Origin of the sequence: Rufibacter aurantiacus, from assembly GCF_017916345.1 — a bacterium.
Lineage (GTDB): Bacteria > Bacteroidota > Bacteroidia > Cytophagales > Hymenobacteraceae > Nibribacter > Nibribacter roseolus.
In genome coordinates this window covers 1-57,671 of sequence record NZ_JAFMSV010000005.1, presented here as the reverse complement: position 1 = coordinate 57,671, position 57,671 = coordinate 1, and the positions used below count along the sequence as shown (strand labels likewise).

General features: G+C 51.3%; 37 protein-coding genes and 1 rRNA gene (1 of these 38 running past the window's edge). 7 read left to right on the top strand and 31 right to left on the bottom strand.

Going from position 1 to position 57,671, the window contains the following annotated elements; all coding sequences use genetic code 11:
• Positions 1 to 5,126: the 3' portion of an Ig-like domain-containing protein gene (locus J3P34_RS19300; protein ID WP_210490275.1), read on the top strand. The gene continues 367 nt to the left of window position 1, outside the view; the window shows 5,126 of its 5,493 coding nt (coding positions 368-5,493); its start codon lies beyond the left edge, outside the window; it ends in the stop codon at positions 5,124 to 5,126.
• Between the two features lie 544 nt (positions 5,127 to 5,670).
• Here the strand turns inward: J3P34_RS19300 and J3P34_RS19295 are convergent.
• Together J3P34_RS19295 and J3P34_RS19290 are read right to left on the bottom strand one after the other, a co-directional pair.
• Positions 5,671 to 6,087: an SRPBCC family protein gene (locus J3P34_RS19295; protein ID WP_210490274.1), complete on the bottom strand. Its 417-nt coding sequence runs from the start codon at positions 6,085 to 6,087 to the stop codon at positions 5,671 to 5,673.
• 104 nt (positions 6,088 to 6,191) lie between these two features.
• Positions 6,192 to 6,773 carry a DUF1572 domain-containing protein gene (locus J3P34_RS19290; protein ID WP_210490273.1) on the bottom strand — a complete coding sequence of 194 codons (582 nt, stop codon included), beginning with the start codon at positions 6,771 to 6,773 and terminating at the stop codon, positions 6,192 to 6,194.
• A 536-nt stretch (positions 6,774 to 7,309) separates the two neighbouring features.
• Here J3P34_RS19290 and J3P34_RS19285 point away from each other — a divergent pair.
• Positions 7,310 to 8,932 (top strand): amidohydrolase, encoded by a 1,623-nt coding sequence (locus tag J3P34_RS19285; protein WP_210490272.1) that lies wholly within the window; start codon positions 7,310 to 7,312, stop codon positions 8,930 to 8,932.
• A gap of 146 nt (positions 8,933 to 9,078) precedes the next feature.
• Here J3P34_RS19285 and J3P34_RS19280 read toward each other — a convergent pair whose 3' ends face one another.
• The 14 genes from J3P34_RS19280 to J3P34_RS19215 form a co-directional block, all read right to left on the bottom strand.
• Positions 9,079 to 10,497, bottom strand: a complete 1,419-nt coding sequence (locus tag J3P34_RS19280) for a glycoside hydrolase family 125 protein (protein ID WP_210490271.1) — start codon at positions 10,495 to 10,497, stop codon at positions 9,079 to 9,081.
• Between the two features lie 56 nt (positions 10,498 to 10,553).
• Positions 10,554 to 11,588 (bottom strand): glycoside hydrolase family 43 protein, encoded by a 1,035-nt coding sequence (locus J3P34_RS19275; protein WP_210490270.1) that lies wholly within the window; start codon positions 11,586 to 11,588, stop codon positions 10,554 to 10,556.
• A 124-nt stretch (positions 11,589 to 11,712) separates the two neighbouring features.
• The gene (locus tag J3P34_RS19270) at positions 11,713 to 14,205 is read right to left on the bottom strand and encodes a glutaminase family protein (RefSeq protein WP_210490269.1); all 2,493 of its coding nucleotides are present in this window, start codon (positions 14,203 to 14,205) and stop codon (positions 11,713 to 11,715) included.
• A 118-nt stretch (positions 14,206 to 14,323) separates the two neighbouring features.
• Positions 14,324 to 16,510 (bottom strand): hypothetical protein, encoded by a 2,187-nt coding sequence (locus J3P34_RS19265; RefSeq protein ID WP_210490267.1) that lies wholly within the window; start codon positions 16,508 to 16,510, stop codon positions 14,324 to 14,326.
• A 38-nt stretch (positions 16,511 to 16,548) separates the two neighbouring features.
• Complete coding sequence (locus J3P34_RS19260; RefSeq protein WP_210490266.1) at positions 16,549 to 17,667, bottom strand: glycoside hydrolase family 76 protein; 1,119 nt, start codon at positions 17,665 to 17,667, stop codon at positions 16,549 to 16,551.
• A gap of 89 nt (positions 17,668 to 17,756) precedes the next feature.
• Complete coding sequence (locus tag J3P34_RS19255; RefSeq protein WP_210490265.1) at positions 17,757 to 18,101, bottom strand: hypothetical protein; 345 nt, start codon at positions 18,099 to 18,101, stop codon at positions 17,757 to 17,759.
• Between the two features lie 90 nt (positions 18,102 to 18,191).
• Positions 18,192 to 20,495, bottom strand: a complete 2,304-nt coding sequence (locus tag J3P34_RS19250) for a GH92 family glycosyl hydrolase (RefSeq protein ID WP_210490264.1) — start codon at positions 20,493 to 20,495, stop codon at positions 18,192 to 18,194.
• Positions 20,496 to 20,708: 213 nt separating this feature from the next.
• Complete coding sequence (locus tag J3P34_RS19245; RefSeq protein ID WP_210490263.1) at positions 20,709 to 21,449, bottom strand: basic secretory protein-like protein; 741 nt, start codon at positions 21,447 to 21,449, stop codon at positions 20,709 to 20,711.
• 29 nt (positions 21,450 to 21,478) lie between these two features.
• A complete protein-coding gene (locus J3P34_RS19240) occupies positions 21,479 to 22,387 on the bottom strand; it encodes an ROK family protein (RefSeq protein WP_210490262.1) in 909 nt (302 codons plus the stop codon).
• 183 nt (positions 22,388 to 22,570) lie between these two features.
• Complete coding sequence (locus J3P34_RS19235) at positions 22,571 to 24,883, bottom strand: GH92 family glycosyl hydrolase (RefSeq protein ID WP_210490261.1); 2,313 nt, start codon at positions 24,881 to 24,883, stop codon at positions 22,571 to 22,573.
• 163 nt (positions 24,884 to 25,046) lie between these two features.
• On the bottom strand, positions 25,047 to 25,967 hold the full coding sequence (locus J3P34_RS19230) for a PorP/SprF family type IX secretion system membrane protein (RefSeq protein WP_210490260.1): 921 nt from the start codon (positions 25,965 to 25,967) through the stop codon (positions 25,047 to 25,049).
• A 15-nt stretch (positions 25,968 to 25,982) separates the two neighbouring features.
• Positions 25,983 to 29,063 carry a discoidin domain-containing protein gene (locus J3P34_RS19225; protein WP_210490259.1) on the bottom strand — a complete coding sequence of 1,027 codons (3,081 nt, stop codon included), beginning with the start codon at positions 29,061 to 29,063 and terminating at the stop codon, positions 25,983 to 25,985.
• 113 nt (positions 29,064 to 29,176) lie between these two features.
• Entirely contained in the window at positions 29,177 to 30,967 is a 1,791-nt protein-coding gene (locus tag J3P34_RS19220) for a RagB/SusD family nutrient uptake outer membrane protein (protein ID WP_210490257.1), read from the bottom strand.
• Between the two features lie 43 nt (positions 30,968 to 31,010).
• Positions 31,011 to 34,250: a SusC/RagA family TonB-linked outer membrane protein gene (locus J3P34_RS19215; RefSeq protein WP_210490256.1), complete on the bottom strand. Its 3,240-nt coding sequence runs from the start codon at positions 34,248 to 34,250 to the stop codon at positions 31,011 to 31,013.
• A gap of 1,230 nt (positions 34,251 to 35,480) precedes the next feature.
• Here J3P34_RS19215 and J3P34_RS19210 point away from each other — a divergent pair.
• On the top strand, positions 35,481 to 36,515 hold the full coding sequence (locus J3P34_RS19210) for a LacI family DNA-binding transcriptional regulator (RefSeq protein ID WP_210490255.1): 1,035 nt from the start codon (positions 35,481 to 35,483) through the stop codon (positions 36,513 to 36,515).
• A gap of 22 nt (positions 36,516 to 36,537) precedes the next feature.
• Here J3P34_RS19210 and J3P34_RS19205 read toward each other — a convergent pair whose 3' ends face one another.
• From J3P34_RS19205 to J3P34_RS19195, 3 genes are all read right to left on the bottom strand, one after another.
• Entirely contained in the window at positions 36,538 to 37,320 is a 783-nt protein-coding gene (locus J3P34_RS19205; RefSeq protein ID WP_210490254.1) for a LytR/AlgR family response regulator transcription factor, read from the bottom strand.
• A complete protein-coding gene (locus J3P34_RS19200; RefSeq protein ID WP_210490253.1) occupies positions 37,301 to 38,350 on the bottom strand; it encodes a sensor histidine kinase in 1,050 nt (349 codons plus the stop codon). The genes J3P34_RS19205 and J3P34_RS19200 overlap by 20 nt, the downstream gene beginning before the upstream one ends.
• A gap of 91 nt (positions 38,351 to 38,441) precedes the next feature.
• Positions 38,442 to 38,969 carry a hypothetical protein gene (locus J3P34_RS19195; RefSeq protein WP_210490251.1) on the bottom strand — a complete coding sequence of 176 codons (528 nt, stop codon included), beginning with the start codon at positions 38,967 to 38,969 and terminating at the stop codon, positions 38,442 to 38,444.
• 483 nt (positions 38,970 to 39,452) lie between these two features.
• Here J3P34_RS19195 and J3P34_RS19190 point away from each other — a divergent pair, with 483 nt between their 5' ends.
• On the top strand, positions 39,453 to 39,623 hold the full coding sequence (locus J3P34_RS19190; protein ID WP_210490250.1) for a hypothetical protein: 171 nt from the start codon (positions 39,453 to 39,455) through the stop codon (positions 39,621 to 39,623).
• Between the two features lie 145 nt (positions 39,624 to 39,768).
• Here the strand turns inward: J3P34_RS19190 and pgl are convergent, their stop codons facing one another.
• The 3 genes from pgl to gndA all read right to left on the bottom strand — a co-directional run bounded on the left by pgl (position 39,769) and on the right by gndA (position 43,532).
• On the bottom strand, positions 39,769 to 40,491 hold the full coding sequence (gene pgl / locus J3P34_RS19185; protein ID WP_210490249.1) for a 6-phosphogluconolactonase: 723 nt from the start codon (positions 40,489 to 40,491) through the stop codon (positions 39,769 to 39,771).
• A 7-nt stretch (positions 40,492 to 40,498) separates the two neighbouring features.
• Positions 40,499 to 42,013, bottom strand: coding sequence for a glucose-6-phosphate dehydrogenase (gene zwf, locus J3P34_RS19180; RefSeq protein ID WP_210490248.1), 1,515 nt, complete (start codon positions 42,011 to 42,013; stop codon positions 40,499 to 40,501).
• 100 nt (positions 42,014 to 42,113) lie between these two features.
• Positions 42,114 to 43,532 carry an NADP-dependent phosphogluconate dehydrogenase gene (gndA, locus tag J3P34_RS19175; RefSeq protein WP_210490247.1) on the bottom strand — a complete coding sequence of 473 codons (1,419 nt, stop codon included), beginning with the start codon at positions 43,530 to 43,532 and terminating at the stop codon, positions 42,114 to 42,116.
• 957 nt (positions 43,533 to 44,489) lie between these two features.
• Between gndA and J3P34_RS19170 the strand changes: the two genes are divergently transcribed.
• The 3 genes from J3P34_RS19170 (at position 44,490) to J3P34_RS19160 (ending at position 50,091) form a co-directional block, all read left to right on the top strand.
• A complete protein-coding gene (locus tag J3P34_RS19170; protein WP_210490246.1) occupies positions 44,490 to 46,457 on the top strand; it encodes an endo-1,4-beta-xylanase in 1,968 nt (655 codons plus the stop codon).
• A gap of 240 nt (positions 46,458 to 46,697) precedes the next feature.
• The gene (locus J3P34_RS19165) at positions 46,698 to 48,326 is read left to right on the top strand and encodes a T9SS type A sorting domain-containing protein (protein WP_210490245.1); all 1,629 of its coding nucleotides are present in this window, start codon (positions 46,698 to 46,700) and stop codon (positions 48,324 to 48,326) included.
• A 181-nt stretch (positions 48,327 to 48,507) separates the two neighbouring features.
• Positions 48,508 to 50,091, top strand: a complete 1,584-nt coding sequence (locus J3P34_RS19160) for an endo-1,4-beta-xylanase (RefSeq protein WP_210490243.1) — start codon at positions 48,508 to 48,510, stop codon at positions 50,089 to 50,091.
• A 346-nt stretch (positions 50,092 to 50,437) separates the two neighbouring features.
• Here J3P34_RS19160 and J3P34_RS19155 read toward each other — a convergent pair whose 3' ends face one another.
• The 9 genes from J3P34_RS19155 to rrf form a co-directional block, all read right to left on the bottom strand.
• Positions 50,438 to 51,541: an FUSC family protein gene (locus J3P34_RS19155; protein ID WP_210490241.1), complete on the bottom strand. Its 1,104-nt coding sequence runs from the start codon at positions 51,539 to 51,541 to the stop codon at positions 50,438 to 50,440.
• A 90-nt stretch (positions 51,542 to 51,631) separates the two neighbouring features.
• Positions 51,632 to 52,288, bottom strand: a complete 657-nt coding sequence (locus J3P34_RS19150) for a hypothetical protein (RefSeq protein WP_210490240.1) — start codon at positions 52,286 to 52,288, stop codon at positions 51,632 to 51,634.
• A gap of 293 nt (positions 52,289 to 52,581) precedes the next feature.
• Entirely contained in the window at positions 52,582 to 53,469 is an 888-nt protein-coding gene (locus J3P34_RS19145) for a DUF5777 family beta-barrel protein (RefSeq protein ID WP_210490239.1), read from the bottom strand.
• A 5-nt stretch (positions 53,470 to 53,474) separates the two neighbouring features.
• Positions 53,475 to 54,044 carry a YceI family protein gene (locus J3P34_RS19140; protein ID WP_210490238.1) on the bottom strand — a complete coding sequence of 190 codons (570 nt, stop codon included), beginning with the start codon at positions 54,042 to 54,044 and terminating at the stop codon, positions 53,475 to 53,477.
• A gap of 14 nt (positions 54,045 to 54,058) precedes the next feature.
• A complete protein-coding gene (locus tag J3P34_RS19135; RefSeq protein ID WP_210490237.1) occupies positions 54,059 to 54,454 on the bottom strand; it encodes a c-type cytochrome domain-containing protein in 396 nt (131 codons plus the stop codon).
• A gap of 69 nt (positions 54,455 to 54,523) precedes the next feature.
• Positions 54,524 to 54,979 (bottom strand): CHRD domain-containing protein, encoded by a 456-nt coding sequence (locus J3P34_RS19130; RefSeq protein WP_210490236.1) that lies wholly within the window; start codon positions 54,977 to 54,979, stop codon positions 54,524 to 54,526.
• Between the two features lie 113 nt (positions 54,980 to 55,092).
• Positions 55,093 to 56,511 carry a porin family protein gene (locus tag J3P34_RS19125; RefSeq protein WP_210490235.1) on the bottom strand — a complete coding sequence of 473 codons (1,419 nt, stop codon included), beginning with the start codon at positions 56,509 to 56,511 and terminating at the stop codon, positions 55,093 to 55,095.
• Positions 56,504 to 57,070 carry an RNA polymerase sigma factor gene (locus tag J3P34_RS19120; RefSeq protein WP_210490234.1) on the bottom strand — a complete coding sequence of 189 codons (567 nt, stop codon included), beginning with the start codon at positions 57,068 to 57,070 and terminating at the stop codon, positions 56,504 to 56,506. The genes J3P34_RS19125 and J3P34_RS19120 overlap by 8 nt, the downstream gene beginning before the upstream one ends.
• Before the next feature lie 518 nt (positions 57,071 to 57,588).
• Positions 57,589 to 57,671 (bottom strand): 5S ribosomal RNA (gene rrf / locus J3P34_RS19115); the annotation flags it as partial.

The window sequence follows — 57,671 nt, the reverse complement described above, 5'->3', positions numbered from 1 at the left end:
CCAGAATCAAAGTGCCTGATCTTAAGAATGGGTTATGGCCGGCGTTTTGGATGTTGGGTACCGCGGGGGTATGGCCTGCCAGCGGCGAGATAGACATCATGGAAATGGGCTCGGCTGGTGCTATCCGGGATGGGGTCGTCAACAAACGCGCTGGAGCCGCCGTGCACTGGGAAAGCGGCAATAACCAAGCTGATTACAACCAGGACTATAATAGCCCCACAGATTTAACAGATGATTACCACGTCTATAAAATGACCTGGGATGCGGAGGCCATCAAGGTGTTTATAGATGGGGTACAGTTCTTCAACATCAACATAGCCGGAGCAGCCGGGTCAGATTTGGAAGAATTCCATCAGTCACAGTACATCATTTTAAACCTGGCAGTTGGCGGCTTGTACACCGGCATTCCTACCCCTGAAGGGGTTACCGCCCCGCTGCCGGGTAAAATGTACGTAGACTATGTAAAGCTGTACCAGAATGCAGGTGATGAGCTGTACCTGGGCAAGGACAATGCTTTTGCCGGTAATTTCGGAATCTATACAGAAAACTCCCAAGTCAACAATAAACTTACCTACGGCCAGGATGCCAACCTGTATATCTGGAACAACCTGGCCAACATTACGGGGGCCGCTGCCTATGAAGGCAACGAGGTATTGGCTTTGCGGGCCGCCGCGGGTAACTGGTTCGGATTTGGGGTAGAGAATAAACCCATCAACCTTCTCAATTTCGCCGACGGTTTCCTGAAGTTCAACATGAAAACCTCTTACAATGGCCAATTCAAAGTAGGCGTCAAAAGCGGCCATGGGGAGAGTTGGATAAATTTTGCCCCCGGAGCTTCCCCCTATGGTTTGGTACGAGACGGACAGTGGCATGAAGTAAGCATCCCATTAAGCGCATTCAACAACCCTAACATGGGCATGCATATTGATTTAGGGTCCATTACCCAATCTTTTATGTTTGCCGGCGATGCTCCTGGCGCCACTGCAGACTTTTACATTGATAACATCCATTATAGTGGCGGGGTTGCCGCCAATCCAGCCCCGGAGGTATCCCTCACCTCCCCGGCAAGCGAGGCCGTATTTTTCACCTCTTCACCCATTACGATAAGTGCCAACGCCAGCGATGCCAATGGGACCGTCACCAAAGTAGATTTCTTCAGTAACAATGCCTTGTTGGGCTCAGATGACACAAGTCCGTATAGCTTCACCTGGAATAATGCTCCGGCAGGGGTGCACACCATTACGGCCAAGGCCAGTGATAACGAAGGCACCGTGACTACGTCTAAACCCATCACCCTGTATGTAACCGCCCCCAACCATGCGCCGCCGGCCGTTTCTATAACCAGCCCAACAGCCGCCTCCAGTTTCACCACCCCAGCCACGGTAACCATCAATGCCAACGCCACTGATGATGGTTCTGTCTATAAAGTGGAATTCTATAATGGCACTACCCTGCTGGGCACAGATTTCACCAGTCCTTTTAGCTATACCTGGTCAGGTGTGGCTGCCGGAACCTACAGCATCACCGCCAAAGCAACAGACAACGGCAAGTTAACCACCACGTCAGAAGCCGTATCTGTGCTGGTGAAAGACAATACCGTTGTGGCCAATGAGTTTGGCATTTACTCTGAGAAAGCTTCTATTACCCAGAAATTGGTATTTGGCCAGGACGCCAACTTGTATATCTGGAATGGCCTCACCCCTATCTCCGGCGCGGCTCCATTTGAAGGCAATGATGTACTGGCTTTGCGGGCCACCCCAGGTAACTGGTTCGGCTTTGGCATTGCCAATGATGTTAAAAACATCAACCACTTTAAGGCTGGTTCTCTGAGGTTCCATTTCAAAACTTCTTTTGCCGGTGCTTTCAAATTGGGCATCATCACCAGCGGTGGCGAAAGCTGGATTGAGTTCCCCGCCAATGTCCAGAAATTTGGGTTAGTACGCGATGGCGAATGGCATGAGGTGGTAATCCCGATGGTGAACTTCGCCAACGTAGATTTAACCAACCTAACCCAGGCCTTCGTGTTTGCGGGTGATGCCCCAGCCACCAATGGTGATTTTTACCTGGACAATATCTATTTCAGCACCCAGGCCCCGGCCAACACCGCTCCGGTGGTCACCATTACCTCCCCAACGGCCTCGGCGGTATTTACGGCACCAGCCACCATCTCCATCGCCACCGATGCCTCTGATCCTGATGGCAGCGTTTCCAAAGTGGAATACTTCAACGGGACCACTAAAATTGGGGAAGACCTTACCGCTCCTTTCTCCTTCACCTGGAACAATGTAGCTGCCGGTGCCTACACCCTTTCTGCCAAGGCTACCGACAATGGCGGCTTGGTTTCCACCTCTGCCGAGGTAAAGGTGACGGTGCAGGAGGCTGCCAGCCGTGGCCCTAACCTTGCCCTGAATAAGCCGGTCACGGTTTCTTCCCTTGAGAACCCTTCCACCCCGGGCACCAATGCCGTGGATGGAAGCCTCACTACCCGGTGGGCCAGTGCTTTCAGTGACCCTCAATGGCTATCTGTTGATTTAGGAGCTGCCTATAACATTAACGAAGTGAAAATCACCTGGGAGCCCGCCTATGCCAAAGCGTATGAAGTGCAGACCTCATTGGATGGTACCACCTGGACTAACGTTAAAACCGTTACGGGCAACTCCGAACTGGTAAACGATCACACTGGTTTAACCGCTAACGGAAGATACGTCCGGATCTATGGTACCCAACGAGCCACGCCTTACGGATATTCCATCTTCGAACTGGAAGTGTATGGCGCCGCTCCAGATGCTTACTGCGGCACGGCTGCCAACGGTGATTACAGCTACAAAGCCGTTACATCAGGTGAAAACGTGAACTTCACCTTCCATCCACTCGGAGCCACAGCCGGCGGGAACTTAGCCATCATTTATATTAAGGAAGGGGCAGCCAATGGCTACCCAGGATACACCATGGCCAAAAATTCTGCTGGTGATTTCACCTTCTCTAAACCCATTGCGGCAGGAACGCCCCTGAGCATTTATTTTACCTACCAGGTTGGCCCCAACGGTCCCGAAAGGAATTCCGCGGCTACTCCTCACAATTATACTGTTGGTGCTACCTGTGGCGGTGTTCCTGGCACAAGTGCCCCTACCGTTAGCATTACTTCTCCAACTTCCTCTGCTACCTACTCAGCCCCGGCTACCATTACCATCAACGCCGATGCGGCTGATACCGATGGCTCCGTAGCCCAGGTAGAATTCTACCAGGGAACTGATTTGCTTGGCTCAGATAACACAGCACCTTATTCTTTCACCTGGAATAACGTGGCAGCAGGCACGTATTCCATCTCGGTTAAAGCGATTGATAACACAGGTCTAAGCACAAGCTCTACTGCTGTCCAAGTGGTGGTAAATTCAGCCACTTCTTCCGGCACAAACCTGGCCCTGAATAAACCGGTTACCACTTCCAGCATTGAAGCCCCTGGAACTGCCGGTGGCAATGCCGTGGATGGGAACATGACCACCCGCTGGTCCAGTGCCTTCAGTGATCCGCAATGGCTTGCCGTAAACCTGGGTAAATCTTACAAAGTGAATCAGGTGAAAATTACCTGGGAACCTGCTTATGCTAAAAACTACCAGGTACAGGTTTCAGACGATGGCATCACCTGGAACACCATCAAAGATGTGGTAGGCAATTCAACCCTGGTAAACGATCATATTGGTTTAGAGGCAACCGGCCAATACATCCGGATCTATGGCACGGAACGTGCGTTACCTTACGGGTATTCCATCTATGAACTGGAGGTATACGGCGAGGAAAATTCAGTTCCAGAAAATACTCCGCCCACGGTAGCCATCACCTCTCCTTCTAATACCACCTTTACCGCTCCGGCCAGCATCAGTCTAACCGCTTCTGCTACGGATGTAAACGGCACGGTGGCATTAGTGGAATACTTTAGCGGTACCACCAAATTAGGCGAGGCGATCTCTGCTCCTTACACTGTCACCTGGACGAATGTAATGCCGGGCACGTACGTCTTGATTGCAAAAGCCACAGATAACGGAGGCCTCACTGCCACTTCCCAACCCATCACCATTCAGGTGAACTACCCTGATGCAGACGGAGATGGCGTTACTTCTGAAACAGACTGCAACGACGCCAATTCCGCGGTTTACCCGGGAGCCACTGAAGTGTGCGATGGTCTGGACAATGACTGTGACGGGCAAACGGACGAAGGCGTAAAAACTATTTTCTACGCTGATTCTGACAAAGATGGTTTTGGCGATGCAGCCGTTACCACCCTGGCATGCGAGGCTCCAGCCGGTTATGTGTCTAAAGCAGGAGATTGCAACGACCAGGATGCTTCCATAAACCCGGGTGCTACGGACCTTTGCGATGGCATTGACCGCAACTGTGATGGCAAGGTACGGGCTCCTATGCAAGCGCCAACCATCACGGTTACTCCTTCCTCTAACGTATACACCGGTGGCATTGCCAACACGCTTTACTTAGGGTATGGCGCCAAAAGTGTGACCTTGACGGCGCAAGCCGCTGGTGCCGTCAGCTTTGCCTGGAATGCCGCTCCGGGATTGACCAATACCACCTCGGCGAGTGCCACTTTCACCCCAACGGCTGCGGGCACCTACACCTTTACTGTACTATCATCCAATAGCGATGCGTGTACGTCTAATGCCTCTGTTACTATCAAAGTGATTGACGTCCGCGGTGGTAAAAAGCAGGACAAGGTGGTAGTATGCCACAAAGGCACAGCCACGGTAGTTGGCTTAGATGAAGTACAAACCCATTTAAGTCATGGAGATAAATTAGGAGCCTGTACTACTTCCAGTGTAGCCGCTACCCATACCTCCTCCTTACAACAAGAGGTACCAGTTGCCCTACGAGTTTATCCTAACCCTGTCAAAGGCAATGCCACTATTGAGTTTACCTCGGTAAAAGCAGGCCAGTTTGAGGTAGCGGTCTATGACTTGAAAGGTACTTTGGTAAAAGTTGTGGCCAGAGGAAAAGCCACCCAAAGCCAGTCCTTCACCTATGAGGTAGACGCAACTACGTTCGCCGAAGGCGTCTATATGATCCGGCTGGTTTCCGAAAACGAGATAGTAACCCAACGCTTGATGGTGACCCATTAGGCAAAGGACTTTGGCAAAACAAATGAAAAAAGCTCTGGCATCTGCCAGAGCTTTTTTCATTTTATGCGCTTGTAAAATATGCCTACCTGGGAAGGCATTTTTTACAAGTGTTTTTTAGAAAAGGGCCCTAAACTGATAAACAAAAGGCCAGGTCACCCAAACCTTTTGTTTCTTTTAGAACGTTCAACTAGTAATGCACTTCTTACTCAAGAAAGGCTTATTCTGCTTTACCGATTTTCACCAGAAGCACATCTCTCCAGCAATCTCGCCCGTTCCTTTATTTTTCGGTATTCTAGCGGTTGATCAGTTAAAAGCAGGCCTTTGCCTAATGTTTTCAGTCCTGCGCCATGCTGGGCTGGGGATTGCTAAGAAATAATGCCAAAAGCCAAACAGGCCCCGAAGGTTTTACGCTTTGGGCCCTGTTTGGCTTTTGAAAAGTAATTCTGTTTCGAGCCCATTTTCCGCAAACCAACTTTTAATAGAAGTGCTATTTACTCCATTGACAAAGTCGCAGAGCCCAGGTTCAATTCTTTAATGCGGTAGATCAGTTAGCCTCTACATACTTTTTGAAGTTGTTCAAGATGGCTTGCCAGCCGGCTCTTTGCATCTCTGTATCATGCTCGCCCTCGGCGTCAAAGGTGGTGGTTACCTTGGTGGTCCCGCCCAGGTCTTCAAACTCAGTAGTAGACTGTCTACCATTGGGCATGGTGAAGGTGAGTCGTTTTTGGGGAATGACTTCGTCGTACACGCCCTCAAAGTCAAACCCGAAGCTACCGTCCTTGGCTTCCATTCTGGCGGAATACTTGCCGCCCACTTGAAGATCGTTTTCCGCGGCCGGGCATTGCCAGTCATCGCTGGCGAAGTTCCAGTTGGTGATGTGTTCAGGCTGGGTATAGAAGTCCCAAACTTTGTCTGTGCTTGCTAAAACGGTTGCTTCAACCGTGATCTTAGTTTGTTCCATGGTTCTATTTTGTATTGTAACTAATTCAATATCGTTGGTAAAGCTTTGGGTTGTTGTCTTATCTAAAGTCCTCAACCCTAAAGCACCTTACACCCTGGATTCATTCAGCGGGCCTGTTCTTGGCTGCCTTTTAAGAATTCGTCTGTGAAGTGCTCTTTCTGCCTGGGCTTTGAAAACTTTTCCTGGTTATACATCTGCGAATTTCCTTTAGGGATGGACAAAGAAGCCCAGCCGTTCTCAGAGAGCATTTTCCCCAGGAACACAATCTGCCCCACATGGTACGGGTAATGCGCGAGCTGCCGGTTAATTGCCTCCATTACCGTATGTCCCTGATTTCTGATGTAGATGATGGTGTCTAGGTCATCGGCGCTTAAAGAATTAAGCGTGTTGAACAGGCAGGCCCAGCCTTCTTCCCATTTGGCTAAAACTTCAGCCCTGGTATGAAGATCATTCTCAAATTCAGCGTCACGGTTGCGCCATTCCTTTTCTCCGTCTGAGGTCAGGAAATCGGTCCAGCGGGACAGCATGTTTCCCCAAAGGTGCTTGACAATAGTGCCGATGCTGTTACTGTCCTCATTGAACTGCCAGAACATCTTCTCGTCAGGTACCTGCGGAAAGGTTTTGTCTCCCAGCATTTTGTAATACTCAAACTGCTTTCTTACGCTTTCTAAGTAGTTGCTTTGCATGATACTTGGGCAAGATAGTCCTCGTCTTAGCTACTGATCAGGTGTAACATGGCCTAAGCCATAGGCTGATGCCTATCGTGTATCCTTTGCTGTGGCAAACTTGGTTTATACCCGAGCACCCGGGACTACTTAAAGATGACAGTTTTTCCCCTCTTTTCTGAAAAACAGCCTGTAAACGTGAAACTACTAATTACTGGAAATACTGCGCAATCTTCTGCCACACTGTTTTTACTTCTTTTTGCTTGTTTTCACCAGTCTGCAGAAAGAAGTTCCTGCAAGTGATCAGTTGGTCCTTGGTAATGCCAATATTTCATGAGATTTGGTCGAGTTCGATTTTGGGGTATTCAGACACTGGGAAGGCTATACAGTTCCTTAGCATTTTTCTTTATCAAAGGCTCTTTCTTGTACAAACACTTTCCATCAAGTGAGTCAAAAGCTCCAATGCTTTCCAGGTTCAACGCTGAGTAAGAAACGTTTTGGCAAGGCTTCTCCCAACTCCTTAATTTCAGTACATTTAAGGAAACCAAACCTGACCTATGCACCAGCTGAAAACCACCCTGTTCTTATTCTTTTTGATTGTTACTTCCCAGCTAAAGGCGCAGCAGAATGCGGCAGCTTCTGCACCAGAAGTGGAGAAATGGAAAAAGGAAGTAGTCCAGGCCCTGGACAAGAAAGCAAAAAACGCCCAGGAAATGGTGGACATGGTGTTCAGCTTCTCGGAACTGGGATACCAGGAAACCGAGTCCTCAGCCTATCTAACGGGCATCCTCAAAAAGAACGGGTTCACCATAGAATACGGCATTGGGGGAATCCCTACCGCCTGGATGGCCCGCTGGGGCAACGGTAAACCCGTGATCGCGCTGGGCAGTGACATTGACGGTATCCCGAAGGCTTCCCAAAAACCAGGGGTAGCCTACAAAGAACCCATTGTGGAAGGCGCACCCGGTCACGGAGAAGGCCATAACTCGGGCTTGCCCCTGGTGATCTTGTCGGCTATTGAAGTGAAAAAAATCATGGAGCGCGAGAAGATGGCCGGTACCCTGGTACTGTGGCCGGGCGTGGCCGAGGAGCTGGTGGGTTCCAAAGCCTGGTACATCCGCGACGGCTATTTCAAGAACGTAGACGCCTGCATTTTCACCCACGTGGGCAACAACATGGGCGTTTCCTGGGGAGATGCGGGGAACAACGGATTGGTCTCGGTGGAGTTTACCTTTGAGGGCAGCTCGGCGCACGCGGCCGGGTCACCGTGGCGGGGCAAGAGCGCCCTGGATGCCGTGGAACTGATGGATATTGCCTGGAACTTCAAGCGAGAACACCTCAAGCCTACCCAACGCTCCCACTACGTGATCACCGACGGCGGCGACCAACCCAACGTGGTGCCCTCCAAAGCCAGCGTCTGGTATTACCTGCGGGAAAGAACCTACGAAGACATCAAAGGCATGTATGACGAGGCCTTACTGTACGCCAACTCCGTAGCCACCATGACCGGCACCAAAGTCACGCACAGGCTGCTGGGCACGGCCTGGCCTGGGCATTTCAACAAACCCATCGCCGAGGCAGTCTACACCAATATCCAAACCATAGGGCTCCCCACCTGGGATGCGGCCGACCAACAGCTGGCCCGGGCGGTGCAGAAACTTGTGAAAGCCCCCAAAACAAACCTTCGCGGCCAACCCATAGATGGTTTAGCCACCAAAGTTGATTCCCTGTACGGACCGGATAAAACCTCCTGGGGCGGCGGCAGCGATGACATCGCCGATATTGCCTGGAACGTTCCCACCGTGGTGCTGCGCTACCCATCCAACATCCCCGGCACCCCGGGCCACAATTGGGCCGATGCTATCGCCATGGCTACCCCCATTGCGCATAAGGGCGTGGTGGCCGGCAGCAAAGTCGTAGCCACTACCCTGCTGGACATGCTCACCAACCCCAGGATCATCTCCGATGCCTGGGACTATCACCGCAACGTCCAGACCAAGGAGGTGAAATACACACCCTTTGTGGAGGCTAATACCGTACCAGCCACTCACCTGAACAAAAACATCCAGGACACTTACCGACCCCAGCTGAAGAAGTTTTACTACAATCCCAAGAAGTACAAGACTTACCTGGAGCAGCTGGGCATCCAATATCCGCAGGTGGAGAAGAAAGGCTCCTGATCTGGGCAGTCCCAGGCCGACAGGCTAAACCTGTCTTTCCCTTTTTAAGAGTAAGCGCCCCTGGTTTCGGGCACGTTTCTATAAAACGTGCCCGAAACCAGGGGCGCTTTCATTGCAGGCCTTTCCGCTAGTTTCTTCCTTGAAGATTACGCCAGCAGCTTAGGATTCTCCTGGTAGGTTTTCCAGAGGAACTCCCCGAAGAGGGTGTTGGCCCAGGCAAACCAGGAGCGGCTGAACTTTTTAGGGTCATCCTTATGGAAACTCTCGTGCATGAACCCCGTTCCGGCGTGCGTGCTTTTCAGCATCTCAATACAGGTTTTCACTTCCTGGGCATCGGTGGAGGTGAGGCCGCGCATGGTGATGGCCATGGGCCAGATCATGTCCTGCCCCACGTGCGGACCACCAATGCCTTCGGCGGCAGTGCCTTTGAAGAAGAACGGGTTGTTCTCAGACAGGATGTATTTGCGGGTGTTTTGGTAAACCGGGTCAGAAACGGAAACTGCCCCCAGGTACGGCAAAGACAGCAGGCTAGGCACGTTGGCATCGTCCATGAAATAGTAATTCCCGAAACCGTCTACCTCAAAGGCGTAGATTCTACCGTGCTGCGGATGGTCCATTACTGCGTGGGTTTGCAAGGCTTTCTCCACCTCAGAAGCCAGGGCCAACAGAGTATCTGCGGTATTCTTGTCTTTGGCGATGGCATTCAGCATCTCGGCGGCCTGTCTAAGGCTCACCACCGCGAAGAAGTTGGAGGGAATCAGGAAGGAGTAGATAGTGGCATCATCGCTGGGCCTAAATGCGGAGCAGATGAGTCCCACAGGTTTCACCGGGAAACCGTAGCCGGCCATGGGCAGGGTATCGGTGGGGGCATGCGTGACGCGCTGGAATTTATAAGGGCCCAGGTTTTCTTTGCGCTGCTGCTCCCTAAAGGTTTTGTAAATGGCCTGAATGGCCTGCTGCCACTGCGCATCAAAGGGCTTGGTGTCACCGGTCTCTTTCCAGTAATGGTAGGCCAGCCGGATGGGGTAACACAAAGAATCGATCTCCCACTTGCGCTCGTGCACGCCGGGTTTCATGTTGGTCAGGTCCGTCTTCCACTCCCCTACTTTGTTTTCATCGCCGTAAAACGCGTTGGCATACGGGTCTTTGAGGATGTACGTGGTCTGCCGGTTGATCACGCCCGCCACGAGTTGCCGAAGCGGCTCGTCCTTCTTCAGGAACTGGAGGTAGGGCCACACCTGGGCCGAGCTGTCGCGCATCCACATGGCGTCAATGTCGCCGGTGATGACGTAGGTATCGGGCTTGCCGTTGACGTTTTTATGGGTGACGGTGGTATCCAGGGTGCTGGGGAAACAGTTCTCAAACAGCCAGCCCAGTTCTTTGTCTTTTACGTTCTTCCGGAACTCCTTGATGGCCGCCTCCACCGATTTACTCTGGAAATTACGCTTGGCCGCCGGCACCCGCACCACCGGAAAATCAGCCGGCGAGGCAAATAAAGACATGGGGACAATCACGGCGCCGGCGCTTAAAAAGGCTGAGCTTTGAATAAAGGTTCTCCTGTTCATGTAGGTTGATCTTTTTTGATATCGTGGTGAAAAGCTTTCTCCTGAGTAGGACTAGCTTATTTGATTTTCTGCTTCGCTACGCCTTCCTGCGTGATTTTCACCGGCTGGATAAGGCCTTTCTCGTCAAAGGTCATGCGGTCAATGCAGGTCACGCGGTGGTCCCTACCTGTATCGCCTAAGGGTCTGCGGTGGTAGACAATGTACCAGTCATCTGACTTGGGATCATGCATCACGGAGTGGTGCCCGGCGCTGGTGGCAACCTGCGGGTCCTGCGCCAGGATAGTGCTGATGCGCTTAAAAGGTCCCATGGGAGAATCAGCGATGGCGTAGGCTACCCGGTAATCGGGGCCGCCCCAGCCGCCCTCAGACCACATGAAGTAATACTTGCCGCCTTTCTCAAACATGAACGGACCTTCCACGTAGCCTTCGGGAGTAATTTCCTTGAAGGTAGTTCCATCCTCAAAAGGTGTGAAGCCGGTGAAATCGTCTTTCAGTTTGGCGATGTTGCAGTGCCGCCAGCCACCGTAAATCATGTAGTACTGGCCGTCTTTGTCTTTGAACACGAACTGGTCAATAGGCTGCGCGCCGTTATGGAATTTGTCTATCAGCGGTTTCCCAAGATAATCTTTGAAAGGGCCTTCCGGTTTGTTGGCCACCGCCACCCCGATACCCCCTATTTCATTATCACTCTGAATATCATTAGCCCCGAAGAACAGAAAGTACTTGCCCTTCTTCTCCACAATGGCCGGGGCCCAAATGGCTTTCTTCGCCCATTTCACCGCCGTGGTATCCAGGATACGGGGGTGTTTGGTCCAGTTCACCAGATCTGGCGAGGAGAAGGCATCAAAAAACACCTGCTTTTCATAGACTGCCGAAAAGGTGGGATAGATCCAGTACTTTTTCCCGAAGATGGCGCCCTCCGGATCGGCGTACCAGCCGGGGAAAACCGGATTGCCCGAGGTAGTTTTCTCTGTGACTTTGGCTGCTTTCTTTGGAGTCGTTTTGGTTACGTTTTGGGAAAAAGCAGGCAAAACCACGCCGGATAGCAAGCTACCGAGAATGACTTTTTTAAGGGTTGTTTTTAAAGGCATAGACGAAAGGATGAATTTAGAAAGGCTGCCTTCAGTCTTCCTGAAGGCAGCCCGGATGAGGAATCAAAGGCGCCACAAAATAGACAAAGTATCGGTCTGTTTCGCTGGTTGGCCTGGCTGATTTTTATTTAGTGTTGGCGCTCTGCAGGGGCTGTTTGTTTAGTTTATCCTCCAGCATTTTCATAAAATAACCGCCTACCACGGAGCGGGCCTGGAACCCGGTCATTCTTCCATTCACGGTCTCGTGCCAGTCACTGATAGGCACCCGGGAAGGGGTTTCGTTTGCGTATTTCCAGACAGGTGTGATGATGGCTTTGAAGTCTTTGGGGTTATCTGAAAGGGTGGCGGTCCAGATGATCCAGTCAGATTTGGTGTAGGTCTTGCGGCTGTCCAGCGGCAGCCCGAAAGGCTGTTGTTTGGTGAGGTAGTACTTCACTTCCGTTTCACGCACAGTTTTAGGGAAGATGTTCAAATCCAGGATATCGTCCCAGGCCAGGTTGTACTTCTGGCTCCAGGTGCCTTTGTTCTCGAAAGCAAGGGTAAAGTGGTCGCCGTCGCCGGCCAGTTGCATCCACTTCTGGGCCATCTCCTTGGCGTCGTTGGTGTACTGCTTGGCCACCTCGGCCTTGCCCAGCATTTGAGCCAACATGCCGTAGGCCCCCAGGGCTTCAATCGCTTTCACCGACAAATTCGCGTTGCGAGCCAGGTGACCGGCAAAGTCATCGGTGGATAGTTGGTTCTCGGGATCAAAACCACTTTTCTTGAGGAACTCGGCCCAGATGGTGAGGGTTTCCCAGTGCTTGCGGGCGTACTCAGCGTTACCTTCCGCCTTCGCGATAGCTGCCGTCAGGATGAGCATGTTACCTGCTTCCTCCACCGGCATGTCCTCACCGTAGGTCTGGCCGTTGGCGATGGGGTACGTGCCCAGGTCATGCGCCGGGAAAGGCTTTTTCCACTGACCGCTCTCGCTGTAGTAGAAGATGCCGTTTAACATGCCTTTTAATAAATCTGGGTTATAAACGAGAAACAGCGGCGCCGAAGGATAGGTCACATCCACGGTGTTGATGGAGCCGTTGCTGAAGTTCTCCTTGGACAGGAACAGAATTTCGCCTTGCGGACTTTTCACCAGAATGTGGGCCGCGATGGCTTGGCGGTAAGCCAACTCACAAAGATCGGCGTACTCTTTTCCGCCGGATTTCTGGGCGTCTTGGTACAGCTGCTTGTCAAAAGCCTCGCACTGCTTGATGGTCTTGGCGTAATCGGCGGAAGCCTGGGCCATTTCTTTTTCAATGGTGGCGGCTTCACTTTCTTTCCACCAAGGGCGCAGGTTCTGCTTGAAGTACTGGACGGCGTACACCTCATCATATCCTAAAAGAAAAACCTGCTCTTTGGCCTCAGTACCTACTTTGCCCAAAGGCACGATGGTACTTAGCATCAGACTTCTGCCCTGCTCAGTGTTCTGCACCGCCGGGGTTGTGGCGGATAGAAAAGGCGCTACCGCTTTTCCTACTGAGCTCACGTACTGGTTGGATTTCGCCGAAGCGGGAACCGCCACGTACACGTATCCCCAGTCTATGCGCACATCATCGCCTTTCTTCTGTAGCATGGGCTGGGCCTTGGTGCCGGCTTTCAGGATGGATAGTTTCTCGGCGGTATACTCCTGGGTGGTCACTTCCTGATCTGGCGTGTTCACCGCGATGTCTGAGGAAGCGCCCAAATACAGCTGCACGTTGTGGGCCACCTTGTCATTTGACTTCACTTTCATGGACACGTAAGACACCGGCCGGGCCAGCACATCCAGGTTGTTCATCAAGAGCGGTGAGGTGAAGGTGGCGGTCACGTCCACTTTGCCGCAGGTGAATTGGTAGATGGTTTGGGTGGCGTTCAGTTGCACGCTTTTCTGCACGGCCGGAATCACCTTGGCGTACTCCTTGGTGGTTTCCTCGCGCACCAAACCGGCATCCAGCCAGCGGCCGCCGGCGGTATTAGCCACGTGGATGGCCAGCACGTTGCCTTCTTTCTTCAGCTTTTTGGCTACCTCCGGCTTGATGGGAATATACTCGTACTTATGCACCCAGCCCACGTGGCGGTAGATCTCCTCGCCGTTGAGGTAGACTTCCACGTTGTCGTCATGGTTCAGTTTGAGGAACAGTTTCCCGGCATCGGCCTCGGAAAAAGAGAAGGTTCTTCTCACCCAGAGATTGCTGCTCTCCCAGGGTGTTTTGGCCTGGGTCTTGTCATCCCCGAAAGGCGCTGTCCCGGTTTTCCAGCCAGACGCGTTGAACTGGGCTGACTGCCAGCCGGCGCCGGGCTCGTTTTCAGTATAGGTGAAAGAATAGTCTTTCTCGTCGGCCGCCGGAAGTACCGATTGGTACACTTTGGCCTCCTGGCCCAGGAACCGGTACACCGCGCCGTCTACCTTCACCATGCCAATCAGAGGCGTCTCCTGGCCAGTCCAGTGTTTTGTGGCCGATTTTGATAAATCATCGCCAAAAGACCAGATACTGAAATAAGGGTTGTGCGTGACCAAGGGGTAAGCGGGTGCCCGAAGGTCCTGTGCCTTGAGCACCAGTTGGGGCAACCATACCAGAAACAAAAACAGACTGATTCTTTTCATACTTAGGTGGAAGAAAGGTTTGTTAGCTTTTTATTAAAAAGGACTTTTCAGGGGTAATAGAGGTATGCTAAAGTTAAGGTTTTCTGCATTTTATCCAAGGAAAGCACAGGGCTGGAGATCACCAATTCACCTGCACCCTGATGCCGCGGCTGTCATTCTCAAACTGCACCAGGTAGGTGCTGGTCTCCTTGTGCCAAGCGGTTTTCACGTCTGCGAGTTTCTGGCCATTGGCATCAGTAAGGGTGGTAGTTTTGGGCTCTGCCGGTAGCACCATGCGCATGGCGTTTCTGGTGTTGGAAGGGCTTTTGGTCAGGAAGGAATAAGAAGTTTTCCCTTTCTTTTCCTCGTACACCCGTGAGGCGGCACACAGCACCGCTGGTTCTTTTTTGCTTTTCAGGCGAGTCAGGTTATAGAGATAAGCTTGCTGGCCCGGCTTCACAACTTTCTCCGGGAGCACCGGCAACTCAGGATCAAACAGGTCTACTACCGGCCCGGCTATTGTTAAAGGAGTACTGTTCACACTCTCGTCCAGGACCGCCGCAATGTCATAGGGTCCGCGCTGCAGAAGAAAGTGGTTTTTGGTGATAACCTTCCCCGCTTTAGCATCCGTTTCGTAGGCGTTTTTCACCAAAGAGATGAAATCCATATCCTGCTTGGCTTGCAGCACCAGTTCTTTGGGATCACGGCGCAGGAGGTACACTTTCCCTTTGCCCACCGCATAGTTTTGCTTTCCTGAAGCCTCTGAAATACCCAGTAGTTCCAAGAGATGCTCTGAGGGGGCTTTGTAGCTTTTGCCACCCGTATTCCACCATTCTTTAACCGTCTGGAAGGGGTCCTGATCACGGCCTACGTACACCAACACGCCGCCGTTTCTGACCCATTTTGCCAAAACCTCGTGCGAAACAGGTGACATGGGTTTCATGTTGGCGTAGCTCATGATGAGCACTTTGGTGTTCTTCAGGGTTTGGTCCAGGCCCAGGTTCTCCATGTGCACCGTCCCTACTGGTATGCCCTGTTTCAGGAGCGGCATCACCATGCCGTAGAAGTTGGAAAGCTGCGGATCTTCGTATCCTTTGTGCGTGGGGAACCGCTGGAACATCATGGAATTGGCCAGCAGAATGTCAATGCCTTTGGTGCCGTTCACCTGTTTAGAGGACAAGGGCATGTCGTTGAGGGAGTTCACCATTACCTGCATCTGGGTGGCGTAGGTTCTGGGGATGGGCTGAGTCTCATTGCTGTTTTCCATCTTGAACTTGCCCAGGTAGATGCGTTTGGGCCAGGGCATCACCTCGTAGGACGCCACCGTGGGGTACAGCAGTTGCGCGGTGAAGGTGGCCTCGTAGTTTCGTTTGTAGTCATCCCAGGTTTGGCGACGGTCCTCGATGGGATCGGTGAGGAAGAACATTTTGCGGCCGGTGGGCGCGGTCATAGACACCATGGAGCCGTACTCCAGAAAAGCATTCTCAAACACGCGCTCTTTCAGGACACCGTTGAAGTGGATGGGCTCCCGGGAGGTGCCGGTCCAGACCTGGGCGATGTAGCCGTCCATCCCCTCCAGGTTCGCCAAGCTGGCCTCGGGGCTCACAATGGCCCAGGAGGAATAATTGATGAGCGAGTGCGTGGGTACGTAACATTTGACGGTGACGCCTTTGCTTTGGCTGTACGAGCGCACGTAGGCAAACACCTCTTTCAGAGCGTTGAAGTAGAGCTGGTATTTCAGTTTGGAGGAAAGGTAAGTCGCCTCTGGAGATTCGTCCTGGGCCATCCAGGGGAAGCCGTACTGTTTTTCCCACTCTTTTTTGAAAGAAGGCCCATAACCGGCGCGCGCCCAGAACTCAGGCTCCTCCAGGTGCACGGCGGTCACGCCCGCATCGATGGCCCTTTTCACCAGGGCTTTCATGTAGGTGAGGTAAGTGGCCGAGGGAACCACGTAGGGCACGTCTTTGCCGTGCCAGATGGTCTCGCCGTTCTTCATGACCTGGCCGTCTTCCCAGTGCGTTTTGCCGTCATATTTGCCGGTGAAATAGTCCTGGTACTCGCCCCAGGCGATGCCCGTCATGAAATGCACTTTGTAGCCTTTTTCCCGCCAGCTTTTCACGCGGCCCTCAAAGTCTCCGCCCGCATCGTTGATGCCGTATACAATGGCCACATCGGAACGAACGTCGTAATCCGCCGCCCAAGCATCGGCTATCTGGAAAGCGGTTTTCTCGCCATCTGGTTTGGGGGTTTTCAGCTGGGCATGACTCGTGACTCCCAGCAAAAGGGCACCACTCAGAAAGAAAGCGACTCTTGATTTCAGGACCATGGGGGGTTACGGTTGAAAGCGGTTCAAATGAATATAAGCTATTCTTTTGGCGGGCACACCTGCATCATGCCTACCACGCTGCTGGCCTCATAAGACTGGATAGTACCGGTAGGGCAAGCCACCCGGTAGTCTCTGAAAGTGAGGTCCCGTGCTTTATCGCGGTTTTTCCAAGCCAGGGTGATGTTGTCCTGAATCCAGGGCAGGTACTGGGGCTGGTTCGCGTCTTTGATGAGCATCATGATGTAGCGCCCGAAGATGGCTTTCAGAACCCCTTGCTCGTTCCAGTCGCCCTCGGCGGGAAGAATGCCGTTGGCGTCGCTCATCTTCTGCTTTGTGTAATCGGCGGCCAGTTTGGCATCATTCAGATAAGACTCGGTGCCAGTGGCTTTGTACAGCATTACGGCCGCCCCGATGCAGGTTCCCTGGTTGTAGGTGTAATCGCTCCAGCCCACGTTGCCCTGCGTCACGTGGATGTTATCGGCCACCCGGCCGTTGTTGAACAGGTTGGCTCTGGCCCACGAGTAAATGGTTTTGGCTTTGTCCAGGTACTGCTCGTCTTTGGTGATCTTGTACAGCTCCATGGCCGCAATGACCGTGGGGTAATTGATGCAGGCGTTCTTGCCGTCTTTGGCGAAATTCCAGAACATGCCGCCGTTCACGGGGTCATAGGATCTACCCCAAACGTTCTGGAATCCTTCTTTGGATTTATCCAGGTACACTTGGTTGCCGGTGATCTGGTGCGCCCGGGCCAGGGAGATGATCCACCACATCATGTCATCATAGATAAACCACTCGCGGGTGTTGTTCCAGTTGTAGCCATCGTACTCCTGAAAGCCGCCCTGGTACATATCATTGACCAGCTTCAACTGATTTGCGTCTTTGGTGCGGTTGTAGGCATCCATGGCGATGTCCCAGTAGATGGCCTGCGTCCAGATGGCGCCCAACCCTGTCTTAGCCGAAGTGCTGTAATACAGTTTTGCCTCCGGGTTGTAAAAATGGGTGTTAAACGCAGTGTAGGCGGTATTCACATCAGCGGCGGTAAAGGAAGCCGTTTCCGTGGGTTTGGTGGGGGTTACCTCCTCCTCTTCCTTCTCGCTGCCGCAACCAATTAGCAACAGCACCAACGCTGACAAAGAGAGATATTGTAGTTTTTTCATCTTCTTGAATTTACATGGCAAACGGACTAGACTATGCGTGGCGGAGTTGCGACATAGATGATGTTGGCGATTTAAAATCTTATTAAAATTTATTTGTTCGGGGATTTGATATTTTCCCCCATGAACGGTCCGTCGAATTCATTCGCTGCTGGATTGATTCTATAATACACCCACTTGTTACCAACTATTCCACTACAGGCTATCAAATACTCACCCTCAAATTTTTTATTGATCCGAAAGAGAACAGAATTCATAGCACATATTTTATTCTTAATTCTTTTGGCTGCTAATAGATTATAGATTTCTGCTTTGGTTTGAGGGTTTTTATATTCTTCCCAACTATACCATGTTGCTAGATATTGATCATCTAAGGGCTTTTCCTTGCAAGAGTAAAGCAAAAACAATATGACAATTCGAACTATAGCTTTTTTCATATGTTCATACTTAGGTAACTCACATTTTTTACCATCACCTAATCGGCTGCCCTAGCTATCTAACCGCGTGATGCAGGTCCAAAACAAAGCCTACTTCTTCCCTAACTCTATCTCTTGCCCTTGGCCGGGGGCCGATAATGAGAAAGGCTTGTTTTCGGCTTTAATGCCCCGGTTCAAGGCTGGTTTGTCGCCCATCACGAAGCTCAGGGTACCGCCCGCCACGATGTCGGCATGCCGGATATAGTTGTGGTCATAGGGTTTGCCGTTGAGCGTGGCCGACTGGATGTACACGTTCTGCTTGCTGTTGTTTTTGGCCTCCACGGTAAACTTCTTGCCGTTTTCCAGCGTGACAGTGGCTTTCTGAAACACCGGGCTCCCGATGACATATTGGTCGGTGCCGGGGCACACGCTGTAGATGCCCAGGGCGCTCAGCACGTACCAGGAAGACGTCTGGCCCTGATCTTCATCGCCGGGGTAGCCGTTCTCGGTGGAGTTGTACAGGCGGTCCATCACCATGCGCACTTTCTCCTGCGATTTCCAGGGCTCGCCGCCATAGTTGTAGAGGTACGGCATGTGCTGAATGGGCTGGTTGCCGTGCGCGTACTGGCCCATGTTGGCCATCACCATCTCGGTCATCTCGTGGATCATGCGGCCGTAGGAACCCACTTTCACGGTGTTGGGAACGCTGAAAACAGAGTCCAATTTGGCCGTGAACCGCTTCTCGCCGCCCATCAGTTTGATTAACCCTTGAATATCCTGGAACACCGACCACTGCCAGTGCCAGGCGTTGCCCTCGGTGAACGGTCCGCCCCACTCCACCGGATCAAAATTGGGGAGCCACTCGCCGTTTTCCTTGCGGCCGCGCATGAACCCGGTAGATGGGTCATACACGTTTTTGTAGTTGTACATATTCCGGGCGAAGAGCTGCTCATAGAAAGAGTTGCCTGTGAGTTTGGCCAGTTGGTAGCCGCAGAAATCGTCATAGGCGTATTCCAGAGTTTTCGCAGTGGCCTCGCCGTGCCGCGGCATGGAAACGTAGCCCAGGGTGTAGTAGTCTTTCCAACCTTCGCGCCCGTTGGCCGGTCCCCAGGGGCCTTTGTTCGTGGCTTCGTGGTAATAGGCGTCCAGGGCGCGTTTGGGGTCAAACGTGCGGATGTTTTTCACCCAGGCATCGGTGAGCAGCGAGATGGCGTGGTTCCCGATCATACTGCCCGCCTCGCCGGGGAAGGACCAGGAAGGCAACCAACCGCATTGGTCCTTGGTATCCAGCAGCGCCACCATGTAGCGGCCGTGCATGGTGGGGTGCAGGATAGAGTTCAGCGGAAACTGCGCCCGGAAGGTGTCCCAGAAACCAGTATCGGTGTACATGTAGCCTTCGTGCACTTTGCCGTCATACGGGCTGAAATAGTAAGGCTTGCCGTCTTTGTCGTATTCAAAAAACTGGCGCGAAAACAGACTGGCCCGGAAGAAGCAGGAATAGAACGTGGCTTTCTCCTCCTCGGTGCCGCCTTCTACCATCACGCGGCTCAGGTGCTTGTTCCAAACCGCCTCAGCGGCGGCTTTGGTGTCTTCCAGTTTCTTGTGCTTGCCTAATTCTCTGCTTAAAGTAAGTTCGGCCTGCTCCGGGCTGATGTACGAGGAAGCCACTTTCGCCTGCACTTTTTCGCCGTCTTTGAACTGCACGTACGCCCCGATGCCCTGCCCTTCTCCGGACAGATTGCCCGCGGAGATTTTGCCTTCTTTGTTTTCCCAGGTTCCCTGGTTTATGAACGGTTTGTCAAAAACGACCACGAAATAGCTTTTGAAGTTGTCCTTCAGGCCCCGGCCGTTGTGCACGTACCCGATGATTTTGCGCTCTTTGGGAATGATCTTCACCATGCTAGCGCCGGTGTAGCCATCCAGCACGATGTAGGAACCTTCGGTTTTAGGGAACGAGAAACGGGCGTGTACTCCGCGCTCCGTAGGCGACATCTCGGTGGTGATGTTGTTGTCCAGCTTTACCTTGTAGTAGTGCGGTTTGGCAACCTCATTGGCGTGACTGAACTTGGTGGCTCTTTTGTCCTCGTGGACCTCCAGCTTCCCGATGACCGGCATCAGGGAGAACACGGCGTAGTCATTGGACCAGGAGCTGCACTGGTGGGCCTGCTGAAATCCTCTGATGGTGTTTTTGGAGTATTGGTACTTCCAGCCGTCGCCGTTCTGCCCGGTTTGGGGAGTCCAGGTGTGCATGGCAAACGGCAGCGCGGTGGTTGGGTAGGTATTGCCGCGGGTCAGGTCAAACGACGAGTTGGTACCTTGCAAGGTGTTCACATACTGCACCAGGTTGGGCGTACCGGCGTAGACCGAGGTGCTGCAAAGCCAAATAAGGAATAGAAAGAAAGGTCTTAGTTTCATCTGTGTTTGGGGTAAAACAAATGGAAAGGGTAAGCGAAATAAGAACTGATCCAGGCCAGTTTTCTGCTGTTTAACAGAAAACAAGCTAAAATCAGAAAAGCTAAACTAAAAGGGTATAGTAAGCTTGTAAAACGTTTTAGCAAACTGGCATTTACCCTGACAAGAAGTAAGATTTGTCTACTGCCCTATGCCCATATGATAGTTGCACTTTGGTCACAAAGCAGGGTTCATGGCGTACTGCTGCCACAGTTCATCCACGGTTTTGCCGGTCAGTTTCACCCAAAGCTCAGGGGTATAAGTTTTCTTCCGCAGGGCGCCATCCAGGTTGTCTACTATCTTGGGGTTCTTGTTCTTCTCCAGCCAAGCCAGAAAACGGCCAGTAATACGGTAGCTGTTGGTGTAGTGGTGCTCCGGTTTAAAAGGCGTCAATGACCACCCTCCCCCGGCATTGTCCACCCCGAATTTGTAGCGCACATAATCCGTGATGCCCTCGGTGAGCCAGCCTGGGCCCGCATCATGCGGATAGGCCTGCACCAAATGGAACACTTCGTGGGTAACTACGTCAATGTCGCCGGGGTGCTGCAGCATCCAATTCGGGTTGTACCGGATAATGCCATCACTGGCGGCCGCTACTCCTTGGTAAGCCGGGTCAATGATGAAGGTGACTTTCCTGGTAGTGTTGGGGTTGAACCGGGCCGCTTCCTGAGGATACACTTTAAAGAAGGCATCCATCATCCGTTTTTTGATCTGTTCGCCCTGCTGCGCGAAAGCCAGGTCCCGGTTATAGAAAATAAGAGTGTAAGTGCCTTTGGTGACAGAATCCTTGCTTATGTAGGCCCCTATGTAGGTCCAATCGTCAATGCGGGCAATGTTCTTTCCCGGTTGCCCAGCCTGCGCACGCGCGGCGGTTAGCGAACCCACGAAAAATAAAGAACCCAGGAGTAAGCGTTTCATAATACTTCAGAAATAGAGATAAAATAGGTTTACTTTCTTATGGCATTCACAACTTCCTCTTTCTCCAGGAAGCTGCCTTTCCAGGAACTGGCCGCCCCAATCAAGGCCGACTCCTCCCCCAACTCGGCTACCCGGATGGGAATGGGCAAAGCCGCGTCTTGAAGGTGTTTTTTAAGTTCCCCGGAGAACAGTGGATAGGCTTTGGAAATGTTCCCGCCAATCACCACCATTACTGCGTCATTGCGTTTCACGGCTGTTTTAATGAAATCAGCCAGATTTTGTCCAAACTCATCAAAAACGGTCTGCACGGTTTGATTTTGAGAAGCCAGGTCAGCGAGTTCTTTTACTCCGGTCACTTTCTGCCCGGTGAGTTCAAAGAACCGATTCACAAACCAGCGGGTAGACAGGTAATCCTCGGCGATGCCTTCTTTGAAGGGCGAGTTCCAGAGATCCGCGTCTTCTACTTTGCCGTGGTGGCACCAGGCGGAGCCCAGGCCGGTGCCTAAAGTCAAGCCCAGCACCTGCTCCACCCCTTGGGCGGCGCCGCAGAACACCTCGCCCAGCAGAAAGCACTCGGCATCGTTCAGAAACCGGATGTCTTCGGCCTGCATCAGAAGCTTCTCGGCCAGCAACTCCTTTACATTGAGTTTGTAGAGGATGTCATATTTGTTCTGGTCTTTGATGAGGGAAACGCCGTTGGGATAATCAAAAGGCCCCGGCATGGCAATCCCTATTTTACCAGAGGAAGTGCCGTCAAACTTCTGGGCCTGCTGTATGACCTCACACCAGTTGTCTATGATCTCGTTTACCGAGCCCTGGGTGTTTATTTCCTTCCTCACGTAGCTTCCCGAAACAAGGGCACTCGTTTCCATATCCACAAGGGCTGCGGAGATATGCGAACCTCCTACATCAATTCCCACTACTGTTGTATGATTCATAAATTATGATTTTGAACCTGGTGAAAGCCCCGCGCAGGTTAACCAAGACCTGTGCTTTGACTTACTTAAACTATTTCCTTCTGCTAAATTTTGGACTTCCTGATCAACCCTCTCATGAGCAGGGATACTGAACCCCGCTCACCAGAGGATTGATTTACTTTCTAGGGACGCTTCTCTTCCAGTCTATTCCCCGTCCTGGGTCACGTACTGTGGTTTAGAGAATGAGAAAGGCAGGGCGCTTTCTTCAGTTCCGCGTTTGGTGTTGGGTTTGTCGGCCATGTCGAAGCGCAGCTTGGCGCCTTTCATCAGCTCGAAGTGGCCCAACCAGTTCTTCTCGTGCTTCTTGCCGTTGAGTTTCAGGTCCTGCACGTACAGATTCTGCGCAGAGTTGGCCGGGGCCTCGATTTCCACCTTTTTGCCGTTCTCCAGCTCCAGGGTCATCTTGGGGAAGAGCGGCGCGCCGAGCACGTACTGGTCGGTACCGGGGCAGACAGGGTAGAAGCCCATGGCGCTGAACACGTACCAGGCCGAGGTCTGGCCATTGTCCTCGTCACCGCAGTAGCCGTCCGGGGTGGGCTTGTACATGCGGTTCATGGTCTCGCGTGCCCAATACTGGGTTTTCCAGGGCTCCCCGGCGAAGTTGTAGAGGTAGGTCATGTGCTGGATGGGCTGGTTGCCGTGCGCGTACTGCCCCATGTTGGCGATCTGCATCTCCCGGATCTCGTGGATCACGCCGCCGTAGTAAGAGTCATCGAACACCGGCGGTAGGGTAAACACTGAGTCCAGCTTCTTCACAAAGTTCTGCTTGCCGCCCATCAGGTCAATGAGGCCCTGCACGTCATGGAAGACGCTCCAGGAATAGTGCCAGCTATTACCCTCGGTGAAGGCGTCGCCCCACTTGAAGGGGTTGAACGGAGCTTGGAACTTGCCGTCCTTGTTCTTGCCGCGCATCAGTCCGGTGGCCGGGTCATAAAGGTTGCGGTAGTTCTGGCTGCGCTTGGCGTACAGGTCGATCTCGGCTTGAGGTCTCTTCAGGGCTTTGGCCAATTGGTAAATGGCGAAGTCGTCGTAGGCGTACTCCAGGGTGCGGGCGGCGTTCTCGTTGATGTTCACGTCGTAGGGCACGTAACCCAGCTTGTTGTAATACTCCACGCCCTTGCGTCCGATGGCGGTAATTGGGCCTTCGTTATTGGCCCCGTGGACCAAGGCTTCGTAGAGTTTCTCAATGTCATAGCCACGCAAACCTTTCATATAGGCATCCGCTACTACCGAGGCTGAGTTGTTGCCGATCATAATGTCAGAGTAACCTGGGCTGGACCACTCGGGCAGCCAGCCACCCTCCTTGTAGTCGTTGATCAGGCCCTCCTGCATCTCCTTGTTGATGGCGGGGTACATGAGGTTCAGGAAAGGATACAAGGCCCGGAACGTGTCCCAGAAACCGGTTCCGGCGAAGCGGTAACCGTCGTGCACCTTGCCGGTGTAGGGGCTGTAGTGCACTGCCTTGTTCGCGGCGTTCAGCTCATACATCTTGTGAGGGAAGAACAGCGTGCGATACAAGCAGGAGTAGAAGGTGCGTTGCTGTTCCTCGGTACCACCCTCCACCTTGATACGGCCCAGGGTCTTCTCCCAGCGTTCCCGGGCTTTGGCCATGGTCGCATCGAAGTTGTCCTGCGCCAGCTCGCGGCTCAGGTTCAGCTCGGCCTGCTCCTGGCTGATGAAAGAAGAAGCCACTTTCAGGTTCACCTTTTCGCCTTTGGCCGTCTTGAACCCGATCACCGCCCCCGAATGGTTGGAGGTCAGCTCCAGGGAATCTCTGCCGGTCAGCGTCTTGCCGCGGAAGGTACGGGCCAGCACGATGGGTTTGTCAACGTAGATGACGAAGTGGTTCTTGAACTCCTTCAGCGGGCCGCGGGCGTACTTGGTGGTGTACCCCACAATCTTCCGCTCTTTGGGCAGCACCTTCACGTACGAGCCTTTGTCCAGCGCATCGATCACGATGAAAGAGCTGTCGGACTTAGGGTAGGTGAAGCGGAACTGGGCGGCGCGCTCGGTGGGGGTGAGCTCGGCGGTCACGTCATGATCCGCTAAGTAAACGCCGTAGTAGTACGGCTTGGCCGTCTCCGATTTGTGGGAGTACCAGCTGGCCCGTCCGTCCTGATCGAACTTCATCTTTCCGGTCACCGGCATGATCACGAACTGGCCGTAGTCATTCATCCAGGGCGACGGCTGGTGCGTCTGCTTGAAGCCCCGGATTTTGTCGGCGGCGTAGGTGTAGGCCCAACCGTTGCCCATCGTGCCCGTCTGCGGGGTCCATAGGTTCATGCCCCAGGGCACAGCCACCGCCGGGTAGGTATTCCCGTTGGAGAGCTCGGGCTTGGAATCGGTGCCCATCAGGGGGTTCACCAGATCCACAGGAGATACTTCAGTTTTTTTAGAGACCTGAGCGGAAGAGAAGAACGGTACGCTTGCCAGAATCCAAATGAAGAGTTTTTTCATTTATAAGAAGCTTTTATGGTGCCAGACGGCGATTTGAGAATTTGTAGAAAACCTACCTGCAAGATAGAAATCCTATCCATCCAGTACCCCTGCCAGACAGGCGTTTTGAGGCGGTTTTCTACAAATCAATGCTAAAACGTTTTAAGAACCCAATATAGCAATTTTATTGCACGTTCCAGAGAGAGGCTCTGAGCCCAAGTTCAAAGCTTCCTTTCATGCCGGTAAGGCTGTTCAAGGCCGATGAGCCGGTGGTGTACATTCCGGTAAGGGCCAGTCTTCTTTTCACATCAGCCCCAAAGCCAAAGGTCACGTTCTTTGAGCTGTGGTACATCCCAAACACATTGAACTGGTTGTCCATGAACGACAGGTTGGCACCTGCATCCAGGAGGTCATCAAATCCTTTCACTCCCCGATACACTACTTTGGGTTCTACCCCAACCCCTGAGCCAAGGGTAACTTTATAGCTGGCGGCGGCAAAGTAGGTAGAGCGGTTCACGGTATTGTTCTCATTGAGACTCTTGTCCAGAAAAGCCCTGATATTGGGAAAAGAACCCTGAATCGTGAGTTTGGAATCGGTGTAGGCTACCCCTACTTCCCCCTCCACATAGGGCCCCTGGTCGTTGAACCGGGCGACGGTTTGGTCATCCACATCACCCACCATCTCGTCCATGTCAAGCTGCTCATTCACCACGCCCGCAGATAACCCGAAATGCAATTGGCGGGTGCCCTGGTTCAGAGGCAGGTGGTAGGAATACGTTGCCATGGCCCTGGATCTTTTGATCAATCCTTCACTGGTCTGCCCCAGGTTCACCCCCAAGCCTACTTTGTTTCCAAGGCCGTATTCAGCGGTGATGGCCTCCGTGGTGGGAGCATCTGAGATGCTCCCCCACTGGTTGCGGTAATGGAGGTTTACCCTAAGCCCTCCGGTTACCCCAGCCATGGCCGGATTAGCCAGGTACTGATTCTGAAAGTAAATCGCTCTCAAGGGGTTGATCTGAGCCGCACCTTCCTCTACCAGCGCCAGGCAGCAGAAGAGAAGAAGAAAGAAAGGCAATCCCTTTTTTAGGTTATATAACTTTTTCATATGGCTTTCTGTTTTTTAATCACGGATAATAGTAAGGGCTCCTTTGGCGGGAGAAATACCGGAACCTAAGTCAATCACGTAGTAATACACGCCTTGTGCCAGCGGGGAGCCCTGGTACGTTCCGTTCCAGTCATTGGCATAGTTCTCTTTCTCGTACACTACCCTTCCGGCGGTGTCAAAAACCTTCAGTTTGCTGCCCGGGTAGGTGTTGATGTTCCAGATTACCCATACATCGTTTTTGCCGTCACCATTAGGGGTTAGGATGTTATTTGCCTGCAAACCAACGCCCCCTTCAACCTGCACGGTGAATTCAGCCTCTTTGGTACAGCCTTCGGCGGTGCTGGCGGTAACTTTGTAGACATACCCCTGGGTGGGTTTGATCAACAGTTTATTGCTGTTCTGACCGCTGATGATGCCCGGCCCGTTGGCCCAGGTATAAGTGTAGCCTTCCTCGCCGGTCACTGTCAACTGGATGGTCTCCCCTCTGGGTACTTTTCCATTCCGGTCAGCGGCCACGCTCATGTTCAGTTCATAAGAAGTGATCTTGAAGGTTCTGGTGAAGGTATCTGTACCATCGTTCAAGGTACCCCCGTCATCTTTCACGGTCACAGTCACGGTAGCATCGCCCGTCTGGCCTTTCACCAGTTTGTAGGTAAGGGTGGCTTTACCGTTCTCCACGGTGCTCACCGATAAATCGCTGAAGAGGGCGCTCCGGTTGGTGGAAACCAACAGGTTGACTTGTTGTCCAGCTTCAGGCCCTGCGGTGATTCCCTCTAAAGGAATGGTATAAGCGTCTATCACGTTGCAGCTTTTTTGATCCGCAATGGCTGCCATAGAAGGCGCCTGGTTAGAGCCGTTGGTAATGGTTTGGGCCACGGCAGAGTAAGGCGCGCTAATTCCTGAGGTCTGGCTGTACTCGTTGAAAGGCCTGATTCTGTAGTAATAGCGGGTGGCTAACTTGAGTCCTTCGTCGGTGAAAGTGGTTACGTTTGCGGCAAGCGTTTGGAGCAAAGTATAAGAGGTACCATTTGTAGACCGCTCAATCTGGAACCCTGTTTCGTTTTCTGCCCGATCTGTCCAGTCTAATTTCACCTGGTTTTCTGACAAGGTGGTTGCCACCAGGTTTTGGGCTGGCAAAGGCAATCTCTCGTCATACAGAGTGGTACCACTCACCACCGGGGAAAAGATTGAAGCGTAAGTTGCTCCTTTTGCCAACACTTTGTAATAGTACGTGGCAAGCACCCCTAAATTGGTATCTGTATGATTGGTGACGCCGGCCTCTACCTCCTTCAACTTGGAAAAGGTAGTTCCATCTGTAGAGCGCCACACTTCATACCCGTTTTCGTTTGCCACATCATTCCAGTTGATGGTGATGGCACTCTCGGTGATGTTGGTCAACCGAACGTTGCCAGGCACAGCCGGCACATTCTGCGGGATCCCCCAAATCATCAGCTCCGTCATCTGGATGGCATCACTGGAACCGTTGTTCACCGTAATGTCTAGCTTGTAGTACTTGAAAGCGGTGTTGTTCTCAAAGGAGAAAACCCTGTGCTGAAACCTGGAGGTGAAGCGTTGGTTTCTTCTGGTATCCAGGATTGTCCAGTCGGTTCCGTTGTTTGATCCTTGCAGGGTCCAGTCTTTGGGATCACGCTCCGGGGCATCGTTCGCCGAAACAATGGTGTATTTGGTAACGATATCAGTTGGGGAGGTTGACTCATATTGCACCCACAACGTTCTGTTGGGCGCTTCCAGGAATTTACTCTCCAGGTTGTTGTCAATCAGCTTAGGGGAGTTCTCATTGGGGTTGTTGTCATTGTCCTTGGAAACGGTAAGGGTTCCGCCGTTATCCGTGATGTCTACCAAAGCACCGCTGTAGTTCAAGGTGGTGATATTCTTCACCGGAGAGAACCCTGAAGGACCGTAAGCCCCTACAGCTCTTACCCGGTAGAAATAACGGGTTGCCCGGTTTAAGCCTTTGTCATAGTAAGTGGTGGTGTTGGCTGCTAGATCAGCCACCTTGGTAAACGTAGTTCCGTCAGTGGACCGCTGTAGTTCAAAGCTGGTCTCGGTGCCGGCATTGTCTGTCCAGGTAAGATACACTTCGTCACCAGCCGTTGAAAAGCCACTTAACGCAGACGGAGCCAACGGAGGAACCCCTTCAAAGAGCCGCCATTCTGCCAACTGGAAGGTGCCACCATTCTTGAGGGCACTAATGAAGAAGCGGTAGTAAGAATAAGCGGTGGAATTGGTAAGGGTGTACGTCTTGGTCTGGAAGCGTTCAGAGAACATCTCCCCGGTACGGGTATCCAGCACAGTCCAGTCGGTTCCATTGTTTGATCCCTCTATTCTCCAGTCCTTCGGGTCACGGTCTGGCGCGTCATTTGCCGATACCAACGTGTAGGTGCCGGCAATGGCCGGAGCAGTAAGTTGGAGTTGGATCCACTGAGAACCCGGAAAATTTGACAAAAACTTGGTGTTAGGATCATTGTCAATCACTTTGGGCGAACCTTCTCCCGCATTCTGGCCTCCATCGTTTTCTTTGAAGACCGTCAACACGCCTCCTCTTTCGGTGATATCAGGGGTGGGAGCCGCTTCAAACAGACGCCATTCTGCCAACTGGAAGGTGTTGTTCGCCTTGATGGCGGATATATTCAGGCGGTAGTACTTATAGGCCGTAGAGTTGTTCACAGAATAGGTCTGGGTGAGAAACCGCTCAGGGAACATTTCTCCGGTACGGGCGTCAAGTTCCACCCAGGTTGTCCCATTGTTGGAGCCTTCAAACTTCCAGTCTTTGGGATCACGGTTGGGGTCATCGTCTGCCGAGACAAGGGTATAGGTCCCCACCACCGCCGGCTCAGTGAGCTCGAATCTCAGCCATTGCATGTTTTCAAAATGGGACAGGAATTTGGTGTCGGGGTTATTGTCAATCACTTTGGGAGAACCCTCCCGGGAACTAGCCCCAGAGTCATTCTCCTTGAATACCGTGAGTACCCCTCCTTTTGCCGTAAGATCATCCTGTGCGGCGGCTTCGTTTATGACGCTAAAGAAAATCAGCGCACAAAAGACCACCCTCACAAATTGTAGTTGTTGTTTCATATATGGTTCTTTAAGGATATATGGAAAATCTAAAGATGCTTTTAGAATCCTAGTGAGTTGATGGTTGGGTAAGTTCAGGTCCAGGAAGTCTTTCCCTGAACTTAGCCCAACCCTTACCAACCCGTATTTTGCACCAGTAACTGATTTATGTTCATCTCATTCTGAGGAATGGGCCACAGATAATGCCGCTTGGTGAACACCCTGGTCTCAAAAGGCACCTTGTTGTAGAAGTTGTTGATATCTGGGGCAGAGATGTCCAGAGCGAAGGTTGGTCCATTGAAGGCTGTCTCCGCAACTTTCCATCTTCTGGCGTCAAAGTAGCGCACGTTCTCAAAGGCAAGCTCCACCCTACGCTCTTTCCAGATGGCTTCTCTTACCGCAGCCTGACCAGTTGGGGCCTCTAATTCTGCCGAACCATATTCCGGGATTCCAGCCCGGTTTCTGATAAGGTTGACATAAGTGAGAATGTCAGGATGGCCTGGGTTGTATTCATTCAGGGCCTCGGCGTAGTTCAGGTAGATTTCGGCCAGCCGCATCATCACGTAGGACCTGCCTCCGTTGCGCCAGTCGCCAAGACTCATGTTCTTTCTCACAATGTACCCGGTGGGTGTGTAGTCATTTCCGGCCCCTGAGTTTTTACCAGAGTTGCCGTTGAACCAGGTTCTGGTGACAATGTTGCCAGTGTTCTGGTTCAGCCATAAGCTGTTGTCATAAGTGATGCCCACATAGAACCGGGGCTCTCTGTTTACCCATTGGTTGAAAACCTGTCTGGCCTCTGTGTCATTGGGCGCCTTGAAGCTGGTAAACCCTGTGGCCATATACCCCGACTTTGGATCGTTAATGGATCTTCCGTTTGCCGTGAAATAGGCGTCCACAATGTGCTGGGTGGCCCCTAGACCGCCACTCCCTTTTGCTTCTGCCTGCGCCCCGGCATGGAAAGGAGTCATTTCATACTGTCTGGGGTTAATACCCGCGTCTACCCTGGCGAAGATGACTTCCTTGTTCCACTCATCCAGGAAAACATCACGGGTGGAGAGATAAGGATCAAACTGACCTTGCGCATTGTTCTTCCGGTACAAGTCAAAAGTGCCCGGCACGAATTCATCAATAAAGGCTTTGGCGGCATCAGCGGCTAATTTCCACTTATTGACGTCATATTGTTGGTTGATGAGCTGTTTTCCGTCTTTGCCAACCAGAGAAGCATAGTCTGCATTTCCGTTGAACAAGGGGCTGGCTGCATGTAACAACACCTGCGCCTTAATGGCTTGCACGTATGACCTGGTCATGCGGCCGTAGTTCTGTTCTGTTGCTACTGCCGGAAGATCAGCGGCAGCCGCGTTGAGTTCTGCAAGCACATAGGCTACGCATTCATCATAGGTGTTTCTTGGAAGCTTAAGTTGGTCAGCGGGAGCGTCTACCGGAATGGACTCATTGCCCACCAGAACTACCGGACCATATAAGCGCATCAAATAGTAGTAGTACAACCCTCTTAAAGCCCGGGCCTCTGCTTTGTACCGCTTCACCAGCGCTCCGTCAGCGCCGCAGTCAGTACACTGGTCCACGTTCTCAATGAACACGTTTGCTCTTCTGATTCCCCGGTAGAAGTTTGACCAAATGGAGTTCACAAATCCTGAGGTAGGGTCCCAGGCACCAATGTTCACTGAGTTACTTCCCACGAAGCCCCAAACGTACTCTGCCTCGTCAGAGGCCGCGAGCCAAGGCCCCACGTTTCCATCCCCGCCTAACCCTCTTTGGCTTACATCATCCGGAATCTGGGAGTACACATTCGCCAAGTATTGTTCTACGGTGTTTCTATTCTTAAAAGTAGATTCCAGCGTCAACCGGTCGTCGGGCACCTGGTCCAGGAAATCGTCGTTGCAGGAGAAGTTCAGGCTTGTAAGCAAGCCTACAAGTATGATCGATTTTATCTTTTTCATTTTCAGAAAATTAGAATTGGAGATTAAAGCCTAAAGAATAGACTGAAATGTTAGGGTATCTTGCTCCGTTTCTGGTGAGCAACTCAGGATCCCATAATTTGAAATTACTGAAGGTCAACAGGTTCACCCCTCTTAGATACACCCGGGCGTTTCCTATTCCTATTTTCCCAGAGATGGCACTGGGAATGGTGTACCCAATCTCAGCCGTTTTCAACCGCAGAAAGTCTACTTCTTTCAACCACCAGCTGCTGTACTGGTTATTGTTGTTGCTTCCATTCGCTCCTGATCCGTAAGACAATCTTGGGTAAAACGCATTAGGGTTGGGGTTATCCTCGGTCCAGCGGTCTAAAGCAATTTCATACAGGTTTTCTCCGCCGCCATCGCCACTGAAGGCTCTGATGCTGCGTCCTTCCAGCACAATATCAGCTTCGGCCTGGCCTTGAAAAAACAAACTGATATCCAGTCCTTTATACCCTAAGCTTGTCCCAAAACCATAAGTGAGCGCAGGCACATCTCCCTGACCTATTTTGGAAATGTCATTGGCATCAATGCGGCCATCACCGTTCAAATCTTTATACCGGATGTCGCCGGGCTGAACTCTGCCAAATTGAACGGGATACTGATCTCCGTCTTCTGGGGTGATGAACCCATCTTTGTTCACATCGTCTTCAAAGCTGTAAAGTCCCAGGGCGGTGTAGCCCCAGTTAGCCAATAAAGGCGCTCCCCTTCTTTCTAACCAAGGATAAAGCTGGGCAGGCTGGTCGTTCTCTATGATTTTATTTCTGTTGTAAGAAAAGGTGCCTCTAAAGCCCATGGAGAAATCCCCGATGTTCTTGTCGTAGTTGATAGAGCCATCAAAGCCTTTGTTTTCCACGATACCCAGGTTACCGGAAGGGATGGAGGTAAGCCCCACGTAGGCAGGCACGTCTCCTCTGGCCACAAAAGCACCTTCTCTACGGTCTTTGAACACATCGAAGATGATGCCCAGGCTGCTGTTGAAGGCGTTGATCTCAATACCAATGTCTTGCTTACGGGCCTCTACCCAGGTAACTGCCACACCATAGGTTTGCTCAATAATACCCCCAATTCCTGCTCTGTTTCTACCAAAAGTATATCCTCGGACATTATTGTCAGTAACATTTCCTAAGAAGGCAAATCTACCTGCCCCGGAATCAGAGCCTACTTTGCCATCGGTGTACCTAAGTTTCAGGAAATTAATGGTGTTGGACAATGGTTCGAAGAACTTCTCATTGGAGATTACCCAGCCCAATCCAAAGGCGGGAAAGAAGCCGTATCGGTTTGCAGGGTCAAAGTTCTCTGATCCGTTGTATCCAATATTCACCTCTGCAAAGTACCTGTCATCAAAGGAATAGGTCGCGCGGGAGGCTATACCTTCCGTTCTAAAAGGAATGGATTCGGTGAAATTGCCCGCAAAAGCATCTGAGTAGTCTGACCGGTTGCCTAATACCAACCCACTGATCCGGTGTTTGCCAAAGGCTCTGTCATAGTTCAGGGCGCCTTCCATGTAGAATCTTCTGTTACCACCGTTCATCCGGTCATAAGACAGAAAGTTCTGTCCTGAGAAGGTTGGCGCTGTGCCAAGGTTCAGGGTTCCATCCGGATTTCTTGGATTTACCGGATCTACAATCCAGGTGTCTTCCCGCTTGCTTCTTCTGATGAAATGCTGGTTGAAAGCATCAAAAGAGAACATGGCGGTGGCTGATAAACCTTCTGTTACCTTATCCAGCTTCTGCGTTAGTCTTAAGTTAGAGAAAAGCTGGTTCTTGTTTTCGTTCTGATATCCTCTCAGGGCCGCATCGGCGTAAGGGTTCCGGGACCCTCCGTTTGAGGTTCTGCCGGGCACAAACCCTCCTGGATACATCACGGGGTATTCTACCGGGCTGATCTCCAGTGCCGAGCTATAGATGGTGGCGGCATTTTCTGCCGGGTAATTACCAGTAGCGATGTAACCCTGGATGCCCAGGTCAACTTTGGTGGTCTTTGTAAGGTCCAGCGTCACATTAGAGGTGACATTGTAGCGGGTGAACCGGGTTGTGGCGTTATATTGGGCAATGGCATCTGTATTGAACAGTCCAGTTTCATCATAATACCCCAAAGACACATAGTACTTGGCCTGCGGAGAGCCCCCGCTCACGTTTAAGTTAGCATTGCGGTTTTTACCGCTTCGCTCAAACACTTCATCTAACCAGTTGACATCTGGGTAAACAAAAGGATCTTCGCCACTGGCCGTTTTATCAATGAACTCCTGACTGTACTTGGGGGTAGGAATGCTTCCGCCGGGCTCCCGCCGGGTGTAAATTGCCTCATTGGTGAGATTCATGTAATCTACGCCACCTATGAGTTTAGGAACCTTGGTGAATTGGGTGATGCCCTGGTTATAGTCAAACGTTACTCTGGGCTTTCCTTCCTCGCCTCTTTTGGTCATGATCAGGATTACCCCGTTCGCTCCTCTCACCCCATATACTGCTGTGGCGGAGGCGTCTTTCAGGATTGTGAATGACTCCACATCCTGGGGGTCAATGTTGTTCATGGACCGTTCTACCCCATCTACCAGCACCAGCGGAGCGCTGGAGCCACTTAAGGAGGCAATCCCCCTGATCCAGATATCGGCGCCGTCATAGCCTGGCTGCCCGGAACGCTGCACGCCGGTTACGCCCGCTACCCTACCTGCTAGCATGGTGCTGATGTTGGCAACCGGTTGGTCTAACTCTTTCACAGAAACCGAAGACTGGGCACCCACGTTGCTGATTTTTCGCTGGGTACCGTAAGCTACCACCACCACTTCATCCACTTTGGTCTGGTCCTCATCCAACACTATGTCAATGGATGCTTTCCCGCCAATGGCGATTTCTTTAGACAGATAACCGATATAAGAAACTACCAAGGTACCGCTTTCAGAGGGCGCGTTGATGGAATAGTTTCCGTTGACATCGGTGGTGGCGCCGATGGCGGTGCCTTTCACGCTCACGGAGGCCCCAATCAAAGGAGATCCGGTTTTATCGGTCACTTTGCCTTTTACCTGAAAATCAACCCTGGCCCCTGCTCTCGCCAGTTGTCGGGATTTCACGGCGAGTCCGGTATTCTTTTTAGAAGCCTTTTCTCCAATTGCCTGGGAGGGTACCGCACTACTCACAAAGCAGAATCCTGCCAGAACAACCTTGAGCCATAGCCCCCGATTTTTCTGGGTGTAACTGCTGAGCAGGAATTTTAAGGGTAAATCTCGTTTCATATGGTTCTTTTTATGTTGAGTATGGCTTAATTCTCCTTTAAGGTGATCTGGCTGTTTATTTCTGTTTTGCAAATCATATTGATAGGGCACCCTGTTTTGTCTATTCCCGTAACATTGCAAAGCGTCTTTTCACTCTAAACAAGTGGTAAATCGTTTTAGCAATTATTTAAAACAGGGATTCTATCTCAATCCATTGCATGATGTAAAATGTGTTTATATAACTTGTTGCGCATAGCAAATCCATCAAAGTTTAAAAGTTTATGCTGCTCTATATTCCCTGCCTTTTCCCTTATAAACTTTAATAATCTATATGCTAAAACCTTTTAGCTAGCAAGTGTTTGAAAAAGCCTTACCAGGAGTGGTTGTGAAAAATCTAAAATCTTGAAAGCTGTATTCTGTATGAAAACCGCAGAAGATTATCTGCGAGGAAAGTAAGAAAGAACTCTGAGATGGACTCACCAAAAACTTGGCTTTCCTCTTTCTAACCGTAAGACAGTAGGCAAAACATCCAAGTTGAAGAATTCCCATTATCCCTCAGGTGAGATGTCAAAAGAAAGGCGTGTCAAATTTCGCAATTCAAACGGCTTTTGCTCTCCTCTCTTTAACAATATGTTAAAAGAGCAAACATTATTTTTAAAAAGCAAGAAACGAACAAAAAAATATTTAATTCACTGAATATTGAATAGCAAGGCAACCATGCTCCTATTTCCGCCCATCTTTGTTATTTGCCGCAAAATGCCACAATGCAACCAATTCATTTTTCTACTCTAAATATCCAAAGACCATATAGATTCTATAGATAGATAATTAATACAGGTCTATGCCAAGTTAACTTCTGGAGCGATAAAGTCCAGCATACTGGTTTTATTGGCAAATGCGCTTAGGTACATTCTTTAACGTAGCTTTTTTTAAGCTCATTTTTCTCAAACAAGCTCCAAAACGCATGGCGTTGCCTCTCCTATTTTGAAAAGGTTATGCTATTGAATTCATTTCAGTTCTTGTGCCGGGTAGTATCCTTTCCTTTTTTGCTTAATTTCACTCGGCAGAAGAAGAAATGGTTTTATTTCTGGCCTGAGATTAGAATTGGCACCTCCCCTACTGCCTTGTTTGAATCAAAAGGTGGCTGGAACATTCCAGTTGGTCTGTCCCAAGCCAAGTACTGCTTTCCTATTGAGAGATGATCTCTGCACAGGCAAAAGCACCGGACCCGTTATTATATATTGAAAAAGGATGAAAAAGCGGCTTTCCATAAGAGACATCGCGCAACAACTGAATATCTCCATCACTACGGTCTCTTTCATCCTGAACGGGAAAGCCAAAGAAAAGCGGATAAGTGAGCACGTCACGGAGCGGGTATTGAAGTTGGTAGAAGAACTTGATTACAAGCCCAACCAGATTGCCCGAAGCCTGAGAACCGGCAAATCAAAGATCATCTGCCTCATGGTAGAGAACATCTCCAATGATTTCTTTTCCAGCGTGGCCCGGCACATAGAAGAGAATGCCTTTGAGCAGGGCTACAAGATCATTTACTGCAGCACAGAGAACAAGCCCGAGAAAACGCGCGAACTGATCAAGATGTTCAGAGAGCGGAATATTGACGGCTACATCATCTCTCCCCCGGAGGGTATAAAGGAGGACATCCAGTCTTTACTCGAGGATAACCTGCCGGTAGTGTTGTTTGACCGTCTTATCCCCGGCCTCCAGACAAACCACGTCATGATTGACAATTTCAACGCTACCTACACCGCGGTAAACCATCTGGTGGAACAGGGCCACAAGAATATTGCCTTCGTTACCCTTGACTCTAACCAGACCCAGATGAAAGACCGTCTGGGCGGCTATACCAGTGCCATCAAGGAACACCACCTGAAAACGTATATCCAGATGGTAGCCTATGAAGAATCCGCAGAGAAACACCTTGACGTTTTCGCGGCGTTTTTGAAGAAACACCAGGAAATTGACAGTGTGCTGTTCGCCACGAACTACCTGGCCACCGCCGGCATTGAGGCGCTGAATAAACTAGGCCTGCAGATTCCCGCAGATGTGGCCATAGTTGCCTTTGATGATCTGGACTTCTTCAGAATCTACCAGCCCTCTATCACCGCCATTGCCCAACCTATTGAAGAGATGTCCAAAAACCTCATAGACATTATCCTGAAGAAGCTGGAAGGATTACCTGAGCCGGAAAACCGATCTGAGGTAGTGTTGCCTACCACATTGATTGTAAGAAGTTCTTCTGGCCGGAGCCAGCCTAAATCCTCCTGAATGGCTAGCGTTAAAACGAGGGCTACTCCCCTAACCACGCCCTGAATTCCATAGCCTTCTCGCGGCTGATCATGATCTCTTCCTCAGGATCTGGCGTCAGGCTGATTTTCAGTTTGGCGTTCAGTTCCTGGCTTACCTTGGCTATTGCCGCGAAGTTAACGATGAACTGCCTATTAGCCCGGAAAAAGTCTTTAGGGTTGAGCAACCGCTCCAACTCTTCCATAGTGAAATCAACCTGAAAACACCGGCTATCTTTGGTACGGAGGAAACTCACCTTTTCCTTCGTGAAGAAATAGGCTACTTCCTGGCAGATGACGGGGAACATGCGTTGCCCTTGTTTGACCAGAATGCGATCGCGGTAAAGGTCTGTAACTGGGGTGCGCTGCTGGTTTATTTCCTGCAACAGGGCTTCAATATTCACCAGGTTCGGCGCTTTGTTGGTGAACACCTTTTTCATGTTCCTGAGCTTGAGCAGGCTTCTTTGCAGCTCTTTTTCCTGAATGGGTTTTAAAAGGTAATCCACGCTGTTGAGCCGGAAAGCTTTGATGGCATGCTCATCATAGGCGGTGGTGAAAATCACGGGGCAGGAAACGTCTAACTGCGCGAAAATCTCGAAGCTTTGCCCATCACTGAGTTCAATATCCAGCAGCAACAAATCCGGGGCGGGATTTGCTTGGAGCCATTGCACGGTGGAAGCCACGCTGCCCAGTACGGACTCTATCTTGCTCCCAGGCTCCAGGGCTTCCACCATCTTCCGCAGCCGCCGCGCCGCAATGGCCTCGTCTTCAACGATGAGAATACGCATACTGCCTGGGGCTTATCAATGGAATCTGGATTCTGAAAACGGCATCGGTCTCCTGGATGGAAATCTCAGATTGGTTCAATAAATGGTACTTGGCCGCCACGTTCACCAAACCCATTTTGTTGGAAGGCACCGTGGCTTTGCGCTTCTGCAGGTTATTCTCCACCACCAGGTGGCTGGCATCTTGGGCGTAAATGCTGATGCGCAGCGGCGAGGCCTCTGAAATAATATTATGTTTCACGGCATTCTCCACCAGGATCTGCAGCGTGAGCGGCGGTAAAAGAAAGGCTTTCAGGTCAGGGGACAAGTCAATCTCCAGGGACACGCCCTTTTCAAACCGGGTTTGCAGCAGGTAAAAGTAGGCCTCAATAAAGGCCAGTTCCTGCTCCAGGGAAATAAGCTCCTTCTCATTGCTCTGCAGCAGGTACCGGTAGATGTGCGAGAGTTCATCCACGAACCGAAGGGCCCGCTTGGGGTCTTCCTCAATGAGCCCAGAGAGGGAGTTAAGGCTGTTAAACAGGAAATGCGGGCTCACCTGGTTCTTCAGGGACTCCAGCTGACTCTGCAGGTTTCTTTTCTTCAACTCCTCGGTTAGCCTCAGCGATTCTTTCCACTGCTCCAGGTAGTAGGCAGACTCGTAGGCGATGGCAATCAGCTGGCAGAAAAACAAGGTCATGCCTATGCTGTAGAGATAGCTGTAGAGGTTCAGGTCCGCAGGGTTCCAGAAGCCCAGTTGGGACTCTATCCAGACGTGCCAGCTCCCCACCACCACCGAGAGGATCACCAAAGCCGCCGCTAACCACAGGAGCCGGGGTTTTAAACCTTTCAGTCCTTTGAACTTGGAGCGGGTAACCCTAATGGCCATGCGCGTGCCTTCCCACATTACCCAGGTAAACAGCAACTGCCACAACAGCACCTTAACCACCGACTCCTGTCCCTGCGTGATCCGCTGCAGGTAAAAGAACAAAAAGAGAATGAGGTTCTGGATGAGCATGCCTGCTATCCTAAGCCTGGTATCGTGTAGTTTCTCCATTTAGGGCTGCTTCCGGGAGTAAAATCGCGTCTCTTAATTTAAGCAAAGTTTCCCAGATTCAGCCCCTAAACGCCGCGGCATACCTGAACAGTCAGGCCAGCTGCATTTCCTGTCCCAACTCTACCAAGGCCGGCTTCCGGGTGAAGATTCCTTTCCGGAGGGCGACATACACTAGCAGCATAATCGCCCCCGAGGTCATCACGGGCAGCAAACTAAGTGGATTGAATGGGAACAAGGGAAGGCTGATCAAAATCTGCAGGCAGCATGCTTTCACCAAATTCCGGAAGCGCTGCTCTTTTCCCAGGCAGATCTGTTTTACGCTCCTGAACAGATACCCATTAATGATGGCCAGCAGAACCCCGAATTGGATAAGGGTATAGAAACGCATGTCATAGACAAACGTGCCGGCCCGCATCTTTATCAACGCCACGGCAGTCACTGCAATGAGGTGCGCGCAGATATTGAGCAAGGTATACTGGGCCAGAAAAACCAGGAGAAAAGAGAATACCATCCCCTTCTTGCCCAATGGTTTGCCCCGGTGGATGACATAGGTAAAGGTGGCGCTAAAAAACACCGTCACCACTAGTATAATGCTGTCGATAAGCTGGGTTTCTAACATGGCTCTTTAACTGGTTAAATGGTTCTAGTTCAGATTATTCTTGATTTCTTCTGCCTGATGAATTAAAAATAGGAGTTAGAAAAGGACCATAAAACCTCGTTTTACCCAAGTGTCAGAAATAGGCGCTGAACCGTCAAAGGCCATATCTGAAGGGAAAGATGCCCCACCATAGGGAAGTGATTAGCTGGATAGATACACCTAATGGAGCATGCTCGTGGTGCGGAAACCCACCCCTACCCCTTCCAGGAGGGGAATCTCCTGCTTTGGGTTCACAGGCTCCAGTCTAAGATACGCCAGTTATAATCTAGCCCTTGGCTCACCTATAAAGTCTTTAGTTCGTCTATGAAGTCTCTGGTTCAAGTTTTCAACTTGGACCTACCATGGGCTGAAGTTTTCAACTTCAGTGAGGCGACAGCCTCAAGAAGGGTTTTATGGATTAAGCCTTTCCAGGTTTCTACCAGGGAGAAAAGCCCAGAGTACAGGATGAAACGAATCTACTCTGTGGAGGGAAGTACAACAACCACGGGTTTTCTGCTTCAGGCAATGGAAGGTTGTGTTAATATCAAGCTTCGTTTCTACTCTCTTTTTCTGAAAACAGCTGCAAAACAAAAAGCCCCAGCTATACGCCAGGGCTTTATTTTTATTCAATGGTAAGCATTTTGCTTTCGCCTTCAGGTATTCCTCCGCAGGATGGTTCCCGTTAGAGTTTTATCCAGTTTCAAGTCCGATTTCAAAAATAATACGACTTAAAAAAAACCGGCACTCACTCACTCACTCACTCACTCACTCACTCACTCACTCACTCACTTAGCAAACTTGCGGCGGCTTTATCCACGAGCCAGAGGGTTTCTCCCCGGGCCGGCTGGATGAGTTGGGAAGGGTACTGCTCCGGGTTCCGGTCGCCTTCCAGGACTTCACGCAGGGCTTTGGCTTTCTTCTCTCCGAAGGTCATGAACACGATCTTTTTGGCCTGGTTGATACAAGGCGCCGTCAAGGTGATGCGGTACATGGATTGGGGCTCCAGGTAATAGGCCTTTACAAGCCGCTCCGTCTCATGAAGCACGGGCGTGCCCGGGAACAGCGAGGCGGTATGGCCATCGTCGCCCATGCCTAGCAGAATAAGGTCAAACCTTGGTGCCTGTCCATTGAAGTGGTTTAGGAGCCGTTTTTCGTAAATCAGGGAAAAATCCTCGGGGGATTGCTCTCCCCACATGGGAAAGATATGGCTCTTGGAAATGGGCACGTGGTGCAAGAGCGTTTCAAAGGCCATCCTGGCGTTGCTGCGGTCATCGGTGAGATTCACCCAGCGCTCATCTCCCCAGAAAACGTAGGTTTTATCCCAGGGTACCAGCTCGCGGTAAGGAGATTGGGCCAGCAATTTATACAGTTGCTCCGGTGAGGAGCCGCCCGTGAGGGCCACAGTGAAGCGCCCATGCTCCTGCACAGCCTCCTGCGCACTCTGCACAAAAATCTCCACCGCTTCTTTGCTTAGTTGAGCGGTAGATTCAAACACCTTGATCATGGTACCTCTATTTTTGGGTGTTGTAGTAATTGGTTACGGTCCAGGTATGACCGTCCCGAGCGATAAGAGCCTCAGCGTTTTCGGGGCCCCACATGCCAGCGGGATAGTTGGGAAACTCCAAGGACGGGCGTGATTCCCAAGTCTCCAGGATAGGCATTACCACCTCCCAGGCAGCCTCTACCTGGTCAGAGCGCATAAACAGGGTGGCATCTCCTTGCAAGGCATCAAGCAGCAGGGTCTCATAGGCCTCAGGCGTTTGGGTAGAGCAATTGTCGTAGTCAAACACCATCTCGGCGGGGGTAAGCTGCATTTCCAGACCCGGGCGTTTGGCCGTAAACCGCAGCCTGATGTCCATCTGGGGCTGGATGTTGATGATTAAGCGGTTTGGCAGCAGGCTCTCGGCCATGGTGCTGGAGAAAGTGGAGTGCGGCACCGGTCTGAACTGCACGGTAATGGAAGAGGTCTTTTCCTGCATCCTTTTACCGGTACGCAGGTAAAACGGTACGCCCTGCCACCGCCAGTTGTCCAGGTAAAACTTTACGGCTGCGTAGGTCTCGGTATTGGAACCAGGGTTCACGCCTTCTTCTTCGCGGTAGCCGGGCACTTTCTTGCCTTGCTGCCACCCCGGTCCATACTGGCCCCTTACTGCATAGCGGGTCACCTGTTCATGGGTCAAAGGCCGGATAGCCCGCAGCACATCGGCCTTGCGATTCCTGATTTCCTCGGCCTCAAAAGACACCGGCGGCTCCATGGCCACCATGCACAGAAGTTGCAGCAGGTGGTTCTGGATCATGTCACGCAGGGCCCCGGCTCCCTCATAGTAGCCGCCCCGGTCTTCCACGCCTACTTCCTCGGCCACGCTGATCTGCACGTAATCAATGTAGTTCCGGTTCCAGAGGGGTTCAAACAGGGCATTGGCAAACCTAAAGGCCAGGATGTTCTGCACTGTCTCTTTACCCAGGTAATGGTCTATCCTGAAGATCTGGCTTTCCTGAAAGTGCTGCGTTAGCAGTTTGTTCAGGCTGCGGGCCGTTTCCAGATCTTTCCCGAAGGGCTTCTCCACGATAATGTGGTCCTTCTCCACATCACTGGCTAACTGGGCATTGTGCAGATTAACCGTCACCGCTTCAATGAACTGAGGCGCCACCGATAAGTAGAACAACCGGTTGGCGCGCAGGCCCCAGGCATGGTCCAGCGCATCCATTTTCTCGGCTAGCCGCTTGTAGGCCGCAGGGTCGTTGATGTCTGAGCGCAGGTAGGAAATGTTCCCGTTGAACGCTTCCCAGCTTTTCTTCTCTGGTTGGCCGGTACGGGAGAATTCAGTTAAGCCTTCGTATAAATGGGTGCGGTAGTCAGGATCACTGAACTCAGATCGCCCTAACCCGATGATCGCAAACTCCTCTGGAAGCCAGCCAGCCAGGGATAGGTTATAGAAGGCCGGTAACAGTTTGCGCTTCGTTAAATCGCCAGTCCCGCCAAAAATGACCACAATGGTAGGAACTGCTTTATTAACTGGTTTCATAATGGTTTACTTTTATTCACTTCTCCCGAACCCTTACATGAGGCATAAGTTTCCGGGGCATTTGCTTCAAAACTGTGGTAAACGAATGGACAGGCTTAACTTAATCCCACTGGGTATGGAAAATTCCGGGCTGGTCTATGCGCTCATAGGTATGGGCCCCGAAATAATCGCGCTGCGCCTGAATCAGGTTGGTGGGCAAGGTGGCGCTGCGGTAAGTATCAAAATAAGACAGGGAGGCCATGAACCCGGGCACCGGAATGCCTTTGTCAATGGCGGTTTTCACGATGGTGCGCATGTCTTCGTGGCGCTTGAGCAGCTCGCCGCCAATAGCAGGATCCAGGAGCAGGTTAGGTAAGCCGGGGTTAGCGGCAAAGGCTCTCCGGATATCCTCCAGGCAGGCGGCTCTGATGATACAGCCCCCGCGCCAGATTTTGGCTACTTCCTCCAGTTCCAGTTCATAGTTGTAGGTGGCCGAGGCTACGCGCAACTGCACCAGGCCTTGGGCATATGTGACCAGCATGGCAAAGTAGAAGGCGTTTCTCAGGCGGTTCTCTACCGCGTACCAATCCTCAGAGTTGCTTCCTTGCGTGGAAGGGATGTCCAGCGCCTGGGCTGCCTGCACCCGCTCGTCCTTGTACGCCGACATATCGCGCATGGTCACGGCAATGTCCACGGTAGGCAGCGGCACTTGCAGGTCCATGGCGTTCTGGGAGGTCCACTTGCCGGTTCCTTTCTGGCGGGCCCGGTCAGAGATCAGGTTCACCAGGGGCTGCCCGGTGGTCTCGTCTTTTTTCTTCAGGATCTGGCCCGTGATCTCCACCAGGAAGGACTGCACCTCGCTGCCGTTCCACTCCTCAAACATCCGCTGGGCTTCCTCGTCAGAATTACCCAGGCCGCGCTTGAGCAAATCGTATGTCTCGGCGATGAGTTGCATAATGCCGTACTCAATGCCGTTGTGCACCATCTTCACGTAGTTGCCCGCCGAGCCGTTGCCCAAGTAAGCCACGCAAGGCTCGCCGTCCACTTTGGCAGCAATCGCCTCAAACACCGGCCGCAGCCGCTCATAGGCCTGGCGGTCGCCGCCCGGCATCATGCTTGGGCCGAAACGCGCGCCTTTCTCCCCACCTGATACACCCATCCCGAAGAAATGGATCTTGTGCTTCTCCAGCTCCACCACGCGGCGGTCGGTATCGGGGAAATAGGAGTTGCCGCCGTCAATGACAATGTCGCCTTCCTCCAGGTGGGGCAGCAGGCTGGCAATGGCCGCATCCACCGCTTTACCGGCGGGCACCAGCAACATCACCGCCCGCGGTTTCTGCAAAGAACCCACGAACTCCTCAATGGAAGTGGTGCCTTTCACGTTTTTACCGGCCTCGGCCTCTTTCTCCAGCGCCGATGCTTTGGCCGGGTCCAGGTCCAGCCCTACTACCGAGAAGCCATGGTCTGCTATATTCAAAAGTAAGTTCCGGCCCATCACGCCTAAGCCTACCATTCCGAAGTCAAATTCCATGTTGGTCATGTCTGTTTTTGCCTTGTTTAAGAAACGAGATACTGATTTACACGGCTAAACTTACTCTTATTTCTCTAAAAGTCACCGCAACGGACTTCTATTCCTTTCATGAAGTTTTGCCAGGCCGGAAAAAAACAAAGCTGAAAAACGCTTCAGGTGCCTGATTAGGAAAGATTTAAGGAAGGGTTTTATCAAGATGTGGCACTTTCTTGTTTTGAGCTCTTTTTACTAAAAAGGGCCCCAAACAAGCCGAAGATTATCTACTTCATAATTCCACCTGAATACCCCACCAGAAGATATTCTGTAAAGCAAAACTGTTTTCCTTTTTGGAGAAAGGTTTACAAGGTTCTTCCTCTAAAAAAATCATTCTACCTTCTAATTTACATTCCACATATTTCATAAGAATGGCTTGTAAATTAAGAGGCAATAAATGTCAATTTAACAACAATAAAGATTCTAATTAGGGCACCTAAGTTGGAACATGCTGAAAAATAAAACTTTAGCCAATCATTGCCACAGTTAAGAATTTACCTTTATATTGGCGTTTAAATGCTTATTTGTTAAAAACAGACCTAAAATAGATAACTTAAATACTTATTTTTAAAAACACTGAGTTATCTATTACCATTTATTTAAAGCTTACGTATATGGGCAGAATTATTCATTCTAGTAACATACCTAGCTGAGTCTCTTCCGGGGATTTAGCGAAAACAACCTTCTGCAGCTCGTGCTTCTGCTCTTTTTCTTTAAGCAGCCGATTTGCATTTCCAGCATACAACAGTACCCCAATTGCTTACCCTTTCACCTAGAAATTCTTATCTGGTTGTTCTTTAAGAACGCTATTTCAAAGGTTCTTCAGGCAGTTTTCTGGGTTGGGAAATTACGCTTCGCTTTCCTTTTAGATTTTCATTTCCCTTCCTGTAGACAGGAGGTTTGCTATATTTTTTCACCCCTAAAAAATAATGTATGCTGAAAATCTTTACCCCTCACAGGGCATGTTCCCTGTTGCTTCTTCTTCTCATTTTGGGCACTCCCCTGCTTTCCCGGGCCCAGTTGGCCAAAGGAAAGCCCAAGTTCCTGGGCAATGTCATTGACCGTTTTGTACCCGGCAACTTCAGTTCTTACTGGAACCAGGTAACCCCGGCCAACGCCGGTAAATGGGGGGTGGTGGAAGGCACCAGAAACGTCATGAACTGGGCCGATCTGGACATGGTCTACAATTACGCCGCCTCCAAGAACATCCCTTTCAAAGCGCATACTCTGGTGTGGGGCATGCAGGAACCCGCTTGGGTCAGCAGCCTTACCCCCGCCGAGCAGGCGGCCGAGCTGGAGGAATGGTTTCAACTCTTCAGCCAGCGCTACCCTAACACTCAGATGATTGATGTGGTGAACGAACCGCTGCACGTGACGCCTTCGTTTATCAATGCCATCGGTGGCACTGGCGCCACGGGCTGGGATTGGGTCATTTGGTCGTTCCAGAAAGCGCGCCAGTACTTCCCCAATGCCAAGCTGATCCTCAACGATTACAGCATCCTGGGCAACACCACCAACACCTCCAACTACATCAAAATCATCAACCTGCTCAAAGCCAGAAACCTGATTGACGGCATCGGGGTGCAGGGTCACGGGTTGGAGTATGCGCAGTCTACCAAAATCACCAGCAGTTTGAACAGCCTGCAACAGACCGGTGTGCCCATCTACGTGACGGAACTAGACCTGGAGCACGCCGATGACGCGACCCAACTGGGCATGTACCAGCGCGTTTTCCCACTACTGTATGAGCATCCGGGCGTAACGGCGGTCACGTTGTGGGGCTACCTGGCCGGGGAGATCTGGAAACCTAACGCCTATCTGTTAGGCAAGACCTCCACCATAGGCACGGCTACCCTTTCCACTACTTTCCAGGATTACACGTTCAGCGGCTCGGGCAAGCTGCAGGTACACCTCACCAATGACCACCTGGACAATGCCCGCGACATGGAGATTGACTACATCACCGTGAACGGAGTCACTTACCAGGCCGAGGACATGGCGGTAAACACCGGCGTCTGGACCGGGAAATGCGGCGGCTCTTACAGCCAAATGCTCCATTGCGACGGCTACATTGAGTTCCCAGCTGGTTCCGGCACCATTACTGTACGGGCCAGAGGCACCACCGGCGCCGAGACCATGGAAGTACGCACCATAGAAGACGTGACGGAGCGCGCTGCCCTGGCCTGGCTCAAAAATACTTACTTCAATGCCAACGATGGCACTGTGTCAGAGGTCCTCGCCGAGGCGGAAGTTGGCTTGTTGGGCGGCACCAACGTGGCCAGCACCAGAACAGGCTTCAGCGCCACCGGGTATGTCACCGGTTTTGACGCCTCCGGGGATTATGTGGAGATGAACGTAAACCTGGCCGCGGCCGGATCTTTCCCACTGGTGATCAGGTACGCGGCAGATGCTTCCGTAGCCCGGTCCATCAAAGTCAACGGTACGGTGGTGAAGAAAAACCTGAGTTTCCCTGCTTCTGCCACCTTCACCAATGTGCAGTTCAACACCAGTTTCCTGGCCGGTAAAAACACCATCCGGATTTATGTGGAACGGGGTGCCACGGGCGGTGGCGACATTGACTACGTGAAGGTAAGCGGCGCCAAACCGGCGGGTAGCACCCTAAGAATAGCCGGATTTCAGGACCAACCACCAAAAGGATTAGGCATTTATCCTAACCCAGCCCAGGGCGGTACTTTCAAGGTAGACCTGAGATCGCTCGCATCCGCGGAAAACCTGAGCGTGCAGGTGGTGAATGTGCAGGGCCAAGTGGTGTACAGCCAGAGGCTAAACCAGCAGGAGGAAACTGAACTACACACGAACCTGCGGGCAGGCCTCTACCTGGTGCGGCTTACCCAGGGCCAGAAAATAGTATCCCAGCAGAAACTCGTCATCAGGAATTAACCACCATGACCAGCGCCATGCCTTTTACCTTTTTGGCCTGTTTTCCCAAAAATAGGCCAAAAGCGCAAAAGGCTGGATACGCTTCCAGAGGCTTTTTAAAGTCTCTATGCTGCTAGTACCGCCATTACATCACTCACTCTTAAACCTCTTTCCCACATGTTTACCAGCAAGCCACCTTAACCAGAAAGCTCCTTCCGGAAATTCCTAACAAACCATCATTCATCCTTAAAGACAAAGTATATGAATAGAATTCTATTAAAGTTTTTATCAGTTTTTATTCTCTCCATTCTGATCGCGCCCTCGGCCTTTGCGGCGTTAGCGCTGTCTCCCATCTTCGGGTCTGACATGGTGCTGCAGCGTGGCACCTCGGTACCGGTTTTCGGGACGACCAATCCTGGGGCTTCGGTGACGGTCCAGTTTCAGTCCCAGAACGTATCTGGCGTGGCCGATGCCAGCGGAAAGTGGCGCGTGAACCTGGCCAGCATGACGGCTAGCACCGCTCCCAGCTCCATGGTGGTGACCTCCGGCACAGAGAGAGTTATCCTTACCGGAGTGCAGGTGGGTGAGGTTTGGTTGTGCAGCGGCCAATCAAACATGGGGTTTCCGTTGAGCAACGCCGATGACAGCGCGCCTGCCATTGCCAGTGCCGGAAACCACAACATCCGCCTGTTCCGGATGACTGCCGGGAGCGGTCCTGCCACCACTACCTGGAAAGTATCCAACTCCAGTACCGTGGGCAGTTTCTCAGCTGTGGGCTACTGGATGGGTCTGGAATTGTCCTTGTTCCTGAAAAACGTGCCCATTGGCTTAATTCAGGCCACCCACGACGGAACTGCCATTGAAAACTGGCAACACACCAGCGGCGGTACCGGGGTAGACTACGATGCTATGGTAAAGTCCATTCAACCCTACGCCGTGAAAGGCGTGGCCTGGTACCAGGGAGAAAGCAACGGCGGCGACACTGACTACAAAACCAAACTGACCAATATGCTGCGGGAGTGGCGCGCAGACTGGGGCCAAACCAGCCTTCCCTTCGGGATTATCCAGCTGGCTTACCGCTCTGGCTGGAACACGGCCCGCAATGCCCAATTAGAAGTGGCAGACACTGAACCAAGCTGCTTCCTGGTAACCATCAGAGACCTTCCGGGTGGTTCCCTGCACCCACCGGTGAAGAAACCGGTAGGCATCCGTACCGCCATCGGGGTCAGAGGCCTGCTGTACGGCGACAACATTCCTTTCTCTGCTCCCGTGCGCGACATTCCCAACTCTTACGTATCGGGTAACAAGATCATCCTGAACTGGAAATACCTGGGCAACGGCCTGTTCACAAGCGACGGCGCGGCACCAGGTACCTTCTCGGTAGCCACAGCCACTGGCCAGTTTAAAACCGCTACTGCGGTGATTGTGGGCAATACCGTTGAGATCACCAGCCCCGTGGCCAACGCCACCAGGGTACAGTACTCTTACAGCAGCGTAGGTAACCTGTACAGCCGGGTGAGCATTCCAACTGAGGGCGGCGCCTCTACCGTTGACCGCCTGAAGGTTTCTGAATTCCAGATTACGGTTGGTCCTAAATTGGCCGCCACCACCACCTCGGCAGTAACCGCCTCTGAGCTTAGAAATGCCGGAGTAGCAGTGTATCCTAACCCATCTTCCAGAGGTCAGTTCAGCATCAGTCTGGGTGGTCATAAAACAGACAGCAAACTGTCGGTGCAGATCAGTGATTTGCTGGGTCGAGTGGTGTACAGAAAAATGGAGACCGCCGGAGAAACCCTGCAGGTGAACAGCAACCTGAAACCCGGAACTTACCTGCTGCAGGTGAGAGACAATTCGCAGGTCCTGGTTAAAAAACAACTCGTGATCCAATAGGCCATACCAAAAACCAGAAAGTTATTGGCTAACCCCGTAACTTTCTGGTTTTTTCCTTTACCTACAAAGAGGCCCTGTTCCTGAAAATATTTTTATGCAAACGTTGGCATGATACTACTCATTTAACCTTCCTTTTGCGTATCTTCAGGCTAAACTAGCTTTTAATCTCCAGCCTTTTCACATGACAAAACCTTTACTCTCCCTTTTCCTTTTTGTGCTCACCCTAGTGTCTTTGCAGGCGCAGGGCCAGACCAACACCCCTCCTTCCAGCGTGATCACCGCGCCCCACAACAATGCCTACTTTCAGGAAGGGAAATCCATGACCATTCTGGTGTACGCGAGTGACATAGGAGGAACCGCTGCCAACGGTACCGTGAGCAAAGTGGAGTTCTTCAACGGCGGCACCAAACTGGGCGAGGCGACCACCGGTACCAATAACACCTATACCTTCGTGTGGAGCCCCTTGGTGGCCGGCACCTATACCCTCACCGCCAAAGCCACCGATAACCAGAACCTGGTTAGTACTTCTGCCGGGGTAAAGGTAACAGTGGGGACCGATGCCGCCCCAAGCTATGGCCTGAGTGCCTGCAAAGGGAAATACCTGGGTAACATCATTGCGGGGAACATCCCTTCCAATTACAAGCAACTCTGGAACGGCATCACCGCTGAGAACAACACCAAGTGGGGCTCAGTGGAAGCTACCCGTGATGTCATGAACTGGAACGGCGCTGATATAGCGTACAACCAGGCCAAAAACAACCACCTGATGTTTCGCTACCATGTATTTGCCTGGGGCAGCCAGTTCCCCCTTTGGGCCATCAACTCCAGCAACAACCTCCTGCTTTCGCCCGCCGAGTTCCAGGAAGAGATGGAGGAATACATTGCCGCCGCGGCTGCCCGCTATGGCGAAGGAATTGACCAGATAGACGTGCTCAATGAGAATCTGAGAACCCATGCTCCCGCTACCCAGGCGTTCAAAACCGGCCTGGGCGGAGGAGGCGCCACCGGCCATGACTGGATTATCTGGATGTTCACCAAAGCGCGCCAGTACTTCCCCAACGCCAAACTCATTTTAAACGACTACGGCCTGGAAAACGACCAGCCGGCCATTAATGAGCAGTTGCAGATCATCAAGTTGCTGCGCGACCGAAACCTCATTGACGGATTCGGGACGCAGGCCCACGAGTTCAACATCAACACCCTTTCGGCTGCGCAACTGAAATCCTCCCTGGACCTGATGGCCAGGGCCGGGGTACCCATTTACGTCACTGAGTTGGATATCTCCGGCAATGACAATACCCAGAGCACAAGATACCAAACCCTGTTCCCGGTGTACTGGGAGCACCCGGCGGTAGGGGGCATCACCCTGTGGGGTTATGAGGCAGGGAAAACCTGGAAAACAGATACCAACCTGCTGAACAGCTCTGGGCAGGACCGTCCGGCCATGACCTGGCTAAGGCAGTATATGGCCGTCCGCGCCGATGTAGGTTATCCTTTCTGCACCCAGGCTCCGCTGGTGACCGGTATTGACGATGAAGTAAATACCCTACAATCGGCTCCTTACCCTAACCCATTCCGGAAGGTCTTCACGTACCAGATGGCCGGCCGGTTCAGCTACCAGATTTACAGCAGCACCGGCGCCCTGCTGGATTCCGGCACCGCCACAGAAAAAGTTACCCTTGGGGAAAATCTACCACAAGGCCTGTACATCCTGAGAGTAAGCCAGCGCGATACGGTTAAAGCCTACAGGCTCGTAAAAAACTAAACGGGCATTTCTGTTTAGTAAGCCAACGGGAAAATCATTTCTCACAGGCTTTATAAGAACAGCGCCAGAAAAGCACCGCATTAGGTTCTTTTCTGGCGCTGTTCTTATTTATGGCATAATGGTTTAGACGAAAAAGCAGTAGCCGTTTATTACCTGTTTTCCTGAAACCAAGCCTAAAATAGAAATATCGGTACAGATCGAATCACCCCAATTTGGGAGCAGTTCCAGAAAGGCCAACCCATCAGAAAGGTAGGGGCAATCCCTTGTAGTTGCCCTTTGCTTTTTCTTTTAGTTTTGAAGCTGTTTTGCAAAAAACCGGCTAAAAATGGATTCAGGGCTTATTGCCTCAAAGGTCTTCTGAGATTGGCGCTGGTTCAGCTTTAGGAGCCAGGATGAGTTTTGGTTGGGTCTCGGAAACAATGCGGCCTAGATCTGTGAGGATGCTGCCAATGTCGCGGAGGGTAGCCAGTGAGCTGATGTTGTGGAGGCTGTCCAGGCAACGGGCTTGCTCGGCCTGGGCCTTTTTGATGGCATCTTCTAACGTGCGCATATTCTCGTCTGAGGCATGGATGGTTACCGCGGCATAAGCCGAGATACATTGGGCTGTGGCTTCCATGGCCAGTTTCAGTTGGTCAATGTATACCTGCTCCTGGGCTAAATGCTGGTCCAACTGAATGTCCGCGAGGCTTCTCCTGATGCCCCTGATCTGGATGGTGATGCTTTCCAGTTGGATGATGCTTTCAGTGAGTTGGTTCAACCGCTCTCGTTTGTGGGTCAAGAGCGGGTTGTATTTGAGGCTTTGCTCGGCCAGCGCGTGGGCCTTCCGGCATGCCTCGGCCTCCTTGATAAGAGCGTCCACCTCAGAACGGCCGGTCTTTCGGCCCGAACCTATGTTGTCCAGCAGCGCCGCCAAACTGGTTAATGTCACCGCCGAAAGGTTTCCGTAGGTAAGGATGCTGCGCTCTACCTCAGGCACGGCATTTCGGGGCACAATGAGGGCGTTGATCAGAACCGCGATCACGGACCCCAAGATTGTTTCAATGATCCGCTCCACGGCGTAGCCCTCCCGCATCTGCCCGAAGGCAAGCACCAAAAGCGAACTGATGGCCACTTGCGAGATGATCTGCGGGTTCATGCGCAGGGCTTTGGCAATGGCCATGCCGATAAGAATGATAAAGAAGATGGAGATGGCCCCAATCTGAAACCAATGCCCCAGCAGCATGCTCACCAGCACCCCGCCAATAATCCCGATGATGCGTTGCGTGGCCTTGTCCACGGAATCGGCTACGGTTACCTGCACAGTGATGATGGCGGCTACCGCGGCAAAATACGGGTACGGGGAATGCAGCAGGCTGCTGGCCACAAACCAGGACAAAGCCGCCGCAAAGGCTGTCTTCGTTATCTGTAAAGTCAGGCCTAACCTCTCCAATATGTCCACTACTTTGTTCACGGGTTCTGCTAATGGCTTAATAAAATAGGACCTCTGCTGCCCCTAAGGTAAAGTGTTTGCCTTGTAATCAAACCTATTTAGGCAATTACCTCAGCGTTGGCGGCGGTATCCAAACCCAAACAGGGTATGCAGGGCAATGTTGGGCACCGTGGCAGATCCGCCACCAGCCAGTGGCATTCTGGCCCAGGCCGCGGTAAGTTTAGCCTCCGGCCGAAAAAACCAGTGTTCGGCCACCCCTAACCTTGGACCCACCGCCGCCTGCAAACAAAGCCCCGAGATATGGTAGCCGCCGCCCAGCAAACTTTTCACCGGATTGATGTCCTTTCCCCGGATGCGCCCCTCTGGGTGACCAATCACCAGCCCTAAGCCAACCCTGAACATCGTGGCCGAGCCAACGGAGGGTATAACCCGGCTCACCATGGCCAGGTTATACCCATGCGATACCTCAAAACGCTCAATCTCTGAGGGCGAGTTTTCTAAGTAAACTTTATGGTGTACCAGCTCAGCGCTCCAGTTGTTATAGCCTACCCTATAGGCATAGTAAGGTGATCCGGTCCAGGGGCGGGTGTGGTAACGGGCGGTGAACCGGATGTCTGGCTCATCGGGCTGCCTGATGGTGAGCCTGGTGGGCAGGCTCCAGGATGTTCCCGCGAACACCTCGGCGCTTAGCCCTTGCGCCAACGCTTGGTAACTGCCCGTCATAAATAGCAGAGACAATCCAAGACTCACACCAATTCTCATCCGCATCTCCGGTTTCATAACAATGGATACCAGAGTAATTAACGGTACCGCAGGCTTTCCGTTGGACAAACTCTGGCGATACTTGCTGAGCTCTTGCCATTATTAAGTATTCCAGATGAAGGCTGCACCTAAAGGGAAGTCATCACACCGGTATGTGTATTAGGTTCTTACCTAAGGTTGTCTTGTTTTTGCCTCAATTTTTATAAAATCGGCCTTGAAACTGAAGATAGAAGCAGAATTTGACAGGCGAAAAAAAGCCCCCGAATATCGGGGGCCCTTTCCAGTGAATAACCTTTACATCACCATTCACGCTTTTCCTTTCCCAGGTTGAATACCCGGGAAATATTGAATCCGAAATAGATATCGCCGGTGTTCCAGCCCCCCACGTTTTTTGGGATGAAGAATTTCTCAATCATGCCCTGCGAGTTGGTGAACATCAGCTGGAAGACGTGCCCTCCGGTTTCAATGTCAAAACCCATGGATAGACTGTTCTTGTAGGTATCAGCCACGTCGCCGGGCAACAGATAGAAGTACTCGGCATTGAAAGAGGTCCTTTTGGTCAATTTGAACCTGCCGCCTGCGCCCAAGGCGTAGACGTTGGTTTCCCCGCCTCCGGTTTCCACCAGATTTCTGTGCACCATGGTAGGGGCAAGTTGCAGAGAAAGCCTTTCTGTGAACTTACGGGCCACTAGTAGCTGGTAACTGTAGGTTAACCGGTGGGCAAACTCATAGTTTGCCTCATTCTCGGGCCAGTCCAGGGTTTTTAAGGCGGTGCTGGCAAAAGCAGTGATGGTTACCGGTGAACCGCCCACGGCCTGTTGCAGGGCTTTGTATTTAAGGAATCCGTCAAAGGTTTTCTCCAGGGAGCTTCTTCCTACCCCTATTGTGAACCTATTGGTGACGCCATACTCCAAGGCCAGCCGGATGGTAGACTGATCCAAACCCCAGAAGTTGTAGGCGCCGCTGTTGAGCGTACCAAACCTATGCGAGATGAGGAACAGCAAGGTACCCCCCCCGTTGGTTTCCACGGTGTGCCCATTGATGAGCCGGGTGGCTTTGAAGGTGGCGCTGACTTTCTCCTTTTTGGCACTGTCAGAGGCTTCGGCCAGTTTAAGGAGATCATCCTGGGCGAAAGCCGCAGAACTTACCCAAACGGAGAGAAAAGCCACCAAAAAGATTATCATCATGTCTTTCATAGGCTCTTCTCCACGTAAGGTACATAAACCACATTCACTGTAATATCAATGCGCTTGGCAATGTGGTCTTTCACCAGGAACGGGATCTCAATGTTGAATTCCTGCGGGGTGACGGAGAACGTTGACTTGCCCACCAGTTGCCTGCCTTTTACCTCCAAAGTGCCATCGGTACGCACGGGCCTTTCCACTCCGTGGATGGTTAACACTCCCTCAATCAAAACCTTGTAAAGGTTATCGTGCGCCAGGTCCACGCTCTGCATGTTCACCACTTTTCCTTTGAAGGAGGCTTTAGGGTACTTGTCTGACTCCACGTAGTTCTCATTGAAGTGCTCCTGCATGAGTGATTTCCTGAACTGGAAGGATTTCATAGGCACGGAGAACACCATTTCCCCGGTTTTCACTTCCAGAAAAGAAACCACCTGTTTGGTGCTGGCCTCAATATCTTCCAGCGGCGCTTTGGAGAAGAAAGAGATAAAGCCGGTGCGGGTAAAGTACTTTGATTGGCCGGAGACCGGAACCAGCCCTATCCAAAGCACAGTGCCCAGTATGAGTATGGACTTTAACATGGCTATTGGTATGACTAGTTATTGGGCGCTCCAGCGCTTACCCACTTCTGGATTTTGGCAATGTTGCAGTCAGAGAGTTTGGGGCCATTCTTGGGCATTGCCGGAAACCCACTGGCGTGCGTGATCACCCCTATTAACTTACCATTGTCGGCCACGGCCTTCACCCGTGCATACGTATCCAGAATCATTCCGCCTTCGGCCTGAGAAGCGCTATGGCAGGAAAGACAGTTGGTACTGATAATCCCAGACACCGTAGACGAATAGGTGACATTATTGGTGTCACATTGCTGCGGCTGCGGATTATTGGGGTTATTGGGCGTTATTTCTTCTTCTTTATCATCTTTACAGGCCGCAAACAGGGCCACAGACAAAGTGAAGGCCATTAAACTGAGGCGAAGATTCTTTTTCATATACTGGACAGCTAAGGGTTGAAGGGAAAAAGTAAAAGGGTTAGTATCTTAAGGCGTAAGGGCAAGTCTTTACTCCTGGACAACCTGCCCCCTGAGCTCGCCGGCGGGGTAAGCAGCGCTGTGGATGTTCACGTACCATTTACCGGCGAGTAAATCGGCTTCCTGGTCAGCGGTCAAGGCCGGAGTCTGGTCGTTGATAGGGCTGGTCCAAGGGGAAGAGCCAATAGGAAAGACTACTCCGCCGGGCACCCCAGGCTCTCCTTTGTGAAAGTGCATATTGGTTGGGGTAATCCCCATATGCGTAATGGTGTAGGTCAGGATTTTGGTGTTTCTGTTATAGGACCCGGAGAATGTACCCATGGCACTAGAGTTATTGGGCGGCGTTTCTTCATCCCCAGTGAGGTCAGCATCCTCGAACTGGACAATGTTGCTTGGCTGGTCATCATCGTCATCGCTGCTGCAGCTACCCAAGGCAAAAGACAGAGATACTAGGAGGCCAAGGGCCAGCTTTGAAAAGGTGTTCATGGTCTTCATAAGGTTAATGGTTAGGGAAAACATTAGTTTGGAAAAGTAAGGGCAAAGGCATACCACCCAGCACATTTTAGCCTGTGCTGCCTAGAAGGTCATTCTGGATTATTCTATGGTTTGAGTTTGATCCTATATCCTGCCGAAAAGAAAACTCCGGCACTTGTCAGTTTCACTTTACCATCCCCTATCCCTCCGTAAGGGATCTTCACAAACGGCTCCACACCGAAGGAAAAAACCGGTGATATTGTGCGGCTATACATCAGGGAAACATTCTGCACTTTAAACCAGTGCTGATTTTCGTTGCTCACTTCATTGTGGTAAGGATAATACCCTCCCGAGGTGTATTTTTCACTAAGCATGAGGTAACTAGAGAGTCCGGCCTGAATTGCTAGTGTATTTTTCTCGTTGCCGAATAACCTGTACTGCAGGTTTATGGGAATATCAATCACTTTACAAGTTGCGTCTACTGGCTCAGTATAGGTGTACCCGTTAGAGAAATAATAATCATCTGCGTTTGCGCTGTACATCTTGTTAGCCCACACCACCCCACTTACCAAGCTTAACTTATGGGTCAGCGGCACCCCCAACAATATTCCCGCATTCGCACTTACCGCGTCTGGGTTCTTAAACTTAACCGTAGTAACATCTGGAGCCACGGCCAATGCTACCTGGATATAGCTGAGAAAGGCTGGAGTACTTTTTTGCGGCCCTGCCCCCTCCATTGGAACTTCTGAATTCTGGGAATTAGGGGCTGAGTCCAAAGAAATCAACTGCAGGGTTAAATTTACCGGGCTTACTCGAGGAGCAATTGATATCGCCCTATGTTCTAGTAATTCTAAGGTTGCTTTTTCCTCGTCCAAACCATTTTCATCTGCAATGGTCATGGTAGATCGTCTTATACCTAGGGCTAAGTTACTTTCCCTTCCTACAGAACCAGAAGAAATTTTGCTTTCTCTTCTAGACCTTGGTTCCCTTGGCCTCCAACTTTCTTTTTGTTTATGGTCTCGTCCTAGACCAATAGCCACAGGAACCTTCAAACCTGAGTTGCCTTCTTTTCTTCCTTTCTCTTCCTGGTGTTTTCCGAAAACTTTATTGATAGGTACTTCTCCTATTACCTCTATTGAGGAAGCTGTTTTTGAATCGCTTGCTACTTGAGAGTTTGATTCCGCTGTAATAGTTTCTGTGTCATTTAAGCTGGGGATACTTTCAACTTCCTGCTGTTTCTGTTTTTTCTGGGATTTTGCTTCTAAGGCCTCTGTTTCTTTGATTTGGGCTAATTCTTGTTTTTGCTGTGTTTTTGAAAAAGTAGGTTCAAAATCTATTTCCGACTTATCTACCAACTGGTAAATGGTTACCAAGCTGATTAATAATACAAGACTTACAAAAGGGTAAAATCTTCTGAACCATCTGTGGCGCACCTGCACCTTCTCCAACTTCTGGTCCATAGCCGCCCAGGCCTCCGGATCAAAAGGAGGATCGAAGTTTTCCGCGGATGCCTTGAATAAGCGATCCAGCTCTTCGTCAGACATATTGTTCAAGTTCATCTACTCTGCTTTTTTTTAAAATTTCCCTCAGGTTAGCACGGGCTTTAGAGAGGTTAGACTTAGAGGTACCGGAAGAGATTCCCAGTATTTCCGCTATCTCCTCATGATTATAGCCATCTATCACATACAGGTTGAAAACAGCTTTATAGGCAGGAGACAGTTGCTGAATTAAACTAATCAGGTACTCGTAATTCAGATTGCCTACAATATCAGCTCCATCAGCCACGGGAGAAGCATCCTCCAGATCAGCCCCATGATAATGCTTCAGGTTGTGCCGATAGTTATCCAAGGCCGTATTAATCATAATCCGACGAACCCACCCTTTAAAGGGCTTATTCTGATCGTACTGCTTTAACTTGGTAAATACTTTCATGAACCCATCGTTCAGAACTTCCTTCGCTTCTTCGTCATCTTTGGAATACCGTACACATATGCTCATAGCATAGCCATAGAAATGCTGATACAGCTTTCTTTGTGCTTCCCGGTTATTTTGCAAACAACCCTTGAGCAACTCTTCTACAACTTTGCTATCAGTATCAATCACTGGTTCCGATTTTGCGTACCCATCACGACTATTTCAGATGAAGCGTTGCCTACGATTATAAAAATTTAGCGAAATATTTTCATATATTCACTTGAGCATTGTTTTGGGTGAAAAGAAAGCAGGATTGTTTTTAAATGAGACGAGATTATCAGAAAGACCCAGGAAAGTATTCCAAGAGAATTTTGATGGAATTAACTTAAAACAACAAAGGAGGCGATTGCCTCCTTTGTTGTTTTAAGTTATATATGTAGTGGGTATAATTTGCAGGAATTAGAAGTTGAGTTTGTAAACCTATTTGGATAAACCTATACGTTTGGGACTGGTTTCTAGAAAAGAGGCAAAAAAAGAAATACAGAAGAAAACAGACCTTAAAGAGTAGAATACTGTCATAAGCGGTAGAAGCACCTGATTATCCTAACACAATATTCTAAATTGGAAAGGCCTTCCTTTCCCCCTGTGATCCCCTGTAAACGCAGAGAACCCCATCCTGCAGCAGCAGAACGGGGTTCCAAAGGTGGGGTTGGCGGCTACCTACTCTCCCGCGTGTGACCGCAGTACCATCGGCTCGGCGGGGCTTAACTTCTCTGTTCGGAATGGGAAG

Bases quoted from the DNA above. Each gene is read 5' to 3' on its own strand.
- J3P34_RS19275 (WP_210490270.1), bottom strand. From the start codon at position 11,588: ATGCCTTTAAAAACAACCCTTAAAAAAGTCATTCTCGGTAGCTTGCTA.
- J3P34_RS19260 (WP_210490266.1), bottom strand. From the start codon at position 17,667: ATGAAAAAACTACAATATCTCTCTTTGTCAGCGTTGGTGCTGTTGCTA.
- J3P34_RS19150 (WP_210490240.1), bottom strand. From the start codon at position 52,288: ATGCGGATGAGAATTGGTGTGAGTCTTGGATTGTCTCTGCTATTTATG.
- J3P34_RS19140 (WP_210490238.1), bottom strand. From the start codon at position 54,044: ATGTTAAAGTCCATACTCATACTGGGCACTGTGCTTTGGATAGGGCTG.
- J3P34_RS19145 (WP_210490239.1), bottom strand. From the start codon at position 53,469: ATGATGATAATCTTTTTGGTGGCTTTTCTCTCCGTTTGGGTAAGTTCT.
- J3P34_RS19255 (WP_210490265.1), bottom strand. From the start codon at position 18,101: ATGAAAAAAGCTATAGTTCGAATTGTCATATTGTTTTTGCTTTACTCT.
- J3P34_RS19235 (WP_210490261.1), bottom strand. From the start codon at position 24,883: ATGAAAAAACTCTTCATTTGGATTCTGGCAAGCGTACCGTTCTTCTCT.
- J3P34_RS19265 (WP_210490267.1), bottom strand. From the start codon at position 16,510: ATGGTCCTGAAATCAAGAGTCGCTTTCTTTCTGAGTGGTGCCCTTTTG.
- J3P34_RS19195 (WP_210490251.1), bottom strand. From the start codon at position 38,969: ATGTTAGAAACCCAGCTTATCGACAGCATTATACTAGTGGTGACGGTG.
- J3P34_RS19200 (WP_210490253.1), bottom strand. From the start codon at position 38,350: ATGGAGAAACTACACGATACCAGGCTTAGGATAGCAGGCATGCTCATC.
- zwf (WP_210490248.1), bottom strand. From the start codon at position 42,013: ATGAAACCAGTTAATAAAGCAGTTCCTACCATTGTGGTCATTTTTGGC.
- J3P34_RS19135 (WP_210490237.1), bottom strand. From the start codon at position 54,454: ATGAAAAAGAATCTTCGCCTCAGTTTAATGGCCTTCACTTTGTCTGTG.
- J3P34_RS19130 (WP_210490236.1), bottom strand. From the start codon at position 54,979: ATGAACACCTTTTCAAAGCTGGCCCTTGGCCTCCTAGTATCTCTGTCT.
- J3P34_RS19230 (WP_210490260.1), bottom strand. From the start codon at position 25,967: ATGAAAAAGTTATATAACCTAAAAAAGGGATTGCCTTTCTTTCTTCTT.
- pgl (WP_210490249.1), bottom strand. From the start codon at position 40,491: ATGATCAAGGTGTTTGAATCTACCGCTCAACTAAGCAAAGAAGCGGTG.
- J3P34_RS19270 (WP_210490269.1), bottom strand. From the start codon at position 14,205: ATGAAAAGAATCAGTCTGTTTTTGTTTCTGGTATGGTTGCCCCAACTG.
- J3P34_RS19215 (WP_210490256.1), bottom strand. From the start codon at position 34,250: ATGAAACGAGATTTACCCTTAAAATTCCTGCTCAGCAGTTACACCCAG.
- J3P34_RS19160 (WP_210490243.1), top strand. From the start codon at position 48,508: ATGACAAAACCTTTACTCTCCCTTTTCCTTTTTGTGCTCACCCTAGTG.
- J3P34_RS19290 (WP_210490273.1), bottom strand. From the start codon at position 6,773: ATGCAAAGCAACTACTTAGAAAGCGTAAGAAAGCAGTTTGAGTATTAC.
- J3P34_RS19240 (WP_210490262.1), bottom strand. From the start codon at position 22,387: ATGAATCATACAACAGTAGTGGGAATTGATGTAGGAGGTTCGCATATC.
- J3P34_RS19285 (WP_210490272.1), top strand. From the start codon at position 7,310: ATGCACCAGCTGAAAACCACCCTGTTCTTATTCTTTTTGATTGTTACT.
- J3P34_RS19250 (WP_210490264.1), bottom strand. From the start codon at position 20,495: ATGAAACTAAGACCTTTCTTTCTATTCCTTATTTGGCTTTGCAGCACC.
- J3P34_RS19225 (WP_210490259.1), bottom strand. From the start codon at position 29,063: ATGAAACAACAACTACAATTTGTGAGGGTGGTCTTTTGTGCGCTGATT.
- J3P34_RS19165 (WP_210490245.1), top strand. From the start codon at position 46,698: ATGAATAGAATTCTATTAAAGTTTTTATCAGTTTTTATTCTCTCCATT.
- gndA (WP_210490247.1), bottom strand. From the start codon at position 43,532: ATGACCAACATGGAATTTGACTTCGGAATGGTAGGCTTAGGCGTGATG.
- J3P34_RS19280 (WP_210490271.1), bottom strand. From the start codon at position 10,497: ATGAACAGGAGAACCTTTATTCAAAGCTCAGCCTTTTTAAGCGCCGGC.
- J3P34_RS19295 (WP_210490274.1), bottom strand. From the start codon at position 6,087: ATGGAACAAACTAAGATCACGGTTGAAGCAACCGTTTTAGCAAGCACA.
- J3P34_RS19210 (WP_210490255.1), top strand. From the start codon at position 35,481: ATGAAAAAGCGGCTTTCCATAAGAGACATCGCGCAACAACTGAATATC.
- J3P34_RS19170 (WP_210490246.1), top strand. From the start codon at position 44,490: ATGCTGAAAATCTTTACCCCTCACAGGGCATGTTCCCTGTTGCTTCTT.
- J3P34_RS19190 (WP_210490250.1), top strand. From the start codon at position 39,453: ATGAAACGAATCTACTCTGTGGAGGGAAGTACAACAACCACGGGTTTT.
- J3P34_RS19245 (WP_210490263.1), bottom strand. From the start codon at position 21,449: ATGAAACGCTTACTCCTGGGTTCTTTATTTTTCGTGGGTTCGCTAACC.
- J3P34_RS19205 (WP_210490254.1), bottom strand. From the start codon at position 37,320: ATGCGTATTCTCATCGTTGAAGACGAGGCCATTGCGGCGCGGCGGCTG.
- J3P34_RS19125 (WP_210490235.1), bottom strand. From the start codon at position 56,511: ATGTCTGACGAAGAGCTGGATCGCTTATTCAAGGCATCCGCGGAAAAC.